At 68.5% G+C, this 54,992-nt stretch carries 56 protein-coding genes, 5 pseudogenes and 1 riboswitch (1 of these 62 cut by a window edge); of the genes and pseudogenes, 25 read left to right on the top strand and 36 right to left on the bottom strand.

The features are described from left to right. Positions 1-155: 155 nt before the first annotated feature. The 7 genes from WJM95_RS35160 to WJM95_RS35130 form a co-directional block, all read right to left on the bottom strand. Complete coding sequence (locus WJM95_RS35160; RefSeq protein WP_339135210.1) at positions 156-461, bottom strand: DUF6087 family protein; 306 nt, start codon at positions 459-461, stop codon at positions 156-158. Positions 462-544: 83 nt separating this feature from the next. Beyond that, the gene (gene tgmC, locus WJM95_RS35155; protein WP_339135208.1) at positions 545-1,711 is read right to left on the bottom strand and encodes an ATP-grasp peptide maturase system methyltransferase; all 1,167 of its coding nucleotides are present in this window, start codon (positions 1,709-1,711) and stop codon (positions 545-547) included. After that, positions 1,708-2,670, bottom strand: coding sequence for an ATP-grasp ribosomal peptide maturase (tgmB, locus tag WJM95_RS35150; RefSeq protein ID WP_339135206.1), 963 nt, complete (start codon positions 2,668-2,670; stop codon positions 1,708-1,710). The genes tgmC and tgmB overlap by 4 nt, the downstream gene beginning before the upstream one ends. 5 nt (positions 2,671-2,675) lie before the next feature. After that, complete coding sequence (tgmA, locus tag WJM95_RS35145) at positions 2,676-2,936, bottom strand: putative ATP-grasp-modified RiPP (RefSeq protein WP_339135204.1); 261 nt, start codon at positions 2,934-2,936, stop codon at positions 2,676-2,678. 157 nt (positions 2,937-3,093) lie between these two features. After that, positions 3,094-3,762, bottom strand: coding sequence for a hypothetical protein (locus tag WJM95_RS35140; RefSeq protein WP_339135202.1), 669 nt, complete (start codon positions 3,760-3,762; stop codon positions 3,094-3,096). 59 nt (positions 3,763-3,821) lie between these two features. Beyond that, entirely contained in the window at positions 3,822-4,241 is a 420-nt protein-coding gene (locus tag WJM95_RS35135; protein WP_339135200.1) for a DUF6415 family natural product biosynthesis protein, read from the bottom strand. Continuing rightward, positions 4,238-4,648 (bottom strand): ATP-binding protein, encoded by a 411-nt coding sequence (locus WJM95_RS35130; RefSeq protein ID WP_339136042.1) that lies wholly within the window; start codon positions 4,646-4,648, stop codon positions 4,238-4,240. Before WJM95_RS35130 ends, WJM95_RS35135 begins: the two co-directional genes overlap by 4 nt. Positions 4,649-4,928: 280 nt before the next feature. Between WJM95_RS35130 and WJM95_RS35125 the strand changes: the two genes are divergently transcribed. The 4 genes from WJM95_RS35125 (at position 4,929) to WJM95_RS35110 (ending at position 9,793) form a co-directional block, all read left to right on the top strand. After that, the gene (locus tag WJM95_RS35125; protein WP_339135198.1) at positions 4,929-6,182 is read left to right on the top strand and encodes a helix-turn-helix transcriptional regulator; all 1,254 of its coding nucleotides are present in this window, start codon (positions 4,929-4,931) and stop codon (positions 6,180-6,182) included. Then, the gene (locus tag WJM95_RS35120) at positions 6,179-6,703 is read left to right on the top strand and encodes a GNAT family N-acetyltransferase (protein ID WP_339135196.1); all 525 of its coding nucleotides are present in this window, start codon (positions 6,179-6,181) and stop codon (positions 6,701-6,703) included. Before WJM95_RS35125 ends, WJM95_RS35120 begins: the two co-directional genes overlap by 4 nt. Positions 6,704-6,793: 90 nt before the next feature. After that, positions 6,794-7,780, top strand: coding sequence for a pentapeptide repeat-containing protein (locus WJM95_RS35115; protein WP_339135194.1), 987 nt, complete (start codon positions 6,794-6,796; stop codon positions 7,778-7,780). A 1,836-nt stretch (positions 7,781-9,616) separates the two neighbouring features. Beyond that, entirely contained in the window at positions 9,617-9,793 is a 177-nt protein-coding gene (locus WJM95_RS35110; protein ID WP_339135192.1) for a hypothetical protein, read from the top strand. Between the two features lie 89 nt (positions 9,794-9,882). Here WJM95_RS35110 and WJM95_RS35105 read toward each other — a convergent pair whose 3' ends face one another. Further along, on the bottom strand, positions 9,883-10,206 hold the full coding sequence (locus tag WJM95_RS35105; RefSeq protein ID WP_339136040.1) for a (2Fe-2S) ferredoxin domain-containing protein: 324 nt from the start codon (positions 10,204-10,206) through the stop codon (positions 9,883-9,885). Positions 10,207-10,287: 81 nt separating this feature from the next. After that, a complete protein-coding gene (locus tag WJM95_RS35100) occupies positions 10,288-12,282 on the bottom strand; it encodes a heavy metal translocating P-type ATPase (RefSeq protein ID WP_339135190.1) in 1,995 nt (664 codons plus the stop codon). A 96-nt stretch (positions 12,283-12,378) separates the two neighbouring features. On the opposite strand from WJM95_RS35100, the gene WJM95_RS35095 reads away from it, so the two are divergent. Further along, positions 12,379-12,768, top strand: a complete 390-nt coding sequence (locus WJM95_RS35095; protein WP_339135188.1) for a metalloregulator ArsR/SmtB family transcription factor — start codon at positions 12,379-12,381, stop codon at positions 12,766-12,768. A 282-nt stretch (positions 12,769-13,050) separates the two neighbouring features. Here WJM95_RS35095 and WJM95_RS35090 read toward each other — a convergent pair whose 3' ends face one another. Then, entirely contained in the window at positions 13,051-13,257 is a 207-nt protein-coding gene (locus WJM95_RS35090) for a hypothetical protein (RefSeq protein ID WP_339135186.1), read from the bottom strand. Between the two features lie 310 nt (positions 13,258-13,567). Continuing rightward, positions 13,568-13,945: pseudogene (locus WJM95_RS35085) on the bottom strand (hemolysin III family protein); the annotation flags it as partial. 105 nt (positions 13,946-14,050) lie between these two features. On the opposite strand from WJM95_RS35085, the gene WJM95_RS35080 reads away from it, so the two are divergent. Continuing rightward, positions 14,051-14,632, top strand: a complete 582-nt coding sequence (locus tag WJM95_RS35080) for a hypothetical protein (protein WP_339135184.1) — start codon at positions 14,051-14,053, stop codon at positions 14,630-14,632. 312 nt (positions 14,633-14,944) lie between these two features. Here the strand turns inward: WJM95_RS35080 and WJM95_RS35075 are convergent, their stop codons facing one another. Then, on the bottom strand, positions 14,945-15,343 hold the full coding sequence (locus WJM95_RS35075) for a hypothetical protein (RefSeq protein ID WP_339135182.1): 399 nt from the start codon (positions 15,341-15,343) through the stop codon (positions 14,945-14,947). A gap of 62 nt (positions 15,344-15,405) precedes the next feature. Between WJM95_RS35075 and WJM95_RS35070 the strand changes: the two genes are divergently transcribed. After that, a protein-coding gene (locus tag WJM95_RS35070) for an IS5 family transposase (RefSeq protein ID WP_339135180.1) occupies positions 15,406-16,214 on the top strand; the annotation gives its coding sequence in 2 pieces (ribosomal slippage) (positions 15,406-15,745 and positions 15,745-16,214; 810 coding nt in all). Between the two features lie 210 nt (positions 16,215-16,424). Here WJM95_RS35070 and WJM95_RS35065 read toward each other — a convergent pair. Continuing rightward, on the bottom strand, positions 16,425-16,817 hold the full coding sequence (locus WJM95_RS35065) for a MerR family transcriptional regulator (protein WP_339135178.1): 393 nt from the start codon (positions 16,815-16,817) through the stop codon (positions 16,425-16,427). Between the two features lie 48 nt (positions 16,818-16,865). Between WJM95_RS35065 and WJM95_RS35060 the strand changes: the two genes are divergently transcribed. Then, the gene (locus WJM95_RS35060) at positions 16,866-17,819 is read left to right on the top strand and encodes an alpha/beta hydrolase (protein ID WP_339135176.1); all 954 of its coding nucleotides are present in this window, start codon (positions 16,866-16,868) and stop codon (positions 17,817-17,819) included. A gap of 51 nt (positions 17,820-17,870) precedes the next feature. Here the strand turns inward: WJM95_RS35060 and WJM95_RS35055 are convergent. The 9 genes and pseudogenes from WJM95_RS35055 to WJM95_RS35015 form a co-directional block, all read right to left on the bottom strand. After that, a pseudogene (locus WJM95_RS35055) lies at positions 17,871-18,157 on the bottom strand (leucine zipper domain-containing protein); the annotation flags it as partial. A 169-nt stretch (positions 18,158-18,326) separates the two neighbouring features. Then, positions 18,327-18,599, bottom strand: a complete 273-nt coding sequence (locus WJM95_RS35050) for a hypothetical protein (RefSeq protein WP_339135174.1) — start codon at positions 18,597-18,599, stop codon at positions 18,327-18,329. Positions 18,600-18,634: 35 nt separating this feature from the next. Continuing rightward, positions 18,635-18,772 (bottom strand): annotated as a pseudogene (locus tag WJM95_RS35045) (ATP-binding protein); the annotation flags it as partial. Between the two features lie 456 nt (positions 18,773-19,228). Continuing rightward, positions 19,229-19,432, bottom strand: a complete 204-nt coding sequence (locus WJM95_RS35040) for a cold-shock protein (RefSeq protein ID WP_329556469.1) — start codon at positions 19,430-19,432, stop codon at positions 19,229-19,231. A 257-nt stretch (positions 19,433-19,689) separates the two neighbouring features. Next, positions 19,690-20,028 carry a MerR family transcriptional regulator gene (locus WJM95_RS35035; RefSeq protein ID WP_339135168.1) on the bottom strand — a complete coding sequence of 113 codons (339 nt, stop codon included), beginning with the start codon at positions 20,026-20,028 and terminating at the stop codon, positions 19,690-19,692. A 671-nt stretch (positions 20,029-20,699) separates the two neighbouring features. Then, a complete protein-coding gene (locus tag WJM95_RS35030; RefSeq protein WP_339135166.1) occupies positions 20,700-21,074 on the bottom strand; it encodes a NucA/NucB deoxyribonuclease domain-containing protein in 375 nt (124 codons plus the stop codon). A 111-nt stretch (positions 21,075-21,185) separates the two neighbouring features. Beyond that, positions 21,186-21,815, bottom strand: a complete 630-nt coding sequence (locus WJM95_RS35025; RefSeq protein ID WP_339135164.1) for an MmpS family transport accessory protein — start codon at positions 21,813-21,815, stop codon at positions 21,186-21,188. Between the two features lie 394 nt (positions 21,816-22,209). After that, positions 22,210-22,419 (bottom strand): annotated as a pseudogene (locus WJM95_RS35020) (IS5/IS1182 family transposase); the annotation flags it as partial. Positions 22,420-22,611: 192 nt separating this feature from the next. After that, complete coding sequence (locus WJM95_RS35015; protein ID WP_339135162.1) at positions 22,612-23,628, bottom strand: alpha/beta hydrolase; 1,017 nt, start codon at positions 23,626-23,628, stop codon at positions 22,612-22,614. 283 nt (positions 23,629-23,911) lie between these two features. On the opposite strand from WJM95_RS35015, the gene WJM95_RS35010 reads away from it, so the two are divergent. The 5 genes from WJM95_RS35010 (at position 23,912) to WJM95_RS34990 (ending at position 29,747) form a co-directional block, all read left to right on the top strand. Then, positions 23,912-24,745: an alpha/beta hydrolase gene (locus WJM95_RS35010; RefSeq protein ID WP_339135160.1), complete on the top strand. Its 834-nt coding sequence runs from the start codon at positions 23,912-23,914 to the stop codon at positions 24,743-24,745. 19 nt (positions 24,746-24,764) lie between these two features. Further along, a complete protein-coding gene (locus tag WJM95_RS35005; RefSeq protein ID WP_339135158.1) occupies positions 24,765-25,670 on the top strand; it encodes an alpha/beta hydrolase in 906 nt (301 codons plus the stop codon). Next, positions 25,667-27,262 carry an FAD-dependent oxidoreductase gene (locus WJM95_RS35000; RefSeq protein WP_339135156.1) on the top strand — a complete coding sequence of 532 codons (1,596 nt, stop codon included), beginning with the start codon at positions 25,667-25,669 and terminating at the stop codon, positions 27,260-27,262. The genes WJM95_RS35005 and WJM95_RS35000 overlap by 4 nt, the downstream gene beginning before the upstream one ends. A 333-nt stretch (positions 27,263-27,595) precedes the next feature. After that, complete coding sequence (locus tag WJM95_RS34995; protein ID WP_339136038.1) at positions 27,596-28,060, top strand: DoxX family protein; 465 nt, start codon at positions 27,596-27,598, stop codon at positions 28,058-28,060. A 337-nt stretch (positions 28,061-28,397) separates the two neighbouring features. Beyond that, the gene (locus WJM95_RS34990) at positions 28,398-29,747 is read left to right on the top strand and encodes a ferric reductase-like transmembrane domain-containing protein (protein WP_339135154.1); all 1,350 of its coding nucleotides are present in this window, start codon (positions 28,398-28,400) and stop codon (positions 29,745-29,747) included. Between the two features lie 115 nt (positions 29,748-29,862). On the opposite strand, the gene WJM95_RS34985 is transcribed toward WJM95_RS34990, so the two are convergent. Further along, the gene (locus tag WJM95_RS34985) at positions 29,863-30,489 is read right to left on the bottom strand and encodes a TetR/AcrR family transcriptional regulator C-terminal domain-containing protein (RefSeq protein ID WP_339135152.1); all 627 of its coding nucleotides are present in this window, start codon (positions 30,487-30,489) and stop codon (positions 29,863-29,865) included. 766 nt (positions 30,490-31,255) lie between these two features. Between WJM95_RS34985 and WJM95_RS34980 the strand changes: the two genes are divergently transcribed. The 4 genes from WJM95_RS34980 (at position 31,256) to WJM95_RS34965 (ending at position 34,071) form a co-directional block, all read left to right on the top strand. Then, complete coding sequence (locus tag WJM95_RS34980) at positions 31,256-32,206, top strand: RNA-binding protein (RefSeq protein WP_339135150.1); 951 nt, start codon at positions 31,256-31,258, stop codon at positions 32,204-32,206. A 58-nt stretch (positions 32,207-32,264) separates the two neighbouring features. Then, entirely contained in the window at positions 32,265-32,639 is a 375-nt protein-coding gene (locus tag WJM95_RS34975) for a DUF6233 domain-containing protein (protein ID WP_339135148.1), read from the top strand. Positions 32,640-32,719: 80 nt separating this feature from the next. After that, on the top strand, positions 32,720-32,926 hold the full coding sequence (locus tag WJM95_RS34970) for a hypothetical protein (protein WP_339135146.1): 207 nt from the start codon (positions 32,720-32,722) through the stop codon (positions 32,924-32,926). A 224-nt stretch (positions 32,927-33,150) separates the two neighbouring features. Continuing rightward, on the top strand, positions 33,151-34,071 hold the full coding sequence (locus WJM95_RS34965; protein WP_339135144.1) for a Ku protein: 921 nt from the start codon (positions 33,151-33,153) through the stop codon (positions 34,069-34,071). A 49-nt stretch (positions 34,072-34,120) separates the two neighbouring features. On the opposite strand, the gene WJM95_RS34960 is transcribed toward WJM95_RS34965, so the two are convergent. The 5 genes from WJM95_RS34960 to WJM95_RS34940 all read right to left on the bottom strand — a co-directional run bounded on the left by WJM95_RS34960 (position 34,121) and on the right by WJM95_RS34940 (position 37,864). Beyond that, complete coding sequence (locus WJM95_RS34960; protein WP_339135142.1) at positions 34,121-35,041, bottom strand: transposase; 921 nt, start codon at positions 35,039-35,041, stop codon at positions 34,121-34,123. After that, complete coding sequence (locus WJM95_RS34955) at positions 34,960-35,337, bottom strand: transposase (protein ID WP_339136036.1); 378 nt, start codon at positions 35,335-35,337, stop codon at positions 34,960-34,962. The genes WJM95_RS34960 and WJM95_RS34955 overlap by 82 nt, the downstream gene beginning before the upstream one ends. Before the next feature lie 353 nt (positions 35,338-35,690). After that, positions 35,691-36,290 (bottom strand): hypothetical protein, encoded by a 600-nt coding sequence (locus tag WJM95_RS34950; protein WP_339135140.1) that lies wholly within the window; start codon positions 36,288-36,290, stop codon positions 35,691-35,693. 158 nt (positions 36,291-36,448) lie between these two features. Next, complete coding sequence (locus WJM95_RS34945; RefSeq protein WP_339135138.1) at positions 36,449-37,300, bottom strand: hypothetical protein; 852 nt, start codon at positions 37,298-37,300, stop codon at positions 36,449-36,451. A gap of 177 nt (positions 37,301-37,477) precedes the next feature. Continuing rightward, complete coding sequence (locus WJM95_RS34940; RefSeq protein WP_339135136.1) at positions 37,478-37,864, bottom strand: AsnC family transcriptional regulator; 387 nt, start codon at positions 37,862-37,864, stop codon at positions 37,478-37,480. Between the two features lie 284 nt (positions 37,865-38,148). On the opposite strand from WJM95_RS34940, the gene WJM95_RS34935 reads away from it, so the two are divergent. Further along, on the top strand, positions 38,149-38,409 hold the full coding sequence (locus WJM95_RS34935) for a hypothetical protein (protein ID WP_339135134.1): 261 nt from the start codon (positions 38,149-38,151) through the stop codon (positions 38,407-38,409). A gap of 141 nt (positions 38,410-38,550) precedes the next feature. On the opposite strand, the gene WJM95_RS34930 is transcribed toward WJM95_RS34935, so the two are convergent. Then, positions 38,551-39,489, bottom strand: coding sequence for an alpha/beta hydrolase (locus WJM95_RS34930; RefSeq protein WP_339135132.1), 939 nt, complete (start codon positions 39,487-39,489; stop codon positions 38,551-38,553). A 219-nt stretch (positions 39,490-39,708) separates the two neighbouring features. Here WJM95_RS34930 and WJM95_RS34925 point away from each other — a divergent pair, with 219 nt between their 5' ends. The 3 genes and pseudogenes from WJM95_RS34925 to WJM95_RS34915 form a co-directional block, all read left to right on the top strand. Continuing rightward, the gene (locus tag WJM95_RS34925) at positions 39,709-40,761 is read left to right on the top strand and encodes an Lrp/AsnC family transcriptional regulator (protein ID WP_339135130.1); all 1,053 of its coding nucleotides are present in this window, start codon (positions 39,709-39,711) and stop codon (positions 40,759-40,761) included. Positions 40,762-41,517: 756 nt separating this feature from the next. Next, the gene (locus WJM95_RS34920) at positions 41,518-42,654 is read left to right on the top strand and encodes a Fic family protein (RefSeq protein ID WP_339135128.1); all 1,137 of its coding nucleotides are present in this window, start codon (positions 41,518-41,520) and stop codon (positions 42,652-42,654) included. 584 nt (positions 42,655-43,238) lie between these two features. Then, a pseudogene (locus tag WJM95_RS34915) lies at positions 43,239-43,337 on the top strand (IS5/IS1182 family transposase); the annotation flags it as partial. 32 nt (positions 43,338-43,369) lie between these two features. Here the strand turns inward: WJM95_RS34915 and WJM95_RS34910 are convergent. Then, entirely contained in the window at positions 43,370-44,368 is a 999-nt protein-coding gene (locus tag WJM95_RS34910; protein ID WP_339135126.1) for a YdcF family protein, read from the bottom strand. A gap of 685 nt (positions 44,369-45,053) precedes the next feature. Here WJM95_RS34910 and WJM95_RS34905 point away from each other — a divergent pair. Next, positions 45,054-45,251 carry a hypothetical protein gene (locus tag WJM95_RS34905; protein ID WP_339135124.1) on the top strand — a complete coding sequence of 66 codons (198 nt, stop codon included), beginning with the start codon at positions 45,054-45,056 and terminating at the stop codon, positions 45,249-45,251. A 600-nt stretch (positions 45,252-45,851) separates the two neighbouring features. Next, complete coding sequence (locus tag WJM95_RS34900; protein ID WP_339135122.1) at positions 45,852-45,989, top strand: hypothetical protein; 138 nt, start codon at positions 45,852-45,854, stop codon at positions 45,987-45,989. A 149-nt stretch (positions 45,990-46,138) separates the two neighbouring features. Here the strand turns inward: WJM95_RS34900 and WJM95_RS34895 are convergent, their stop codons facing one another. From WJM95_RS34895 to WJM95_RS34880, 4 genes are read right to left on the bottom strand one after another with little or no spacing between them, the layout of a single operon-like run. Further along, positions 46,139-47,863 (bottom strand): ABC transporter ATP-binding protein, encoded by a 1,725-nt coding sequence (locus WJM95_RS34895; protein WP_339135120.1) that lies wholly within the window; start codon positions 47,861-47,863, stop codon positions 46,139-46,141. Continuing rightward, positions 47,856-48,827: an ABC transporter permease gene (locus WJM95_RS34890; protein ID WP_339135119.1), complete on the bottom strand. Its 972-nt coding sequence runs from the start codon at positions 48,825-48,827 to the stop codon at positions 47,856-47,858. Before WJM95_RS34890 ends, WJM95_RS34895 begins: the two co-directional genes overlap by 8 nt. A gap of 3 nt (positions 48,828-48,830) precedes the next feature. Next, positions 48,831-49,907 carry an ABC transporter permease gene (locus WJM95_RS34885; protein ID WP_339135117.1) on the bottom strand — a complete coding sequence of 359 codons (1,077 nt, stop codon included), beginning with the start codon at positions 49,905-49,907 and terminating at the stop codon, positions 48,831-48,833. Further along, positions 49,904-51,538, bottom strand: a complete 1,635-nt coding sequence (locus WJM95_RS34880; protein WP_339135114.1) for an ABC transporter substrate-binding protein — start codon at positions 51,536-51,538, stop codon at positions 49,904-49,906. The genes WJM95_RS34885 and WJM95_RS34880 overlap by 4 nt, the downstream gene beginning before the upstream one ends. A 219-nt stretch (positions 51,539-51,757) precedes the next feature. Continuing rightward, a riboswitch (SAM riboswitch) is annotated at positions 51,758-51,868 on the bottom strand. 193 nt (positions 51,869-52,061) lie between these two features. On the opposite strand from WJM95_RS34880, the gene WJM95_RS34875 reads away from it, so the two are divergent. Beyond that, a complete protein-coding gene (locus tag WJM95_RS34875; protein ID WP_339135112.1) occupies positions 52,062-52,898 on the top strand; it encodes an LLM class flavin-dependent oxidoreductase in 837 nt (278 codons plus the stop codon). Positions 52,899-53,030: 132 nt separating this feature from the next. After that, entirely contained in the window at positions 53,031-53,510 is a 480-nt protein-coding gene (locus WJM95_RS34870) for a nucleoside deaminase (RefSeq protein ID WP_339136034.1), read from the top strand. Between the two features lie 79 nt (positions 53,511-53,589). Here the strand turns inward: WJM95_RS34870 and WJM95_RS34865 are convergent, their stop codons facing one another. Together WJM95_RS34865 and WJM95_RS34860 are read right to left on the bottom strand one after the other, a co-directional pair. Continuing rightward, on the bottom strand, positions 53,590-54,042 hold the full coding sequence (locus WJM95_RS34865; RefSeq protein WP_339135110.1) for a cupin domain-containing protein: 453 nt from the start codon (positions 54,040-54,042) through the stop codon (positions 53,590-53,592). Between the two features lie 77 nt (positions 54,043-54,119). Next, a protein-coding gene (locus WJM95_RS34860) for an MFS transporter (protein WP_339135108.1) crosses the window boundary here: on the bottom strand, positions 54,120-54,992 show its 3' portion. Its footprint extends 393 nt past the window's final position; 873 of the gene's 1,266 nt are visible here — the last part of the coding sequence; the start codon falls outside the window, past its right edge; the stop codon is at positions 54,120-54,122.

Raw genomic sequence — 54,992 nt, 5'->3', positions numbered from 1 at the left:
CACGAAGACGACGGCGCGGAAACCGCGGCGCAGCGCCTGAACCTGCTCACTGCCCAGCTGAGCGTGGCGGCGTCGAAAGGGAGGAGCAGGCAAGACCCCGTCCATCCGTCGGGGGGAGCCGATGAACGGGGCCGGTATAGGACAGTCCGGTCGACCTACCGCGGGGTCTGCGGCTTGCGGTGCCTACCGTTTCCGCTGCCGAGAATCTTGGGCGCCGACCTCTTGGGCGGCTCCGGATCTCCAGCAGCCTCCGGGTGCAGGAGGTGCTTCGCCTCGTCCAAGTTCACCGCGAACCCGTAGGGCTCCCAGGAGTATCCATTCCACCGTTCGATGACGCGCGGCGCGTCGGGATTCACGTGGGCGCCCCTGGGGGCATTGCCGGGGACGACGGGGACGGCACGGAGTCGGCCGATCTTCGCGTCGCGGCGCTCGGCCCAATCCGACAGCGGTTCGTCGTCCATCGTGGCGTTCCTTAACGGTGGTGGCTCTCCCGGAAGGGTATCGACCCCGGACTGCCCCCGGGGCGGTGTCTGGCCTCCTGCGGTCAGGCGAGGCGGTGTTCCCAGCGCAGTTCCGGGTTGTCGCCGATCCAGTACCTGTGGGAGCTGCTGGTGATCTGGAGTTGTACAGCTGCGATGTCCGGGCTCCCTGCGTCCTGCCATGCGGTGAGGGCCTGTTCGATGGCGTCCCACAGGGCCACGGGTCCGCCCTGGCGGACTGTCCAGCCGTCACTGCCGGTTGTGAATTCAGCGAACGACTCCTTCTCCGGATCGAAGACGTATAGGAGCTGGGCGCCATCGTGTGTCGAAGCTCGGACGAGCTGTGCGCCGGGTGCTGCGAGCTGGGTGAGGAAGGCCGGCATCCATTTGGTCAGAATCGTCGGAGGGAGTTTGGTTGCCCGCTCGCTGTCCGCGAAGGCGGTGCGGGCGGACAAGTCGCCGGAGACCGGCAGGATCGCTTGTGCGCGAGCCTGCATGAACGAGGCGTCCCCGATGATGCTGCCTCGGGCGTTGCCGTCCTCGTTCACGACGACCTTGGCGAGCCCGGTCCCGTAGCCCCAGGAACCCACGGTGCTGAGGATGATGCCGCCTGGCTTGGTCTGTCGGACCCAGGAGTAGGGGATACGGCGGACGGCGCACGTTGCGATCACCCGGTCGTAGGGCGCGTTGGGGGGATGGCCGAGCAGGCCGTCCCCGGTGACGGTCCATGTCGAGAAGCCGACTGCTTCCAGCGCTGTATCGGCGCGCTCTGCAACATCGGAGTCGGCTTCCACCGTCGTCACGTTGTCCTCGCCGAGCCGGTGGCACAGCAGGGCCGCCGAGTAGCCGGTGCCCGTCCCGATCTCCAGAACTCGGTGTCCGTCCTCGATGTCCAGGCTTTCGATCATGCTGAGCACGGTGACCGGGGTGGTCGATGACGAGGTGGGCGAGCCGGTGACGGGCTCGCTCACTTCGTCGGCGGTGAGGTGGCCGTCGAGTTGCGTGGTCAGCGACTGGTCGCTGTAGGCGATCTTTGCCCACTCGGCCGGGTTGGTGCCGAGCGAGGTGACCGGGCGCCACCGCCCTTTGTCCTGCGGAAGGAACACGCCGGGGTGCAGGAACATCTCGCGCGGGATGGCTTCCACCGCGTGGCGCCACGCCGGCGTGACGAGCACACCTGCCTCGACCAGCCTTTCGGCGAGAGCCTGCCGCTCGGATTCCATCTCGGTCATGCGGTATCTCCTCGTGTCAGCAGATCAGCAAATGCGGCGGACATCCCCAGTCCGGTCTTCTCCTCAAGCCATCCCCACTGGCCGTTCGGGTTCAGCTCCAGCCACCAGTACTCCCCGGCCGCATCGACGGCGAGGTCAAAGCTCCCGGACACCAACGCGTAGTGCTCCAGGTAAGCCAGAAGGGCCCGGCTTATCCGGTCGGGCAGATCGACCACGCTGTAGGCCAGCGCCGAGTAGTCCTTGCGCCAGTCAAGGAGGTCGGAGTCGATCCGGACCGCGAACAGCCGCCGGCCGACCACGAGCACCCGGACGTCGGCGACCTTGGGCACACGCGCCTGGAAGAGGTGCGGGGCTACTCGTACGCTCTCGTCGATCTCGTCGGCGGTCACCGGTTCTGCCCATCCGGTGACCGGGACTCCGTCCTGCTGGTACGGCGTCCAGCGCAGCGTTTTGTAAATCACCTGATCGTGGGCACTGATGAATTCGCGGGCGTCGCCGGGGTCGTTGGTGACGAGCGTAGGCGGGACAGCGAGACCGAGCCTCTGGGCGGCGGCGAGCTGAGCGGGCTTGTAGTCAGCCGCCGCGTTGCAAAGCGGGTTGTTGACCCAGAGCGGGCCATCGAGCGCGTACAGGGTGCCGGCGAGTCCATAACGGACCTGCGCGGCGGCGAACCGGGCATCGTCATCACTCAGATGGGCGAACTGGGGCCAGACGGGGCGACGCCAGTACACCGAACGCACCTGCGTGAGGTCGACGCTTCTCGACGGAGTGCGTACCTGCCCAGCCACGAAGGCCGAGCAGGTACCGAACCGAGCCGAGACCGTCAGACGGCCCTGACAAATATCGGCAGGGTCGAATCGCACCACAGGCACGTCGCACCGGTTGAGTTCGGTGATCACCATGTCGGCGGTGACATCATCCGCCTCGGTGGCCACCAGTACCGGCCCCTTCTCGGTCATGGACATCAGTCCTGTTGGCTGTCCTGGTCGCTGCCCTGGTCGTTCGCCGAGTCCGAGTTCGTGGTTGTTGACGTCTCAGTGCCGGAACTGGTGCCGTGCTTGCCCATCTCGACCACCTGACCGGCCCGATCGCGGAACATCCCGAGCTGGGTGGCGGGGTCGATGGCGACCGTGGCATGCGGGCGGTGAACGGACGAGGGGTACGGCGCGAGTCGGCTCGCGCCCCACGGGCGGGCGGCGGTGGGCTGCGTAACGGAGGTGGTCACAAGCGCTCCTTCGAGTCGGTTCGGAACATATGAATCTCGGAGATCACTCGGCGTGGATCGTGTCCCGGGGCCGTGAGCAACGGCCGGAGTCAGCTCCCCGCACCAAGCGCCTTACCTGCCGCCGGTGCCAGGTCCATCCTGGTCACCAGGCAAGGGTCTATGCGGCCATCCCGAGCTCCTTGAGGAGCTCGCCCAGGTCCAGGACGCGGAAGCTCGAGAGCCGACGGACCATCTGCGAGGCAAGGAACGTGGCCAGGTCCGGGTTCCCGTAGGGCACGGCGATGTCCGGTCGGGCGACGACGTGCAGGCCCCCACGGGCGAGACGGCCGTAGAGAACTCCGCTCACGCCGTACATGGGGGCGCTCTGGGCGAGGAACACCATCGGCTGCTTCTCCATGTGCGGGCACAGCGCTGCAACGGTGCGCACATGCCGGGCGCACACCGGAGGCTGGTTCGTCAGAATCTCCGTCTGGGTGGGGTCCTCGTCCCTGGGCCCCGCAAGGAAGATGAAGCCGATCTTCGCCCTGGCCGGCTGCGTGCACACCTGGCACCGCAGGGTCTGCATGGTCATCATCTGCCGGTGCGGGTGCATGAACTTCCACTGCGGTTCCCCGGTCGGCATCCCGTCCGCACCCAGTGGGTTCCAGCCGACCCGCGCGTACAGCACACCGCGGGGATCACGGTCCCGGGGATCTTCGTCGAGGTAGAGGAGTCGGCTTCGGCCCGGCACAGTGCGCCTGATGACCAGGTTGTCGGGCGCCACCTCCTCCCCTAACCGCTGGATGACGTACGGGACTACGGCCGGACCGGCTGCGGTGGAAGGCATGAAGCGATACGTCTCTCTCGATGGAGCGGGCGGGTTGTACGGAAGCAGGGGACCCAGCATCAGGCCGCCTCCCGCAGGCACTTGATCGCGCCAAGGCGTTCGTGGAGTTCGCTGACCGCCCAGGCCATCCGGCGCAGATGCCCCACGGCCTGCAGATGGTCGCTCGGCATCACTTCGGTGCATAACCGGCCCGCCCGCTCGATCAGTTGCTCCGCTTCCGGGTCCTTCTGACCGGCCTCCGTAGCGACGGCAATCGCGATGAGTTGCATCAGATGGCCGCGGAGCCGCAGGTCGTGGTCGTCGAGGGCATCTTTGGCGGGGGTGACGTCGTCGAGGACCGCCCCAACGTCGTCGAGGAGCGATTCACCGTGGAAGGGCTGCCACCCCCGGACTTTGGTCAGCACTGAGTCCAAATCTTCGGGGTCCAACGGCGGCGCCCAATCAGGCACGGGCATGCGCGGGATCGCGGGGTCGCTCATAACTGATCCCCGGACGGGATGACGAGACGGCACCAGGTCGTAGCCCCGATGTCGTTAGTTCCCCATGTGCCGCCGTTCTTCTTCACCAGAGCATCGACGAGAGCGAGGCCGCGCCCCGACTCGGCGTCGGTGCCAGCCGCCTTCAGCACCGGGGGCGGCCCGCCCGGAATACCGTCCGCGACGGAGAGGCACAGACCGCCGTCCTGCACGACCATGGTCAAGCTGACCGTGGTGGTTCCGCTGTGGAGGATCGCGTTCGTGAGCAGTTCGGAGACGATGAAGCCCACGTCGTCCTGGAGGACGTCCAGCCCGCGGTACCGCAGGCGTGCCATGGCGATGCGGCGCATGACTCCTACCCACGCGCAATCCTCGGGGCTCGGCGGGGTTCCGTCACCGCGGCACGCAATCTCGAAGCTCACACCCATGACGTCCCCGTCGCGGTAGCGGACATCGCGAGGCGTTTGTACGGCTGTCGTCATCACGTCCTCGTCCTCTCGGCCCGCACATCGGGCTCACGGTCACCGGCTGCACCAGATGTCGGCTCGGTGGTTCGCGTCCAGTCAACGAGCCTTGAGCGGAGGAGAACAGGAAGGGTTCCGGTTGCGTGCGGGCCCCCAACCGGAAGACTTTGCATTCGCATTACCTCGGGGCTAGGTCGCACGGTGACGGCAGGACTACCGTCGGCGCATGGGAGCGAACCTCATCCTTCAAGGCCGGATGCAGGAACTCGGCCTCACGCAGGACGAGCTGGCAGGTCAGCTCAACAAAGCACTGCTGGAAATCACCGGCCGTCCCGGTGAAATATCGTCACGCACCGTCCGCAACCTGCTCAGCGGCAGGCACAGCCGCCCCATCGGTCGTACGTGCGCTGCACTAGAGCGCGTATTCGGCTGCCGGGTAGAGGAATTAGGGTTCAGCGCACCACGCTCCATGCAAGACCCCCCGGAGGACCCAGTGCGGCGCCGCAACTTCATCGCCTCAACCACCGGAACAGCCGCCGCAGCACTACCGATCGTCAAGCAGCGCCGCTCTGTCGGCATGTCCGACGTGTCGCGTGTCGCTGCCAACATGAACCGGCTCGTCGAAGCAGACGACCACCAGGGCGGCCATGCCGGCCTGGCCGCAGCCGCCCTCCGAGGCCGCGCCGACGTACTGGCACTGCAGCAGCGAAACGCGAGCGAGCGAGTACGCCGAGCCCTATACGCCCTTGCCGCGGAATACACCACCATCGCCGCCTGGTCCTGCATTGACCTTCGGGACCTCGACCGCGCACAGAACTACTTGCACGAGTCGACCGCATTCGCCGGCCTCTCGCAGGACCCGTCAACCGGTATGCGCGTGTGGGTCAACATGGCCATGCTCGCCTACCAGCGGCGGAACTGGCCCGAGCAACTCGCTGCGGCTCAGGCCGCCGAAGCGTCCCCGGCCGCCCGCAGAGACCCGTTCTTCGGCTCTATGGGCGGCGTCCGCGTCGCCCTGGCTCACGCAACCCTCGGCGATACGAGAGCAGCCCAGCGCTCCCTTGGGACAGCGCAGACCACGCTCCGCAAGGCCGGAGAGGTAGACCACCCGCGGTGGACAGCCTTCTACGGAGCAGCCGAGCTCGACCACCTCGCCGCGATCATCCTCAACCACAGCGGACTGCACGCCAACGCTGAAGCCAGGGCGCACCAGGCGCTCGCCAGAATCCCCGACGCGTTTCGACGCAACCGTGCCCTGGCGACCTGCCAGCTCGCGCTTGCGCAGCTCCGCCAAGGCGAGCCCGAGCAAGCCACAAAGACGGCTGCCAGCGTCTTCGCCCTCATGGAGGGCTCCCCACTGCCTGGACGGATGCGCACGCTGATCGGAGACTTCCACCGGGATCTCTTCAGCATGGCGCCGTCCACGACGTACGCCCGGGACTGGGCGGACCGAATGCGAGATGAATGGAGTCGAGCGTGACCAGCGTGATAAACCTGCGGCAGTACCGCCACGGAGAACTTCCGGCCGACTTCACGGAGATGCTGGTCGATGTCCACGCTGACGCTTACGCCGATGCCATGGACCTGGAGTTCAACCAGCGCTTCCCCTGGTTCGCCAACCACTGGTCGAACATGGAGGGCTTCACGTGCGTCGTCGGCTTCGACGAGGAGGAGCCGACGGGTTTCGCCTACGGCGCGCCTCTCCAACCCGGCCGTGAGTGGTGGCGCTCCACGAGCTACGAGCCGAACAACGGCTACAGCGCAACCTTCGCCGTCTCCGAGGTCTTGGTGCGGCCCGGATGGCGCAAGCAAGGCATAGCTGAGCGCCTGCACGAGGCGCTGCTCTCAGAGCGCCCGGAAGATCTCGCCGTGCTCCTGGTCGACGTCACTCACCCCAAAGTCCAAGACCTCTACGATTCCTGGGGCTATACCAAGGTCGGTGAGCAGCAGCCGTTCGCCGACTCACCGCTGTACGCGGTAATGGTTAAAGGGTTGCACTGATCGAGTCTCCGTTTGGCCCGTCGCCGAAGGTCATGTCCCCTGTGGTGGTGTAGCTGATCATTCGGGCTTGCCGGGCAGGCAAGCAGTGTCGTGCGGCTGTGGCCGGTCGGTCTGGTCCTCGCCCTGGCCTTCACCGTGGCGGTCCTGGTGGCGGCCTGGGTGTTCTACACCGGATGGGACCTGCTCAGCGTCCGTGGGCTCAAGCCCGAGCACCGCATCGACTCCAATACCCTCTTCGACCTGGTGAAACTGTCCTTCGGGGTGGTCGCCGGCGCCGGTGCCCTGGTCGCCCTGGTGGTGGCCTACCGGCGCCAGCGCGTCGACGAGGACGGAGCCCTGCGGGAAGCCACCCGCCTGCACACCGAACGCTTCACCACCGCCGTCGGCCAACTCGGTGAGGAATCCGCCGCGGTCCGCCTCGGCGCAGTGCACGCCCTGGCCGGACTCGCCGACGACAGCCTGCGCCAGACCTGCATCGACGTCCTGTGCGCCTACCTCCAGCTCCCCTTCACCCCCGACCCCGGCAACGACCCCGCCCACCAAGTGGAACACCACCGCTACCTGGCCTTTCGCAAGGTCCGTCACACGATCCTGCGCCTCATCGGCGACCACTACCGACGCCCCCAGGGAACCCACCGCTCCTGGCAAGGCTGCGACCTCGACCTCACCGGCGTCGCCATCGACGGCGACATGGACTTCAGCGGCGCCACATTCTCCGACGGAACAGTGTCCTTCAGCGGCGCCACGCTCTCCGGCGGCACAGTGTCCTTCGACAACGCCGTGTTCGCCAGCGGCACAGTGTCCTTCGACAGCGCCGTGTTCGCCAGCGGCACGGTGCACTTCAACAATGCGAGGTTCTCCGGCAGCACGGTGTACTTCCTCGGTGCGATGTTCTCCGGCGGCACGGTGTACTTCAACAATGCGGCGTTCTCCGGCGCCAAGGTGTGCTTCCAGGGTGCGGCACTCTCCGGCAGCACGGTGTCCTTCAGCAACGCGAGTGGTTCAGCTCCCGATCAGCTTCGTGCTGCCGTCGCCACCGCTATTCCTCCCATCGTCGACCTGCCGTCGACCTGCTAGTCCCCAATCTTTAGCAGCCGAGCGGCTCAATCGGTCGTCTTCGCCCGCGGCCCGCCGACCAGTTCGGCGTAGGTCCGGGCGGGAGCGGGCCGGGGTTGGGGTCGTCGTGGTCGTCGCCGTAAACACGCCGGTCCAGCAGCTGCTCATCGCGCGGCCGGGACGGAACACCCTGCCTCTTCTCAGCCGCCAGCCGTACTGGCACGCCTCGCAGCAGGCCGAACCACTCAGAGTTTTTGGCCAGCGTCAGCTCGCCCAGCTCGACCCCGGCCACGGCTTGCTCAGTCCCCACGGCCAGCACGGCCGACCGAGAGAAGGCGGTACCCGGTCGTCACAACCCCCTTCTCTCCTCTACTCACTGACCAAGCTGGGAAATGGATGAGGTGGGTGTCAGTGCAGTGGCAGGGGAGATCATCGGTCCCCGGGCGCGCCTCGTGCCCACCCTCTCAGCGGTGAGCATCAGCGAGCGGGCAGCCTCAACGAAAGCAACACCGCCGTCTGTCCCCGGAAGTGGCCGGGACAGGCGATGCTGGGCGTGACGGCCTTGCAGGCGGTCGCCCTGACGTGGAGAGGCGACCGCCTGGTCCTGCCGTCGCTGACCACGACGGCAGAGAGCCACCCTCGCCGAGTCCGAAAAGCGAGAGGCGACGTGACGCCCGAATCGTCCCGCAGCCGACTACCGCCAGGGCGGTGACTCGCCCGTGGGCAGTCGCCAACGGCGAGAACCCACTCGTCTGCCCGCGGGAAGGCCGGTGCATCGTCTCGTACCTGACGTCGCGTCGTTGAGCGGATCGGCGCGCGGGATCAACGCTCTGGAGACTGTGCGCCGATCGGGGGCCCGAAGTCTGGGGATCCACTTCGGGCCCTCCCCTCTGTGCCACGTCCGCGTGGCGCCGGCGTTCTCGCTGATGCAGGCCGGCGTTGCGGCCCAACACCGACTCCCCCTCCGATGCCGGGTCGCCTCACCCCTTCCTGACCAGCAGCCGCTTCTGCTGTGTACGGAGCCCTGGGGATCTGGGGTGTCCGGCCTGGCTGGGCAAGGGGGTGCAGGAGCGGCAAGCGGGCGAGGACATCCTCCAGCAGACCCCGCAGCGCAAGGCGGGCTTGAACGTTGTTGTAAGGCGACGGAGACCCTACGGGTGGGGCTGGCCCGGCGCCGCCGGGCATGCTCGATACGTCCTGCATCGTCATGCCGTGAGCAACGAGACAGAGCCCGAAGTCCGTGTCAGCCGAACGGGTGCACGTAACCGGCCCGGTACCGACAGGACCCACCCCGGGGCCTTCCCGACACCGCCCACCCATTGCCTGGACCGCTGCCCCGGCCGGCCCTGTCCGGCGCGAGCGCGGAGGGCGGCCGCCCGACGCGCGAGGTCACCAGGCGAACCCCCGGCCCTCTTCCCTCCCCTCCCTGATCTGTGTTCTGCGCCCACCCCCACCCCCCTACACAACCACGGGGGGCAGAACAGATACGGAAGAGGGTTGTCGAGACGGCTGGTTGGGCTCGGTCAAGGCGTATGACCTGCATGAATCGCGAACGGGCGCAGGTGCCGGTAGGGGACTTGGCAGGGGAACGGTAGAGGCGCCGGTAGGGGCATCGGCTCGCTGACGCAACGTCTAGGGTGTATGGCCCGGCAGGTGCAGTTGCCAGGCCACCCGGTTCCGGTCCCGGATCACTGACCCGGGACCGGAGTCTTCCGGAGCGTGGCACCGCCCGCCGTCAGATGGGCAAGCAGCTGTCCGTCCAGGAGTCCCGCCACGCCCTCGGCCGGGGCATCTGCCACGGCAAGCGCGGCACCAGGCATACCGGGACGGAATGAAAGACCTGTTTCGCTGGGACTGGTGTTGAACGCCGTCGTGCTCTGGACGACGAAGTACATCGACGCCGCGGTGGCTCAGCTGCGTGCCGAGGGCCACGAGATCAGCGATGATGTCGCCCGCCCCTCCTCTTCGAAGTTCAAGAACCTCACGTCCTGGGCCGCTACAGCTTCACTGCCTCCACCCCGCGCCAGGGCCTGAGCCCGCTGCGCGACCCGGACGTGGTCGAGCTCGACGACGACGGGGAATGAGTGTGCGGCCGGATGCGACAGCATCCCGGCCGGCGCCGGTCAGTCTTCGAGTTCGTGGCGGACGCGTCGGGAAGGCTGGAAGGTGTAGAGGTCGAGGATGTCGGGCGGGTCGGCGAGGCCGGGGCCGCCGTTCTTGACCCAGGCGGTGATGTCGACAGCGGCGCCGGGGTCGTTGACCTGGCCGAGCCAGACCGGGCGTCCGCCTGCCTTGCGGCCTTCGGCGGAAGGCTGGATGACGATCACGTTGGCGCGCTCGCACGCGTCCAGGCAGTCGGTTCGCCGGACCATCGCGACTGTGGCCAGCTGGGTGCGCAGGTCGGTGAGCTGGGCTTCGTGGTCCAGGTGCGGCACCTTGGCCGGGATGCCGCAGCAGCAGCCACGGCAGACGGTGACGGTAGGCCGGGCCGCCCCCGAAGGGGGGGGCGGCCTTCCTGGCGCGGCGACTCACCGCGTGTCCTTCGCGGCGCGGGTCCAGGCGGCATCCCGCAGCAGACGCAGCCCGTTGAGGCCGACGATGACGGTCGAGCCCTCGTGGCCGAGCACACCGAGCGGCAGCGGCAGGTGGCCCGTCAGGTCCCAGATGACCAGGCCGGAGATGAACACCGCGGCGATGACCAGGTTCTGCACCACCAGGCGCCGGGCCGCTCGCGACAGGCTCACGACCGTGGGGACGGTGGCGAGTTCGTCGCGGACGATGACGGCGTCGGCGGTTTCCAGGGCAAGGTCGGATCCGGCGCGGCCCATGGCGATGCCGGTGTGGGCGGCCGCCAGGGCGGGGGCGTCGTTGACGCCGTCGCCGATGACCAGCACCTTGCACCCCCGGGCCTCCAAGCGCCGTACGGCTTCGACCTTGTCCTGGGGCAGGAGAGCGGCATGGACATCGTCGCCGGTGATGCCGACCTCGGCGGCCAGACGAGCGGCGGCGCGCGGGTTGTCGCCCGTCACCAGCACCGGGGGGCTGCCGGTCAGCACGGTCAGGGCGGCGACGGTCGCGGCGGCGTCGGGACGCAGCCGGTCGGCGATGCCCAGCAACCCGACCGGGGCGCCGTCGCGCAGGACCACGACGGCCGTGCGGCCGCCGTCCTCCATGCGGCCGGCCGCGGCCTCGGCGGCGCGGGCCGAGCCGGTGTCGCCGTTGCCGTCGAGGAGGCGGGCGGGTGCGCCGACCCCAACCGTGTGGCCGTCGACGGTGGCCGTGACGCCGACGCCGGGAGTGGAGGTGAAGTCCCGCATGTCGGCGATGGCCAGGCCGCGGGTGCGGGCGGCGTCGACGATCGCGCGGGCCAGGGGGTGTTCGCTGGGGTGCTCGGCGGCAGCCGCGAGTGCCAGCAGGGTGTCCTCGGTCAGGCCGGAGCCGTCCAGGGGGCGGATGTCGGTGACGCGGTGGGTGCCCTCGGTAAGGGTGCCGGTCTTGTCGAGTGCGACCGCGTCGACCTGCCCGAGGCGCTCCATGACGACGGCGGACTTCACCAGGACGCCGTGGCGTCCGGCGTTGGCGATCGCCGAGAGGAGCGACGGCATCGTCGCCAGGACCACCGCGCACGGCGAAGCCACGATCATGAAGGTCATCGCTCGCAGCAGCGAGCCGGTCAGGTCCGCGCCGAACGCAAGGGGGACCAGGAAGACGGCCAGGGTCGCGAAGACCATGCCGAGGCTGTAGCGCTGCTCGACCTTCTCGATGAACAGCTGGGTGGGCGCCTTGGTCTCGGAAGCCTCCTCGACCATGGCCACGATCCGGGCGATCACCGAATCCGAGGCGTCGCGTTCGACCTTCACCCGCAGGGCGCCGGTCCCGTTGAGGGTGCCGGCGAAAACCTCGTCCCCGGCCTCCTTCGCGACCGGCAGCGGCTCCCCGGTGATGGTGGCCTGGTCCACCTCGCTGGCCCCGGTGACGACACGGCCGTCCGCGCCGACCCGCTCGCCGGGGCGGACCAGGATAGTGTCCCCGACCACCAGGTCCCCGGTCGGGACCGTCGACTCGCTCCCGTCGTCGGCCAGCCGGGTGGCCGTGGTGGGTGCGAGGTCGAGTAGACCGCGCACCGCGTCCTGGGTGCGGGCGGTGGCCAGGGCCTCCAGGGCGCCGGAGGTGGCGAAGATGACGATCAGCAGAGCGCCGTCCATCACCTGCCCGATCGAGGCCGCGCCGATGGCGGCCAGGATCATCAGCAGGTCCACATCCAGGGTCTTCTCCCGCAGCGTCGTCAGCCCCGCCCAGGCCGGCTCCCACCCCCCGGTGACGTAGGCGGCGGCATAGAGAGGGCCCCATGCCCAGGCGGGGGCGCCGGTCAGCTGGAGCGGCAGCGCGATCAGGAACAGCACCAGCGCCGCGGCGGCCCAGCGGGCCTCGGTCAGGGCGAAGATCCGGGTCCGGCGCTTGGGCGCCGTACGCGAGGCGGCAACGGCAGCCTGTTCGGGCCGCTGTATCAGGTCGGAAGGCATGACAGAACAACCCTCTCAGGGGCGGAAGGCGGCGACACATCCACGGTACAAGAACATATGAACAGGTCTTCACATGTGACCGGTAGGATGGGCGGCATGGGTCACGGAGCCGACGACAAGAACCACGCCACCCCTCGCGAGCGCCTGGACACGGCGGGGGCCACCGACGTCGCCGCCACCCTCCAGGCCCTGGCCACCCCCTCGCGGCTGTACATCCTGGCCCGCCTCCAGGAAGGCCCCTGCGCGGTCGGCGACCTCGCCGAGGCCGTGGGCATGGAAGCCTCCGCCTGTTCCCACCAGCTCCGCCTGCTGCGCAATCTCGGGCTCGTCACCGGTGAGCGCCGGGGTCGTTCCATCGTGTACGCCCTTTACGACAACCACGTTGCCGAGCTTCTGGAACAGGCCCTCTTCCATGTCGAGCACCTACGCCTGGGCCTGCGCGACGCCCCGGCCGCCGAAGCAGTGCCGACGGCGGCACGGCGGTAGGCGGTCACGTTCGGCAGCTCTCATCTGCGAGAGTTCCGCCGTCGGTTCCCCCCGGGGTCGACGCGGCGCGCAAGACCTCTCACAAACTGGGGGTCCTTCCCCGGAGCAAGGTCGGAAACGGGCCACCGAAACGCCTCTTCCGCTCGGTGATCCGGACCCTTTTAGACGGCGCCGCGCAGCTCGACTGTCCCCTCCACGATGCACGACAGCCCAGGTCCGGCCTGCTCTACGCCGGACCCGCACGTGCCTGGGGGCAGGTGCATCCACTCATCCACCGCGGACTCAAGAACTTTCCCTCGGGCAGACCTCGGCCAACAGCTCCAGCAGATAGGCGGCAACCGAATCGGGCTCACCACGCCGCACCCAGAAGTAGACGGCAATCCGCGCCGGCACATCGACGTTATTCAGAACAAACCCATCCACCAGCCCACCTGCATCGGGGCACGGCCGTACCAGGACCTGCCGCGGCATCCCCTCCAACTCGGCCACGGCTTCAACATCATCGTGCCCCGGGCTGCCCCGGAACTGACACGCCCAGTGTTTCCGCATGCCGCCATCCTTGCCCCCCTCCCCCACGAATCCGGCCTCGGACATCCGCCGCATCGCCCAAAAGCGCCAGCATCCAGGCCTTTCCCCTCTCCGCGTGGGAAGGAGCCGACCGTTTCAGAAGGCGGCCACCCCAGCAAGGACCCGGAACCCGCGGCCCGCCGCGCCCGCCAGCATCTCCCTGACCGTGTGCGGCCAGGGCCCGCCCGCGCGTCCTGCAGTTCGGCATGCCCAGCACGCCGTCATGTGGCTGGATGGCGGTGTATTGCGCGGTGAAGGCGGTGATGGTCAGGGCGTGAAAGACCTCATGGAAGCCGAACCAGGCCGGTGACGGGTTGGGGCGCTTGAGTCCGTAGACGACGGCGCCCGCGGTGTAGAGCAGACCACCGGCGATGACAAGTGCGACGACCGCGGTGCCGCCGGTTCGCGCGAAGTCGGGCAGGTTGAAGACGGCCACCCAGCCGAGCGCGATGTAGCAGGGGGTGTACAGCCACCGGGGAGCCCCGATCCACAGGATGCGGAAGGCAATGCCAGCCAGGGCGCCAGCCCACACCAGGGCCAACAACACCCACTGCCGGTCTTCGGGGAGCAGCAGTACCGCCAGCGGGGTGTAGGTGCCGGCGACTACTACTCCCTGCGGCACACGCTGCTGACCGGACGAGTCCTGCGCTCCCAGGATCCACGCGGCCTCGAGCAGGAGGTCTGGGCCCTGCTCACCCTCTACCAAGTGCTGCGGATGGCCATGATCGACGCCGTCGAGTCGCTTCCCGGAGCCGACCCCGACCGGGCCAGCTTCACCGTCGCTCTCCACGCTGCCCGCGACCACGTCATCCGCGCCGATCACATCGTGCCGGAACGGACAAACAGTCAGGGCCTGGCGGCAGCAGTCCGGACGGCCCTCCTGCCGCCCAGACGGGCACGCACCAGCGCACGCAAAGTGAAGTCCCCGACCTCGCGCTATCCGGCGCATCCGACCAGCGGGCACCCCCTGAAAAGCCAAAATGTCACCAGCCTCACTGTTGTACTTCGAACTCAGCTGGCCTCAGCCCGACCCACGGGACACGGCGGACAACGCAACCAGGTCCTGCAGATCATTCGCACCGAACCCAGCCGGGTCTGGCACGCCCGCGACCTCGCCGCAGCTCTCGGGATCACCACCCGCTACGACAGCTTCTGCGTCCAGCTCGGCCGCTGGACCCGCGAAGGACTCCTCAACAAGGTCGCTAACGCCACCTACAACACTCACCACCGACTAGATGCCGCCCGACACTCAACCCTCCAGCCAAGAACGCTCTTGACGACGCCGGGCCAGCCTTAACTTCGTGGCATTGGTTCAACCGCATGATCGGTCAGCTCTACCAGACCAGCCAACTGTTCGACGAGCACGTCGCGTTCCCCTTCCAACTGGCCACGGCAGCTTGACGACTTGGCATCGTGAGATGTCTCAGTGGACGGCAGGCCGTCCCCGCCAACTCAGCCCTGACGACGAGGACTTCGTCATCCAGACGGCCACCACCCGCCCCCGCAAACTCGGCCAGGGGTCTGCCGCACGATCGGGTGACATCTGAACTGGCTTGCCCTGTCGGGCGGGTGGGAAGGATGTCGCTGTGCCCAAGCCTTACTGATCGTTTCAGAATGAAGCGTCGGACGGCTTTTCGTCGTCGAGCCGCTGGAGGACTTGTGTGAAGTCGCCGTCATCGAGGAGGCCGACCAGCACTTGGGTCATGCTGTCGATGCCGGGTTCCCGGACGATGAGGCCGTCGGAGCACCAGAAGTATCGGCCGCCCAGCGCCTCGCCAGTTCGGGACCACCTCGCCATGATGCGTTGGACCTCGGCTAGCGTGAACACGGTCGCGCTCCAGCGTGAGCCGTCCGCTGTCATCTGGACCTCGACGTCGACGTTGCAGACGCTGTCCAGCGGTTCGTCGGCGTTGGGCAGGAACGACGCCTCGAACCGGTCCGTTCGGACGCGGTACCAGGGTCCGTCCCATCCCTGCTCTGCGGCTTCTTCGGTTCCGGTGTTGGCCATTCGGGGAGTATGTCGAGGAGACCCGAAGGGCTCAACTGGGTTCTCTGGCATGCTTCCGGATCATGACCACGAACCTTGTCCCCGACGAGCTGTGGCATCAGATAGCCCCTCTGCTGCCAGCACGGCCCGCGCGCCGGCACCGCCATCCCGGGCGGCTCCCGGTACCCGACCGGGTCGCGCTGGCTGGCATCGTCTACGTCCTGCGCAAGGGCGTCGCTTGGCGCGACGTACCGAGTCAGGTCGTTGGTTGTTCCGGCGTGACGGCCTGGCGCAGGCTGCGGGACTGGACCGAGGCGGGCGTCTGGCCCCGCCTGCACGCTGCACTACTGACCGAACTGCGCCGAGTCGGTCTACTGGACCTGGACGACTGCGCCGTGGACGGCTCACACATCCGGGCCCTCAAAGGGGGGATCACGTTGGCCCTTCGCCCGTCGACCGTGCCAGGCCCGGCTCCAAGCACCACCTGATCGTCGACCGCCACGGCACCCCGCTGGCCGTCACGCTCACTGGAGGCAACAGGCACGACGTTACCCAGCTCCTGCCCCTGCTGGACACGGTCCCTCCGATCCGGGGGCTACGAGGACGTCCCCGCCGCAAGCCCAAGCGGCTGTACGCCGACCGGGGCTACGACTTCGACAAGTACCGGCGCATGCTGTGGAAGCGCGGAATCAAGCCCGTGATCGCCCGACGTGGCGTCGCCCACGGATCCGGTCTGGGCAAGGTGCGTTGGGTGGTGGAGCGTGCGTTTGCCTGGCTGCACCAGTTCAAGCGCCTGCGCATCCGGTACGAGCGCCGGGCGGACCTTCACCAGGGGCTGCTCGAACTCGCCTGCTCAATCATCTGCCTGCGGCGACTCTCGCGATCATTCTGAAACGATCAGTTACTGAACTGCGGCCCGGCCCCTGGGCAAGCCCCTCGCGCGTAGGCGTCGCGGCGTTCCTCCAAGGCTCCGTTGTAGAGCGAGCAGTGGTGCTTTCTGACATCCGGTCGCGACGGGTGTCACAAGCAGGGCTCCAGAGCCCAGGAAGACGGCGGCGAGGATGCCTTGCGCGATCCAAGTGCGATGGTCATGGAGTTGGTGTCAGCTGGCCGGGTCGTCGGAGATGGCCTGCTTGAAGTCGGGGCATTCGACCAGGGGGGAACGGGTGCAGACGGCGGCGTGGCGGAGACTGTCGCGCATACGGGTGAGCCGGTCGATCTCAGTGTCCAACTGCTCAGCCTTGGCCGCCAAGTGGACGCGCAGTTCGGTGTCGTCGGGGGTGGCGGTCACGAACCGGGCGATCTCGGCGAGGGTGAAACCCGCGGCACGGGCACACGCGACCAGGGACAGGCGGGCCAGCACCTCGGAGCGGAAGGTGCGGCGCAGTCCGTTGCGGCCCTCGGAGGCGATGAGGCCCCGCCGTTCGTAGTAACGCAGCGCCGACGGCGCCAGTCCGGACCGTTCGGCCACCTCGGCGATATCGAGCAGGGTCATGAAACCGCCCCTTGACTTGAACTTCGCTTCAAGTCGGAGCATAGACCCATGACTGACACGACAGCGTCACTCGGCTCCCCGCACCCGCAGGTCCAGGCCTACCTGGACCGCCTGGCCGCCGCGAACGTCGGCGAGTTGCACACCTTCACCCCTGAGCAGGCGCGGCAGGGCTGGCGTCGGCAGATCGCCCTCCTGGGCGAGCCGGAACCCATTGCGGCGGTCGAGGACCGACGGATCGTCACCAAAGCCGGTCCGATCCCGGTGCGTATCTACACTCCCAGCGGCACCGGCCCCTTCCCTGTGCTGGTGTACTTCCACGGCGGCGGTTTCGTCGTGGGCGACCTGGACACCCATGACGGCCTGTGCCGCAGCCTGGCCAACGGCGCGACCTGTGTCGTGGTCGCGGTGGAATACCCGCTGGCTCCCGAGCACAAGTTCCCCGCCGCACCCGAGGCCTGCCTCGCCGCCACGGTCTGGGTCGCCGAGCACGCGGGCGACGTCGGAGGAGACCCGGCACGGATCGCGGTTGGCGGCGACAGCGCGGGCGGGAACCTGGCGGCTGTCGTCGCACGGCTCGCACGCGACCTCGGCGGACCGGCACTGGTCTTCCAACTGCTGATCTATCCGGACGTCGACTTCCGCAGGGCCAACCACAGCATCCAGGCCTTCGCAGGGAGATTCGGCAACGTCAGCCGCACCGCCCAGCACTGGTTCATGGACAACTACCTCACCAACAAACAGGACAAGCTGGACCCCCGCGTCTCGCCGCTGCTGGCGTCCGACCTGACCGGTCTACCGCCGGCGCTGATCGTCACCGCCGAGTTCGACGCGCTGCGCGACGAGGGCGAGGAGTACGGGCGGCGCCTGGAGAAGGCGGGCGTCCCGGTGACGGTGTCCCGGTATCTGGGGATGATCCACGAGTTCGTCCGCCACCCGTTCGACGACAGCGGAAAAGCCCGGCGTGAGGCGGCCCTCGCGCTAGCGACGGTGTTCACGCGGTGACGGTAGACGGTGCCGAATCCCTCTGATCTGCTGCTCGAGGCACCCAGTTTGGCTGAGTTCGAAGGCGATCCGTCCTGCGGACCACTTGTGGGTTCGGAGCATCTGCTCGATCCGCTCCACTACCTCGCCCGGTGTGACTGTGGGTTGGCGGTGGGGCGTGGAGGACCGGTCGTGCAGGCCGAGCTCACCATGACAACGTACCGGTTGACCCACTTGAACGCGCATGCCCTGGAGATGCCCATCTCCGCGGCAACGTGGGCAATCGGACGTGACTGGCATCGCTCGACGAGTCGCCTGCACCCCTCAATGGAGAGCGGCACGTTGGCAGGGGTGCCCATCAGACGGCGGCGAGGTTGTTGAGCAGGTGGCCAAGCTCTGCCGGCGCCTGAATGTGGGCCAGGTGGCCCTGGCCGGGGAGATTGTGGACTCCGGCGTGAGCGACATGCTGCCGCACGTGGTCGAACGACGTTCCGTAGGGGGCCGTTCCGCGGTTGCACTGGCCGATGATCAGGTCGACTTGATCGGCCTGTCCATCACATCCGGAGGCAGCGTAGCGTTGAGCGCGCCGAGTTCGGCGTACAGCGGTCCGCTCAAGCAGCGCAAGATCGCCCAACCGTGCTGATCGGCCCGGAGATCCTCGACATGCGCAGCGGAGAAGCCAGAGATCTGCCGATTGACGATCTCGACGCAGCGGTCCCAGTCCGCCGTCTCTGCTGCGACCTTCAGGTCCGGCAATGCATGGCGTCCGAATGGCTGCATCACCGGCTCGTAGGCGATCACTTGGGGAATCGGGCGATCGTTGGCGGTCAGTGCGTCAGCAGACAGGGGCCGGGGGCGTATTTGCGGGCATTGGTCACCAGCTCACTCACCACCAGCTGCACCATGCCCATCGCACGCGCCGACACCGGCAGCCCATGCACAGCCTGAAGCGACGTAAGGAAGTCACGGGCCATGTCACGGGCCTCGGCTATCTCGGCACTGCCCTCGAACGCGGCGGAGACGGCTATCGGAGCATTCCTGAGCGGCCCCGGGCCCTCATTTTGGGCAGCAGGATCCACGGATTCGCCTCACTTCCGAAGCACAGGGACTTACCCACCTCAGCTACCCCAAAGCCCCAACTCCATCCAGGCAAGATCGCCGCACATCCGGCAGGCGCGAGATATCAGCCCAAACCGACTACAGAAACAGTCGATGCTGCGGAGCCTGCGTACCGCGTCGACCCACTGCGTGGATCAGAGAACCGAGACGCCGGACTCGATACACGAGCCGGGGCCGCGCAGCTGCTGCGCGGCCCCGACCCGCGCCTCCGGCATCCTGCCGACGCGCCGGACAAGTACAGACGTCCGTTGGCCATGTCGGGCGGTACAGGTTGCCGGGCAGCCGAGCGCGATACCCGCTGGCGGGTACCGTCAGGCGGGGCTGATGTTCTCGGCCTGCGGGCCCTTCTGGCCCTGGGTGACGTCGAACGTCACGATCTGGCCCTCCTGGAGCTCACGGAAGCCCGAGGAGTTGATCGCGGAGTAGTGCGCGAAGACATCCGGGCCGCCGCCGTCCTGGGCGATGAAGCCGAAGCCCTTCTCCGCGTTGAACCACTTCACAGTTCCCGTAGCCATGTCTCATGCCTTCCAGTCGATGAACGCCTCCCACCGAATGGGGAAGGCGGAGGTGATCGCCCTGGTTCCTGCGGCACAGCACAGCAAAACGCCCACACCAAAGGCGTGGGCAAAGGGAAATTCCGAACCACGACAGCTGACGCAAACGCTACACGCCCGCACGCCCCGTCACCAGAGGAAATGATCACGCCGCACCCCAAGACCCCGAGACCCAGAGCGGGTATATGGTGCCCGCCGGTGCGGCGGGCACATTTACCTCACGCTGCAGCCGCTGGATCGGACAATTCGGCGGTGAGCCGGTGTTCGGCGTTGATGCGCTGTGCTTCTTCGAGCTGGTCTTCGAGGATGACGATGCGGCAGGCGGCCTCGATGGGGGTGCCCTGGTCGACGAGTTCGCGGGCGCGGGCGGCGATGCGCAGCTGGTAGCGGGAGTAGCGGCGGTGTCCGCCCGCGGAGCGCAGCGGAGTGATCAGGCGAGCTTCACCGATCGCGCGCAAGAAGCCCTGCGTGGTGCCGAGCACCTCGGCGGCCCGGCCCATCGTGAAGGCGGGGTAGTCGTCGTCATCGAGACGGCCGAACGAGTCGTCTGCTGTCACTTGCACCTCTCGTGGAACGCGTGGAGGGGCCCTGGCGTTGTTGCCGCCAGGGCCCCGAAGGAACTGCTACACCATCTGCCGGCCCTGATACTGCACCGGCCTTCTCTTTCCGCACCAGCTCGAGGGGGACGAGAGCCCGTGCGGGGATCGCGGTTGCTCGACCGGAGACCACCTCACTATCGATGTCCTGCGGTACCCGGGCTCAGCCATTCCGCCCAGGCGATCCTGATGGCGCTCGGCTCCTCCGTTCTTTCCCTCTGGGATCAACTCACTGCTGGTAATGCTCTACCGCGTACTGCTGGTGATACGACCTGCTCGGTGACCTGAGGAAGCGCCACTCTTCGGCAGCCAGCCCCGTCGCCCGTCCTGCATCTGCTCTGGCTTGGAACCCCACTGCCGAACCTCCCGGTACGCGCGCCCGCAGCCGACGCCTTCACCGAGGAACTGCTCACTGACTTCACTGCCGGGTACTGCGAACTGCACTTACCGAACTGCGGTCCTGCTCACGGCGGCCCCTGATCACTGCGGGCCACCCGGTCCGGTCGTCAGCCCCGTCGCCGACCTGCAACAACCCTGGCTTCGAAACTCCACCACCGCACCGTCCTGCGCACTGCAACTGCATGTACTGCTCCCGGCAGTTCGTGTCTGCCGGGCCCTGCTGTCCCTCTGGGCTACGAGAGAAACCATAGCCAGGCGATCTCCCAATGTCTACTCCAGCCAACATAGATTTCTGCGTGGTCGAGGATGAGGTAATCGACCCCGAACAGCGGTGGGGGTTGGGAGTGGATCCGGGTGAACGGGCCGCAGTCCGGGCACAAGCCCCGGGCAGGCAGGGCCGGGCACGGGCGATCCAGAGAGCAGGGGGACCTGATGGACACGATGACGTGCATCTGGCCGCGCCATGCGGTGATGCGTCCGCCCTGGGACGTGTTCTCGTTCACCTTGACCCAGATGATCTCCCGCTGGGCGGCAGCAAGGGCGGTGCCGCCCTCGTAGGTGGAGGCGAACGGGTACTCGTCACACGAGGTGCGGCCGGCGCGCCGCATGTCCGCGGGTGCGGTCCGCGGGCGCGGCCCGGTTGCGGGTCTGTGCGCGCCCCCCGCCGCTGCGCCATCTTGGGTGGCGGCGGGGGCGTTCTCGTCGGCTACCCGACCGATTTAGCTCCAGCCGCCGAACAGTCCGCCGCTGAGCTGTGCGGAGCAGATGTTGTAGCCGCCGACGGCGTGCCCCGTCTTGGTCTTGCCGTCCACTGTCACCGAGCAGTGAATGTCACCGCCGCCTGACAGTTGCGCGTTGACGCTGTAGTACATGGCGTCGTCCTTCAGCGGGAGGGTCTTCGTCATCGGCAACCCCCGACCCTCGAGGTTGTCGGTGTCGCTGCCGTAGGTGATGTCCACGCCGGCCGGGGCGCTGCCCCACACCTTGAACACGACCTTGTTCTTGGGGGTGGCTGACTCCGTCTTCTTCGGCTTCGGCTTCGCTGCCGTCTTCGCCTTCACGGTCTTCGTCACGGTGACGGTCGGCTGCGGTTCTGCCTTCTTGAGCGTTCCAGTCTTCGCCGTGGCGGTCTTCGTGACGGTAACGGTCGGCTGCGGCTTCGCACCCGTCTTCTCGGTGCCGTCGTCAGAGGAACCGATTCCAACTCCGAGGAACAGGATCAGGATTGCGGCAGGGATGAGGATCTGCTTGCGGGCCCACTTCGGCGCTGGCGGCGGTGTCGGCGGCTGCCCGACGGGCGCGTGCCCCGGGAAGGGCGGCGGGGCGGGTGGTGACTGGCTATCTGACATGCATCCCTCACAGGTGGTTCAGTGCGCCTGACGGTAAGCAGTGAGGCAGCTGTGAGGGAATGGCGTGAAGGAGAAGTGATCAAACTGTGACGAGAAGATGAACATTGAACAATCATGTCCACGTTCCTTGGCGCACCGGCAATGGGCAGCGGAGGCGGCTTCACGGTGCAGCTGCTAGCCCACCCCCGCAGAACCGGGGGACGCCCCGGGGACTGCCACCTTGTACGGACGATCCAGGGGAAGCCTTCTTCGCGGCAGGTGACCACCAGCCGTATCGGCTTGCTCAGCCCTGGTCGTAGTGTCCGGACGACGGCATCCGCCAACTGACAACCCCGCAGGTCCGCGCACTCGGCCTTAACGGCGCGGAAGCGGAGGTGACGTTCCGTGCGTTGAGCATTAGCGTGGCGACCAGCCGGTCCACGAAGACCAGCTGATGGCGGGCCCCGGCACCTGGTGCACGCTTCCTCGCCCCGCCCCTCGCCTGGAACCGACGCCCCTCAAGCCCGACCACCCACGGTCTTGCCAACTCCCCGACCAAGGACGACAGATGGGCTGTCGAGACTCCCGTGAACAACGGATGCGTCAATACCGAACGGTCAGCCATACCCCTCACCAGCAGAGCATGCCCATCCGCTATCACGCACCAACTCGTAAAGGGCCAGAGGCCAACAGGTTGGCACCCGGGACGGCAGTGATCGCTGGCGTGCACGCGCCCTGTCCGGGTCGGCGGAGGCCGGCTCGGTGACGGATTTTCGCCGCCTCCGGGTGGTGGCCCTGACCGGACGGCGCCGTCCGGTCAGGGCTGTGCCAGGGCGGTTCGCAGAGCGTCGAGGGCGGCAGTGCGGAAAGCGGTCATTGAAGGTGCTTTGCCGTCAAGCAAGGCATCAGCACCGTGGTACATGCCTGATTCGAGCCGCAGCTCGCAGGCGACGCCGGCCCCACTCAGGCGTCGAGCGTAGTCAACATCTTCGTCGTGGAACAGGTCGATGTCGCCCACACCGATCCACGCGGGCGGCAGCCCGTCGAGGTTCCTACGCCTTGCCGCCGCAATATAGGGGCGATCGTCGCGGTCCTGTGGCGGGCGGCCGAGGTAGGAGGTCCAGGCGAAGCGGTTGGAGTCCGGGGTCCACGTATAGATGGCGCTGTTGGGAGGGGCGGCGCGTAGAGCCGTGCGGTCGTCGAGCATGGGGTAGAGGAGGAGTTGGAACCGGACCGGCACTCCTGAATCGTGGGCGCGCTGGACTATGGCGGCGGCGAGTCCGCCTCCGGCGCTTTCGCCGCCGACGGCGATGCGGGCGGGATCGACGCCGAGGTCGGCGGCGCTGGCGTGAAGCCAGCGGAGCGCACTGAAGCAGTCGTCCAGAGGTGCGGGGTACGGATTTTCGGGTGCGAGTCGGTAGTCGACGCTGACGACCAGAACGCCGAGTTCGTCGGCAACGCGGCTGCACCAGGTGTTCTCCTGCCGAGCGGCACCCATGACGATTCCTCCGCCGTGGATCCAGAGCAGCGCTGCGCGCGGCGCCCGGCCTGATGCCTGGTAGGTGAGCACCTCGACGGGGAGGTCGTCCGTCGTGGCCGGCAGGGTGCGCCGCTCGACGCGGACGCCGGGTCTGGAGGCGGCTCCCGCCAAGGGCACGACGCGGCGGGCGATGGCCAGAGTGACCGGGTTGCCGAAGTTCAGCGGGAGGAAGAGCACGGGGTGCCGCAGCTCGCGGGGGACTGCCGCCAGAGCGCGGCGACGTGCGCTGATCGCCGCGGCAGCGCCGAGGGTCGCTGCGGCGCCCAGGCCGCTGAGGACGCGTCGGAGTGTCATGTACTGCGCACCTTTCGTTCGGGTGGTCGCGGTTCTCGGCTTCAAGGGTGGTGCCTTGCCGGTCGGCCGCACCTTCCAGGTCGAGGCAGTGTTGCCAGCAGATCTCGTGAGCCTCGTCGCCAGGAGGCCGAACATCCGCAGCAGTCCTCGGTGCCCTGGTCGGTCGCTTCTGCATGGTCGTGTTCGGGGGTTGTCGTGCAGGGGTCGCCCAAGGCGGATTGCCGCGCCCGCGACGAGGGCTTCCGCTTGACACGACCCCCTTATCGGTAACAGTGTAGCCATTATGCGTATCTGGTCTGAGCCCCAGCCCGACTCGCGGTTCGTCGAGGTGGACGGCCTGCGGATCCACTACAAGCGCGCCGGGCACGGCCCGGTGCTCGTGCTGCTGCACGGCAGTGCCTCGTCCCTGCAGCACTTCGACCGCGTGACGGACCTGCTGTCGGAGTCGTTCGACGTCATCCGCCCCGACCTGCCGGGGTTCGGGCTGACCGGCCCGCGCAAGGACCGCGACTATCGCATCCCGGCGTACGCCGCGACGGTGGCGGGCTTCATGGAGGCGCTGGGCGTGCCGCGCTACGCGTTGGCCGGCAATTCCCTGGGCGGCAACATCGCCTGGAACGTTGCGCTGGATCATCCGGAGCGGCTAGCCGGCCTGGTGCTGGTCAATGCCACCGGCTACCCGGAGAAGACGGTGCCAGCGGGGATGCGCCTGACTCGCAACCCGCTGGTGCGGCCCCTGCTGAGGCGGGTGATGCCGCGCGGGGCCATCGAGCGCAGCCTGCGGGAGGCCGTCGGGCCGCGTTCGCAGATCGTGGACGACGTCATGGTGGACCGCGCCTATCAGCTCATGAGCCGCACCGGTAACCGGTCGGCCTTCGTCGACTTCTGCAACACCGGCCAGCCGGATCGAAGCGCGCAGATCCCCCGCATCACGGTGCCCTCGCTGGTGCTGCGCAGCGCGAGCATCGACGGCCAGCACTTCGCCCGCGACATCCCCGGTGCCCAGGAGCTGGTCCACCCCCACGGCGGACATCTGCTGCCGGAGGAGGAGCCGCAGTGGGTCGCGGACGCGATCGCGAGGTTCCTCGGCTCCCGCGCCGGCACCCCCGCGCACTGAGGGCAAGGAGGCCCGTTCCATGAAGTACTTCGTCGCCTCGGGCGAGGACCCCAAGCTCACCGCCGACGCGCGCAGGGTGCTGGGCGGCAGTTACGTCGAGCTGTCCGACGGCGTCACCCACTACGAGTTGACGGGGCCCGAGGACGGGGATGTGGTCCTGATGGCGGGCGGTCTGACCATCCCGCTGTCCTACTGGGACGGCCTCGTCAGCGAGCTGCACGCCCGCGGGCTGCGCACTCTGACCTGCAGCGCCTACGGCCGCGGTTACTCGGACCGGGTGCGGGCGCGCTACGACGAGACGCTGTTCACGCGGCAGCTGGCCGAGCTGACGGACCGGCTTGGCCTGACGGCGCGGCCCCTGCACCTGGTCGGCACCTCCATGGGCGCGCTCGTCGCCATGACGTACGCGGCCCGGTACCGCTCGTCGGTGTCCACGCTCACCATCGTCGGCCCCGCCGGTCTCGCGAAACCGCGGTTGGCCTCCCCCGATCGGCTGTTGCGCAGCGACCTGCTGGCCGGAGTGGTCGCCCGCCGTCGCGGCCTTCAGCTGCTCCAGGGGCACCTCGGGCACAATGTCCGGGACCCTGAGCTCGGCGCGAAGTTGACCGAGATGGTCCTCGGCACCCTCCGCTTCGAGGGCTCGCTGTACGCGGTCTTCGACACCCTGCAGCACTTGCCTCTCGCCGGCCGTGGCGATCTCTTCCGGCGGACGGGGGCGCTGGGCATTCCGACGCTGCTGCTGTGGGGCGACGAGGACACCGTCACGCCGCCGGTGCACTTCGACGCGGCGCGCGCCCTGCTGAAGCCCCAGAAACATCACGTCATTACCAAGTGCGGGCACATGGCCCCGTTCGAACGGCCTCGCGACGTCGCCGATCAGCTCGTCTCGTTCGTGTCCGCACGCACCGAAAGGCTCGACTCATGAACAACCCGCAGACCGTCGACGTATTGATCGTCGGTGCCGGCCCCTCGGGCTCCGCCTTGGCGATCGACCTCGTACGCCGCGGACTCGACGTCCGGATCGTTGACAGGTCCCCTCACGCTTTCGACGGCTCGCGCGCCAAGGGCATCCAGCCCCGCAGCCTCGAGGTCCTCGAAGATCTCGGCGCTCTCGACGACGTGCTGGCCGGGGGGGACATCTATCCCAAGCTCGGGCTTCATGCAGGACCCATCGGTGTGCCGTGGAAGATGTTCCCCCACAAGGAGGCGACCCCGGATGTCCCGTACCCGAACACCTGGTTGATCCCGCAGTTCCGCACGGACCGCGCCCTGCACGTCCGGCTCGGTGAGCTCGGCCGCGAGGTCGAGTTCGGCAAGGAACTGACCGAGCTGACGCAGGACGAGGACACGGTGGTCGCCACGGTGGTGGGGGCGGACGGGGTCGAGGAGATCGTCGCCCGCTATGCCGTGGGGGCGGACGGTGGCTCCAGTGCGGTGCGCAAGCAGCTCGACATCGGTTTCGTGGGGACGACGGACGAGGCCGACCGCGTGCTGATCGTGGATGCCTCCGTCAGTGGCCTGGCTCGCAACCGGTGGCACATGTGGCCCGGCCTCGGCGGCAAGCTCATCGGTGCCTGCCCCATCCCCGACAGCGACATGTTCCAGTGGATGATCCGGCTCACGTCCGACGAGAAGCCGCCCCAGGAGATCGGCGCCATCATCGACCGGATCCATTCCCACACCCGCAACCGGCACATCCAGCTGCACGAGATCCACTGGAAGTCCGTGTTCCGGCCCAACATCCGTCTCGCGGAGCACTACGGCCGCGGACGTGTCTTCCTCGTCGGCGACGCCGCGCACGTCCACACTCCGGCCGGTGCCCAGGGCTTGAACACCGGTATGCAGGACGGGTACAACCTCGGCTGGAAGCTCGGCCAGGTCCTCGCCGGAGCCGATCCGGCCCTGCTGGGCACCTACGAGGCCGAGCGGCAGCCGATCGCCGCCGGGGTCCTGGGACTGTCCACGGAGAAGTGGGGCGGCATCGCCAAGCTCGACCCCTCCAGCATGAAGCGCGGCAAGGACGAGCAGCAGCTCGCCCTGACCTACTTCGGCGGCCCGCTCGCCCCCGCCGACAACATGCGCACCGGCACCCTGCGCGTAGGCGACCGCGCCCCGGACGCCCGACTGCTCGGCGCCGCCGAGACCCGCCTGTTCGCCCTCTTCCAGGGACCGCACTTCACCGCCATCGCATACGGCCCCGACGCCGCCCGGGACCTCGAACTCCTCGACTGGCCGACGACGGGCGCCCCACTGAAGCGGCTGACCGTCGGGCCGGCTGCGGGCGACGGCCGCGCCTTCTCCGACCTCGAGAACACGCTGCGCAGTGCCTACGGCCTGACCGGCGACACGCTGCTGCTGATCCGCCCCGACGGCTACATCGGGCACATCGCCACTCGGGACTTCCTCACCACCACACAGGCAGCCGTGTGGGCGATGACGCCGCAGACAAGGAGCCGCACCATGTCCCAGCTGTCCCAGCCGAGCCACGCCTACCCCGGTTCGGGGGTCCCTGAATGAGCCGCACACTGCTGCGCGGGGCACAGGTCATCACGATGACGCCGGACCGGGGGGACGCCGAGCACGTCGGCATCCCCGTCGACAGCGAGACCATCGCAGCCCTCGGCGAAGTTACCGAGGCGCCCAGGCTCCGGGCCCGATGCGGGGCACGCTGCGCGAAGAGTGCACAGACGGACCAGGTGCAGGCGGACGGCGTTCCAGGGCGGCGACGGCGCAGGCAGCCTTGCCCGGGAGGTAGTCGACGCCGCGGGAGGACCCGCACTCGCGGCGGATTGGACGGTCGCCGACAAGCCCCGACCTGATCGGCCAACTCGCCCGTCGGGACGCCGAGTGATGCGCCCGGCCGGCAACCCGACCGACCTGTCCAATAACAGCCTCGTGACGACCTGCGCGCCATCGGTCGTCACCGTTGACGCCCCCGACACCCCGACGCCGACACCCTGGAATCACCTCATGATCCTCACCATCAGCCTTGCCTGCCTCATCGCCCTGATCTTCGGGGCGAGCGGAGTGCTCAATGCACTCGCATTGCCGAAGGCGCGCGAGCTGGCCGCCGAGACCGGCTTCTCCGTCGCCGCCTACCGCCGCATCGGCGTGCTGCAACTGGCAGGGGTCGCCGGTGTGGCGCTCGGCCTCGCCCTGCCGCCGCTCGGCGGCCTCGCGGGGGCCGGGCTTCTCCTGCTGCTCGCCGGAGCTGTGGTCGTGCACCTGCGCAACGGCGACCCGGTTGCCAAACTCGCACCCGCCATCGTGTGCGCGGTGCTTGTCGCCTCATACCTCGCGGCCTTGTTCGCCTGAAGCGCTGCGGATCGAGTCCACGCCTCCACGGAGGGGAAGCTGCGGCAGTTTCACCCTAAACGCAACGCTGCCCGAGCCGTGACTTCACCTCGAAGAGTCGGCCGACGGGGATGGCTTGGGACCGCCGCGCTCCCGAAGGGCAGATCCAGGGCTGGCCAACCGGCATCCGATTGCATCGCTGGACCACAACCAGCCAAACGGCTACACTGTTGCCAATATTAGAGGTGGCAGGAACCCAGCCACCTGGGCCCGAGGGCACTCAAGCCGCGACCGCACGGTCCGCCCGACCTCGCCAGCGCCCCCTTCGCCCACAGTGCCGACCCCTAAGGGGGAGACGATGCCCGTCCTGATCGTGATAGCGATCTACGCCATCCGCCTCGCCCGCACCCCCTTGGACGCGCGCCTGAAGAAGCGCCACGTCGGGCCTCTGTCGGTCACGACCGGAGCGGTCATGCTCTATCTGGCCTGGGACTGGCTCAGGCCCGAGGGCCTCAGCGCTGTCTATTTCGTAGGCGAGTTCGCCGGCGTCCTGTCCGCCTACCTGATGTCCTGCACCCTGGTGCTGGCAACCCGCCTGATGTGGCTGGAGCAGTGGTTCGGCGGCCTGGACCGCATGTACCGTCAGCACAAGCTGTACGCCATATGGTCCATCCTCCTGCTCACCCCCCACCTGCTCCTCCACTTCTTCTCCGGTTTCGACGGGAGCCAGTACGGCTACGCCCACCGGACCGCGTCGGTAGGGATGGGCCATCTCCTCGGTGCCGTCTCCGCCATCGGCCTGCTGCTGCTCGTCCTCATCTCACTCGGCCAGGTCGGCCGCATCCTCCGACTGCCCTACGAGCGCTGGCTGTTCCTGCATCGCCTCACCGGCCTGCTGCTCCTGTCGGCACTGTTGCACGGCTGGTTCCTCGATCTCATCATCAACGGATCCACGCCCCTCCTGGCGATCTACGTCACCATGGCCACCATCGGCATGACCGCCTACGCCTACGACGAACTGGTGCTACGGCACAGGGAACCCCGGGCGGACTACACCGTCCACCGTGTCGAGCGGCCGACACCCGACATCCTCGACCTCACCCTCACGCCCACCGGCGAGACGACGCTTCCCGTGACAGGGGGCCAGTTCGTCTACCTGCGGGCCGGCGGCTGGCACGAACACCCCTTCAGCGTCGCAGGAACGCAGGCCGACGGCTCGGTACGCCTCACCATCCGCGCCCTGGGCCGCGGTACACGCGGCCTCTACACGGACATAAGTGAAGGACACCCCGCAACCCTCAAGGGTCCTTACGGCATGTTCGACCACACCCTCGGCGGACCCCGGCAGATATGGATCGCGGGGGGCATCGGTATCGCGCCCTTCCTCGGCTGGCTCACCCACCCCGGTGCAGCGCCGCCCCGCACCGACCTCTTCTACTGCGCCCCCACCGCTGAAGACGCACCGTTCCTCCCGGAACTCACCGCAGCGGCAGCACACCGCCCCGAGCTCCGGCTCCACCCGACGTTCAGCCGCAGCCACGGCCGTCTGACCGCCGAAAGAATCCAGGCCGAGGCCGGACCGATCACCCCCGACACGCACGTCTTCCTCTGCGGCCCCGCCTCCATGATCGAAAACCTCACTCGCGCCCTGCATCGCCAGGGTGTCCCCCGCCAGCATCTCCACGCCGAGCACTTCGCCTTCCGCTGACGAACCGCCGACCACACGAGATCACGCGCTCAGCACCAGCAGCTGTGGCGACGCTCCAAGCCGACCGAGATGACTCCGTAGGCCGACGGCCTCAGGTTCACATCGTCCCGGCTGGTCAGACGTCGTCGCACACATGGGCAAGCCCGCCGAGGAGGAGTTCGAGTCCGAAGGAGAACTCCTCCTCGATCGGAACGGGCATCGACCCGGCGACGGTGACCGTTGCCGGGAACAAGGCCGGATCGACACTCTGAAAGACGGCGGACGCTTGTGCGTCGTCGAGTTGCCCGCCGCCGCCATGACCGTGGACCTGGATGGCGAATCCGAGGACGTAGCGGGAGAGGGTGGCAAAGGCGTGCGCGGCCAATCGCGGCGGGAAGCCGCTGTCGAGCAGCACCGCGACACAGTGCTCCCGCAGCGCCATGGCGTTCGGCCCCAGGGGAATCTCTTCGACCACCAGGCGCGCCGCGTTCCGGTGCCGGGCCATGCCCTCGAACATGGTGTGCGCGACCGTCCGCAGCGCCTGCTGCCAGCCCATCGCGAGCAGCTCGTCGCCATTCAGTTCCACGGCGCCGAACATGCGGTCCACGACATGGGCGACCAGCGCTGCCCGGCTGTCGAAATGCCGGTACAGCGTCGCCGTGCCCGAGCCCAGGCGCTGGGCCAGCGTCCGCATCGAGAGAGCGTCGGCCCCTTCATCGTCCACGATCTGCAGTGCGGTAGAGACGATGCGCTCCAGCGGCACGGGCGGACGCCCCGGGCGCCGAGCCGATGCCGTGGTCGCTCGCGTAGGACCAGCTCCTGCCACTGAACGTCCACCTCCTGGGCCAGCACCATAACAGCAACACCGTATCCAGTATGGAGATCGCCGGTTGGGCACGGAGCGGCGGCGCCCCCTTCGACCAGCCCATCGACGACCGCTCGTCCGAGGTCGGCGAACGCTCCGATACCGTCCTGGACGTCGCCCAGATTGCCCGCTGGTCGTGTTGCCTCGGCAGCGAAAGCCACCGTCGCCCCCGCCCCGGGCGCCCTCCACGACGTCCTGCTCTCCCGCCGCAAGCCACCGCGAGCACGCCCGCACCGTGATCACCGCCTGCGGGCGCTGGAGTTCCTTGGTGGCACTCCCGGGAAGCGCCGGCTCCTCCTGCGCGGCGCGCCCTTAGGGAACTGAGCATCGAAGTTGTCCAGCCGGGCCACCTATAGGGCTCAGTCACAAGCGTGACGGCTTGCGAGCAAGTCACCGGCGGTTCTCTGCACGGCGGCCCGGAGGTGCCGTCCTACCCCTGGATGTACAGCCAGTCCGGCTCTTCTGCGCAGGCAGGTACGTCAGCGTCCCGGACACAGGCGGACTTCGCAGACATCGGCGCGAAGTCCGGGCCGGCGGGACAGCGGCGGACAGGAGTACGCATTCCCGCCGAGAGGGCCGGCGATGGAGGTCGCAGCAGGCAACCGGCAGGAGTTGGCCCACGGACTACGCTGACGCCCCACTTTCCGACAGTCCAGGGAGCAGCGTGCCGCCGTCCTTCGCCCACCGGATAACCAAGTACGACCCCGCCGACCGTGACGAGCGCGGGCACTACAACGGTGCCGAGGACACGGTGAGCGACCATGGGCCGGTCGAAGCTGCCTACTTGGAGGCGATCGCCGCCTTCGCGCGGGAGTCGGGTGTTGACCGGCTGGAGATCCGTGATCCGGGGGTCACCGGTTTCGTCAACTTCGGTCTGGAGGCGCCGGTTGAGGGACACGGTCTCGCCGGGCTGTTCCCGCCCGACCTCGCCGGCTACTACGACGGTGCCGAGGTCTCCGTGCCGGTCGCGCTGGAGCTGGTCCGGGTCATGCTCCGGGACCAGGGCGCCTGGTGCCGGCTGGAGCATCAGGACAGGTTCACCGTGCACGTCGGGTGGGATCAGTACGTGTACGTCGGCAGCGACCAGCCCTGTGAAGCGGCCGTCGCCCGGACCCGCGAGCTCGGCCTGTTCGCGGAACCGATCACGGCATCGCCCTACGCCGCCGACCTTGAGGAACCGGAGGTGACACAGGCTGCGGACGAGGAGTTCTGGGAACGGGTACGCGCGGAACTGGCCGCACCGCGGGCACTCCTCCTGGAGGAGGCCTACCTCAGCAACGCCACCCGCTGGCACCGGCTCACCGAGAACAACCTCGACAGCGTCCGCGCCGGTCTCGGTCCACGCGCACTCCTGACCCTCTGGCCCGACCTGAGCCCTGATGTCGGTGCGGTCCTGGCCGCGCTGCCCGGGGACGAATCCGTGGACTTCGTCTGGGAGGCGCCGGACGGAACGATCCGCCACGCGACCGTCGACGAGACCGACCACCAGCAGCTCACCACTGCGGTGGCAGGAGCGAAGGCGGCCTGCTTCCTGCCCCTGGCCCTCGACGAACGCCACCCGCTGTTCCACGCCGCTCTGCCCGACAGTGACGGCGTGCTGCGCGCCAGGTGGTGACCTGGTTCTCCTGGCCAGGCAACGGCGCACTCTCTCACCGGGGCCTAGAATCGTAAACATGTTCGATGATCTGCCGCCTGACCTGGCGCGGCTGCTCACCTTGAGGGTGTGGCACGCGATGTGGCTGCAGCGCATCGACACCAAGATCGCCGCTCTTCGGGAGCGGGAGACCGAACGGGAACAGGGGCGCCAGAACCGGCCGCCGGAACCGGACTGGATCGTCGAGCTCGGCATCGGCAACGGCCGCCCGCCCATCGAGGTCCATGTCGGCGGCTGCTACGCCGCGGGCAAACGACGGCGCCCGGTCCCGCGCGACGAAGCACGCCGGCTCCTCACCGCGGGTGTGCGCGCGTGCGGTCACTGCCAACCGGACACTGGACTGGACATCCTCGACTTATCCGCAGATCCGGCCCCCGCCCCCACGCTGCACTGACCGGCACCCGCACCTTTCAGTCCTTCCCGCCCCACTTTCGTGGTGATTTATTAGCTAATCGTCCAGAACGGGACGCCCTGATGACCAGCACTCCTCCCCCACCACCCCTCAGCGAACCGGACCCCTCCACCTTCACCTGCCCCGGCAGCCTCGTCGGCCCGTGCTCCGGATGCCAGCGGCGCACCCACAAGTACGGCAACGGCGGCCTGCCCCTGTGCCAGTGGTGCATGCGCCCCGCCCGGGAGAGCTGGGGCTCCACCGTCCGCTTCACCAGCACCCGCCCGTAAAACTCCCTCTGCGGCACAGCCGGCAGACGAGGCACACCTCCGGCGCAGCCGAGCACGCCGCCCTTGCCGCTGCGGGTGTGCGGGCGCCTTGGGGCTCGACGGCCCCCTGCACGCCCTCGGCTGACCGGCCAGAGCCGATACCACAGTGCTGAGGGCCTCGACGTGCCCTGACCTGCGACTGCTTCTAGGCTGAAGGCCTCGGAGCTTGCCATGGAGGGTCTCCCATGCCCCGAACCATCTGGTCCGGCGCCATCTCATTCGGCCTGGTCACCGTGCCTATCCATGTGGTCAACGCCCGGGAGGACCACAGCATCCACTTCCACCAGGTGCATCTGGAGGACATGGGCCGGGTGCGGAGCCGCAAGATCTGCGAAATCGAGGGCCGCGAGGTCGCCCAGTCGGAGATCGGCAAGGGCTACCAGTGGGACAAGGACACGATCATTCCGGTGCTCGACGAAGAGCTGCGGGAGATACCGCTGCCCACGGCGAAGGCCATCGAGATCGAGGCGTTCGTGCCCCTGGAGTCCATCGATCCGATCCAGATCGGCGAGGGCTACTACCTGGAGCCCGACGGTCAGGTGGCAGCCAAGCCCTACACACTCCTGAGACAGGCCCTGGAGCGCTCATCGAAGGTGGCCGTGGCGAAGTACGCCTGGAGCGGCCGCGAGCGGCTGGGCCTGCTGCGGGTCCGCGACAACGTCATCGTTCTGCACGCGATGCGCTGGTCCGACGAGATCCGCGACCCCGCCGCGCTGAAACCGGACGAGGTGGACCTCACCGATGACGAGATCGCCCAGGCGGAACAACTCATCGACCGGCTGACCCGCGACGACCTCCAAGGCGAGGAATTCACCGACCGGTACACGGAAGCAGTGGAACAGCTCATCGAAGCCAAACGGGAGAACCGCGAACCGCCCACGGCCGAAGAGCCCGAGGCACCGGCACAAGTCGTCGACCTGATGGCCGCGCTCAAGGAGTCCGTGGCCAAAGCCCGCAAGTCCCGAGGCGAAGACGCCACCGTCCACGACCTGCCCAAGAAGAAGACCGCAGCCAAAAAGACGACGACCACAAAGACGGCACAGAAGAAGACCGCCAAGAAAGCAGCCAAGAAGACGACAGGGCGGAAGCCGCGGCGCAGCGCCTGAACCTGCTCACCGCCAGCTGAACAGACACGGTGTTGACATCCTCCCCGTCCTAAAGGGCGGGGATTCCCGCCTGGCTGCCGGTGGTGACCGGCTGGGCCTTCGGGTGGGTTCCCCGTTCAACGGGCCGTGCCCGGTGTGGGATTTCCACTCCGGGACTGACCGGCCCTCCAGGGGCGTTTAGCCTCTCCGCCTGCCCGGCGGCGAGGATCACTCGCGACGCGTTGAGGTCACGATCATGTTCGGTACCGCAGCCTTCGCACCGCCAGATACGCACGTGCAGCGGCTTCGTCCCGTCCACGACCCAGCACACCGAGCACGTCTGCGAGGAGGGCAGCCAGCGGGAGACGATGCCGACGTGACGGCCGTAGCGGGCCGCCTTGTCCTCCAGCACGCGGCGGAACATGCCCCAGGCGGCATCGTGCACAGACTTGGCCATGCGGGTGCGTGCGAGACCGGAGACCGCCAGGTCTTCGAGGTAGACCGCTTGGTTGTCGCGGACCAGCCTCGAAGCACTCTGATGGCACCAGTTTCTGCGCGCATCGGCCACCCGGGCATGCGCCCGGGCAACCTTCAACCGGGCCTTGCCCCGGTTCCTCGACCCCTTCACCTTCCGGCTCAACACCTGCTGCGCCTTCCTCAGTCTCCGCTCGGCACGCCGCAGGAAACGGGGATTGTCGATCACCCGTCCGTCGGAGAGAACGGCGTAGAGGGTCAGGCCGAGATCGATGCCGACCTCGGACGTGACGGGCGCGAGCGGCTCGGGCTCGACCTGCACGACGAAACTCGCGAAGTACCGGCCCGACGGATCCCTGATCACGGTCACCGACGACGGAGCCGACGGCAGCGAGCGCGACCAGCGGACCCGGACGTCCCCGATCTTCGCGAGGTTCAGCCGCCCGTTGCCCCGCAGCCGGAACCCGTTCCTGGAGAAACGGACGGCCTGCCGGCTGTCCTTCTTCGACTTGAACACCGGAAGCCCCATACGGCGCCCCGGCGCTTCCCCGACACCGACGCGAAGAAATTCGCGTACGCCGTATCGAGATCACGAAGAGAAGACTGCAAGGCGTCCACCGACACCTCCGCCAGCCACGCCCGCTCGGGCGTCCTCTTCGCCTCCGTGATCACCCGCTTCGCCAGCACACCCGACGCGATCCGCGACCCGTCCGCCCGGTAGGCGGCCTTCCTCGCGGCCAGCGCATCGTTGTAGACCACCCGGGCACAGCCCAACGTACGGGCCAGCGCGATGCGCTGACCCGGCGTCGGCACGAGCCGGAAGGAATACCGCAGATACACGCGACCAACCCAACGGCCACCACTGACAACGCCGGTCCGCCCAAGAGGCGAACCGGCCTTCCCTGCCCTGCTCCGCAGGAGCTTCGTTTCCTCCCCGGCCTGAAGGCCGGGGTATCCACGAAGGAGACCTGATGACGACGCCGACCGTGGTGTCGACGATGCAGAGCGGGCCTTACCACTGCTCGAGCTTCATCCGCTATCCCTCGGCGCGGTGGGAACTGCAACCCGATGTGCGGGTGCACCAGACGGCTGCCACGTCACTTGCTGTTGGGCGTGGTTGGGGCAGCCGAACGAGGCCGCCCCAACCGAACGCCCCTGGAAGCGGGTTAGGAGTAGTCGCCGTGGCCGGCCCGGCGCAAGATGTCGCGTTCCCGGCCGATCTGAGTGTCGGGTGAATCCTCGTGGTCGATGACGAAGGTGTCGTCGGCCGGTCGGGCTCGCACCTGGGCTCCGTAGTCGTCGGTCGCTTTCACCAGGAGGCCGTCCTGGTAGGAGGCGGGCCAGCTTTGAATCAGGTAGGACTCCACAACGTCGTCCGTGCTCTCGCCGACAGCCGTGTCCCTGCCGAGCGCATGGACGCGCAACCGGTAGGGACCCGGGCCCTGGGACGCCAGCGAGGGGAGATCAGTGGGATCGTCCATCATCGGCGTCACCAGCACTTCTCCGGAGGGGGAATGGCACGACATCTCAGCGACCTCTTCCCAGCCCGGAGCAGGGTCGGGTCGCTGTGAGTGCGTTTCGACCGTGACACGGACGGTGCCGGTGTGGATCCCGGTTGACACCTCGATGACGCCGCCGACAGCGGATACGAGCCCATTCTGGGATGCGTCGAGGTTGTCGGCCGCGGGCCTTTGCGGGTCTGCGATCTGGAAGAGGTGGTACTCGGCAGGTACCAGGGCTGTTGCTCGGGCCGGTTCATCGTTCACGCGGTTTTGTCTTCCGGTCTCGTCCGCCTGGTGGCTACCTGATCCATACCAGGAACCGGTCTCCGTCGAGGACGCGGCTGTAGGTGTAGAAGCCGTTGAGCGCCCTGCCGGCGTCCGTGTTCTGCGTGGCGTTGATCATCCGGCGGCAGCCTGCCCGTTCACGCGCGCGGATTCTCATGCGTAGCGCCGGTCTCGCGAGCCATGGCGTGTTCCCCGCGGAGTTCCTCCGCGACTTCGTACGCCCGATCCGGGTCGTAGACCGTTACCGTCTTGGCCGGTGAGTGCATCACCATGGCCCGGGTCGTGTGCTGGTAACTGCGGACGCCGTGGCGGACAGCCAGCTCGTCGACCTCGCTGACGGGCACGTGCCACAAGGCAGCCAGGTGTGATGGCGTCCACCATTCCCCCGGGCATGCGAAGTTTCGGTCGACCTTCGCCAGGTACTCCACCTCTGCACCAGCCGAGCCGAGTTGGCTGGTCAACCAGGCGAGCAGTGCCTCGGTGCCGACCTGGGACATCGGGGCCCGGTACCCCGGCTCACACTCCACCACCCCGCCAGGCGTGTACAACACCACGCTGAGCGACTTTCGTTGGCCCAGCCTGAGCCCTTCGACAACGACGATGCGTCGCAGATCAGCCGCAGCAACGGTCGACGAACGCCGGGAGCGCGCGATCACGAGTTGTTCCGCATTCCCCTGCGGGCGGAACTCGATCCACCGCACCATCGTGGCCGACACCGTAAACATCGAGGCCAGGGCGAGCCCGATCACGGCCAGGGCTGTCAGCCCGAGACCGATCCAGACGATGGCCCAGAGCAACCCGGACTCCGTGAGCACGGCGATCACCAGCATCGGCAGCAGCAGGGGGGTTGCCATCCACAGCGGGACCATGACGCTCCCGCCGAGCGTGACACCGAACTCCCGGACTCGACTTGGCACGAACACCAGCCGGTCACCCGCTGCCGTCGCCGACGCAACTCCCGCCAGCGGGTTCGTGCTTCGCGTGGTCATGGGGCAAATATAGGCATCAGTCAAGACATGCGTAAGAGGTGGGAACAGCACGGCAGTTCCGCGTCCTCGGGGGCCCTCTCGATCGTCTTCCTCTGCTTGCAAGATCCCCGACTGTGAGGATGCGGGAGGCACCGCTCGCGGGTCTGACCCGATCCCCGATTGACGCTCCGGCTGTCCTCACTCTGAATCGTCGAGCTGCCGAGCGGTGCCAGCGCGTACCGGCTCGGCGATCGTGACCTCATAGGAGCTTGACCCGGGCGGTCCCATCACAGTCGTGTCCATCCGCCGAGCCGGTGCGCGCGCGAGTCCACATCCGCGCAGGACCCGGATGCGCAGGAACAGGGCCCCGGCCGAGCCGCGGTTGCGCGGTCGCGCGACCGGTGAGATCACCACGCGCACGGTGCCGTCGGCGCCGAGCGCGTGCAGGCGGCGGCGCACGGTGGCAGGGCTGAGCCCCAGCACCTGGGCCGCCCGCTCCGCGGTGAGGCGGCCGTCGCACTGCAACGCAGCTACCAGTCGCTGGTCCAGGAGGCTCAGTACGGAATCCGCCGATACGCGCGCCATGAAGGCAACCTTCGCTCATTCCGCCGGGAACGCGACACCCCCCTCGGGGATCGCACCCCAAGAATGGATGTCATCCACCCGGTCGTCGCGAAGGATCCCACGGTACTGACGTGGCGTCACAACTGCATGGGGGAAAGCAAGTTCCGGTGACGCCGGACGTCGGCGGAGCCGAGCCTCGGGTCGCGCAGGGGAGGGACGCGTACGTACCTCGAGTTCGACGGCAACCTGAGCGGCCAGAGGCTTGATCGACATGGACGAAGATTCGCACCCACACAGGAGTCAGGATGAAGATCTCTAGGCTGGCCACAGCAACCGCTGCAGCCGGCGTCGTTGCCGCCATCGCCGCCGTGCCGGCAGTCGCCGCGGTCAACCAGCACCAGGACCGCACCACGGCAGTCACCCCGGCCAACTTCCACGCCGACGGTGTGCCGGCGGTTACCCCGGCGAACTTCCACAGCGACGGTGTACCGACGGTCAGCCCGGCGAACTTCCACAACGACGGCACTACGGCCGTCACCCCAGCTATCTGGATATCGATCGGCTGAGACTGCCGCTGAAGGCGTTCCGCAGAGCCTTCCTGGTCACCGTCTTGCTCCCCTCGGCAAGACGGTGTCAGTCCGGCTGCTGACGCGCCGTCGTTGGTGACAAATATCCCCGCGAGCTGACCACACCTCCGTCACAACCGCCTATGAAACAGACCCGAACGCTTTACGGTCCCGATCGAAGGGCTCGAGATGCTTCTTCAGGAAGGAGATTTCCGCCGCGACGGCCTGCTCGTGCGACTCGAGGAACGGAGCGTAATGACTGCCCGTCAGGTGAACCACTTCGGACCGAGGAGCGTTCAGGGCGGCCCGGATGGCGGGGCCGGGAAGCACACTCTGGTCCTGGTCGCAGACGACGACCAGCAGGGGGCAGCGGATACGTGAGGCCTGGCGGCCCGGCCGGTACACGCCGATCTGCAGGGCGATTCGTGCGGCGACCGTCTGTTCCCAGTTCGCGTAGCAGCGGTCGGGATCGAGGGCCCGGTCGCCGTCCATGGCGTCGGGCGTGGTGAGCGAGGCGACCGCACCGCGTGGTCCTGCGGCCGGGACCAACAGCGGCGGCCGGCCGACGAGGCCCCCGAGCACGTCCGCGACGCCCCGGCCGAACAGACGTAGAGCCGCCAGTGGCGTCATGTGGCGCAGCGCGTGGGGAGCGACTGCGGGGCCGTCGACCAGCGGGGTCTGCGCGATCGCGCAGACCAGTCGCGGCTCATCTGCCGCAACCCGGAAGATATGGCCGCCTGCGAGCGAGAAGCCCCAGACCGAGATCATGTCCGGGTCGACGTCCGGCAGACCGCTCGCGTACTGGATCGCGGCGTGCCAGTCGGCGACCTGCTCGTCGAAGCGGACGATCTGCCGCGGCGCGCCTCCGCTTTCCCCGAACCGTCGGTGGTCGAAGGCCAGGACCGCGAAACCGGCGTCGTTGAACCGCGTGGCGAACAGGTCCGAGGCCGGCTCTTTGGTCACCGAGGTTCCGCCGGCCATGATCACACAGCCGCCGTTCGCCCCCGGATAGTGCCAGGCGGCACACGAGGTGTCACCGCTGGCGAAGCGTACTTTCTCCCGTTGCTTGAACGCGGGCACTTGAACCTCCGTAGTAACGCGTCGTTTCAGGAGTGCTCTGAAAGCGGCAGGTTTGCGGCGTTGTCGCATCGCAGGTCCTGCCAGGGCTGCCGGTGATTGGCCTTAGCGGGGGCCTGTGGTCAGCCGATCGGGACGGGCGTGGTGGATGACATCCATTCTTGGGGTGCGATCCCCGAGGGGGGTGTCGCGTTCCCGGCGGAATGAGCGAAGGTTGCCTTCATGGCGCGCGTATCGGCGGATTCCGTACTGAGCCTCCTGGACCAGCGGCTGGTGGCCGCGTTGCAGTGCGACGGCCGCCTCGCCGCGGAGCGGGCGGCCCAGGTGCTGGGGCTCAGCCCTGCCACCGTGCGCCGCCGGCTGCACGCGCTCGGCGCCGACGGTACCGTGCGCGTGGTGATCTCACCGGTCGCGCGACCGCGCAACGGCGGCTCGGCCGGGGCCCTGTTCCTGCGCATCCGAGTCCTGCGGGGAAAACTCGACACGATCGTGGCCGCGCTCGCGGCACGCGAGGACATCCCGTTCATCGACGTCACCACCTCGGGTGACGAGATCTTCGCGGTCGCCCGCACCGAGCCGGGTTCACGCGACCCGCTGGTCTTCCGCCAACTGCCCTCCACCCAGGCGGTGACGTCCCTGGAGAGCGCCACGATCCTGCACGTCTTCCGCCTCACCTCCGAGTGGCGCCACCAGGTGCTGACCGCGCCCGAACGCGCCGCGCTGACCCTGGCCGAGCCGGCCCCTGGGGCGAGCGCTTCCGGTCCTCCGGGCCCCTACGGCGTCGACACCGATGCCCTGGAACAGTCCCTCATCGACGCCCTGACACACGACGCGCGCCTGACCGCGGCGGCCCTGGCCGCACACATCGAACACCCGGAGAGCACGGTGCGCCGCCGCCTCTCCCAACTGGCCGCCCAGGGACGCCTGATCACCCAGGTCCTGGTCGATCCGCGCCGCCTCGGGCTGCCCATCGAGGCCAAGCTCCTGCTGCACGTGGCCCCCGACCACCTGGCCGCCGCCGGACAGGCGCTGGCCGACCACCCCGCGGTGCACGGCGCGTTCGCGACGTCGGGACCCTCGAACCTGCACGCGGCCGCGTACTTCCCGGACCTGACAGCCCTCTACGACTTCCTCTCCCGCGACCTGGCCGGCCTGGGCATCACCCACGTCGAGACGGCCATCGTCAGCCGCGCCGCCAAACGCACCCCCGCGCCAGTCCAGCCGATACCAGGTGGCCAGGGCCGGGTGAACGCCGCGTCGAAGAGTTACAACTGACAACGGGCCGGACGCAACCACTGCTCACGATCACCAGGGTTCGTCCGGACGGTGCACATGGTCACGCGGAATGGCTCACGAGACCGCGGAACCTCCTGCTCCGGCCATAGATCGTGATCATGTGCGCGAATTGTCCGGTCGTCCAGCCGCTTCCGACCCCGCAACGATCTCAGCAGCACTGGAGGGACTGGCTCCGCTGATTGCGGCCAGAGCACCTTTCTTGCAGGGCCTCATGGGCAGCGGTGCAAGGCCTCGCGCAACGCCAGTATCAGTAGGCGTGCATGGCGGCACTGAACCTGGGGCGTTCGCCGTTCGGCGGGGCAGTGTCAGGGTCGTTGGCCCTGTGTCGGTCGGAGGGCGGGCCGAGGGCATGGGCCCGGCCGGAACCAGAAAAAGACCCGCCGACCGAACAGCCAAAACACTGCTCACCAGCCCAACACGCGCCAGCCCATTACAGCAGCCACACGCCCCGGTCAGACCGCCGCACACCCCGGCCAGGCCACGAAACACCAGTTCAACCAGCCCGGACTTCCCCTCACTCGCGTTGGCTCATCTCACAAGCAGGTCAGGAAGGATTCCGTACACCAACCACCCCTCCCTGGAACAGCGATTCCGCTGTTCGGCCTCGCGCCCGCCGCGCAGGCCAGGCCCCGCCCTGTTACATCGCACCCCTGGGACACGCGGGTGCACTGCAACGTAACCGACTCCGACGGCCGCCAGATTGACGCTATGATTACGTCATTCTATCATTGGTGCATGCTTTTCCCGACCCCAGACCTCACCGCAACCGACCGCCACGTCCTCGACGAGATCGAGAGCATGCGCGCCTCTCTGCGCCACCAGGTGCACGACTCCCCCACCAAATGGACGTCCGGGCTGCGGAAATTCCTCACTGCAGACGCAGTGGCGGCCTCCAACTCCATCGAGGGCTTCAAGGTCGCCACCATCGACGTCGAAGACCTCATGGAGGGCGAGAGCGAGGTCGACGTCTCCGAGGAGAACAAGGAGGAAACCCTCGCCTACCAGCGGATGATGACCTACATCCAGACCTTGCACGACGTCGAGGACTTCACCTACAGCAAAGGACTACTCAACAGCCTGCACTGGATGCTGCAGGGCCACCGGCACCAGCCCCGCCGGCCCGCCGGCCAATGGCGCAAAGGCCCGGTCTACGTCACCGACGCCCGCGATCCCAGCATCGCCGCCTACACCGCCCCCGACCACACACTCCTGGCCGACCTGACGCAGGAACTCACCGACTGGCTCAACACCGAAGACGGCAACCACCCCCTCATCCGGGCCGCGATGGCCCACCTGCACCTCGTCTCCATCCACCCCTGGGCCGACGGCAACGGCCGCATGTCCCGCTCCCTGCAAACCCTCATGATCGCCAGGGAGGGCGTCCTCGCCCCCGAGTTCTCCTCGATCGAAAGCTGGCTGGGACGCCCCGGCAACACCTGGGAGTACTACCGCGAACTCAACGACCGCGGCCCCCACTACCAGCCCGACCAGAACGTCTCCAGCTGGATCCGCTTCAACCTGACCGCCTACCACCAGCAGGCGCAGACCGTCCAAGGCCGCCTCAACCGCTCCGGCCGCGCCTGGACCGCCCTCGCCGACTTCGCCGAAACCGCCCGCCTCGACGAACGCACCGTCACCGCCCTCCACGACGTCGCCATGGCAGGACGCGTCCGCCGCGCCCGCTACCAGCACGCCGAATCACTCAGCCTCCAACAGGCCCAACGCGACCTGCGCGACCTCACCGCCGCCCACATCCTCCAACCCGTCGGCCGCACCCGCGCCCGCTACTACACCGCCGGCCCCCAATACCCCCACACCGCCCTCGATATCGCCCACACCCCCATGACACTCACCAACCCTTACCGAGCCTGACCAACCTCGCGAGGCACGCATACAGGCCCCTCGGCATGGCGGCGTCCGCAGTTACAGCTGTGGCGCCCTGCCGTATTTCCCGGCGGCGTTTTCGGGCTCGGCAGAGGGACTGCGGGAGCGCGGCCCGCTGGAAGGGCTCACACTTCACAAGTGTTCAAGAGCGGGGTTCGGCGTCCAGGTGCGCCTTTGCCCAGGGCAGTTCATCCGGGTGGAGTTGGAGTCGGGCCATCGACCAGGCTGTCCGCACATCCATACCCGGCCCGAAGTCGGCGGCAATACGCCGGGCCCGCCAAGTCGTTCGCGGAGCGAGGACCCAGCGCCGTAGTGCGAATCCGCCCAGGCCTTGGCCTGTCGGTGCCGGGTCGGGAGCATAAGGGGCAGTCACGCGGCGAGTGTCATGGCGGCCTGCGCCGAGCCGCAGACGATTAAGCCGCCAAATCACCCTGATGAGCGGTCCGTTCCGTCCCTCGGTTGACGAAAGCGGGCGTGGACGGGCCGGAACACCGGCGTCGCCCGGACAAGCCCACCACATAGGACACCGTCTAACACCGTCTCCTACATGGTCAGTTGGCCGTTGTCAGGGCATGGGGAGTGGACGGTGGGGATGGGTCGTGCCGGACGGATTGTGGGAGATTGCGAAGCCGTTGCTGCCGTCGGCACGCGTGCGTCCACAGGGCGGCGGGGTGGCCAACATCGATGATGAGGCGGTGTTGCTTCAGCGCTGGAAGACCGCTGTCGCCACGGGCACCGCCAGCAGCAGGCTGAGCCCGATCAGGGGCAGCCGGTCCAGCCACAGGACGGCGGCGAACTCACGCAGGGTCGCGGAGAGCCAGTACGCGGGAGAGGTCGGCGCGCCCACGACGTGGACCAGGACGCCGGCCTGACGGGCCAGCAGGGCCGTGCGGTAGACGTGGAAGCCGCTGGTGACCACCGTGGCACGGTGCCCGGAAGCGGTGCGGTCCATGAGAGCCGCGCTGAAGCGGAGGTTCTGCCCGGTGTTCACGGAGCGGTCCTCCCGCACGATCCGGTCGGCGGCCACCCCGCGTGCGCGCAGGTAGTCGGCCATCGCGTCCGCCTCGGAGCGCACCTCGTCGCCGCCCTGGCCGCCCGAGACGACGAACACCACACCATCCGCGTCCGGTGCGCCGGCGGCGTCGACCGCCAGGGCCCGCTCCAGCCTTCGGCGCAGCAGCGGACCGGGCCGGTCGCCATTGAGTCCGGCGCCCAGGACGACGACATGGGTGGTGCCCGGCGGCGGGGTGCTGCGGCCCCGGACGAACACGTAGACGGTGAAGGCGAGGAAGAGCAGGCTGAGGTATCCGGCGGCCGCGTTCACCGCCACCATCAGGGCACCCGCCACCGCGCCCCCGACCCTCTGGACGACCGCGTCGAGGCCGAGCACCGCCAGCAGCGCGCAGCCGGCGGCGCAGGTGGCCAGCAGGGACGGCTGCGGTCCGTAGCGCCGGACCAGGAGGATGCCGTCGGCCAGCAGGAGCAGGCCCAGCGCGAGGGTCATGAGCAGGGCGGCGACGGCGAGCACGGTCACGACGGTGGGGTGGGTCTCCGCACCGCGGGCGGCCACCCCGAGTCCGGCCGATGTCACCGCGAGGCAGAACAGGACAGCGGTGGAGAACCGGTGCGGCGCCAGCACGGCATGGACGACGCCGCCCACGGCGAACACCGCCGCGGCAACGTACTCCGGGTACTGCGGCACGTCCCCCACACTCCGCTCTCCCGCCCGCCGGGCCGCCGGGCCCGGTCCCCGTCCACCTGTCGCCGCCTGCGCATTCCCGGCCCCGTACAGCGCTGCGGGGCCCGGTGCGGACGGCCGCCGGACATCCTCGCAGACCCGTCCGGGCGCGCCCTACGCAGGCGGGCGACGACGCGATCAGCCGGGACCGGCGTACGCCCGTCGCCTGGGTCAGATGCCTCAGTGCCGCGCTGAGCCGCACCCTGGACCAGGCGGTGGACAGTGCGCTGGTGGGGCGTGCCTGTGCCTCCGTGGCCGACCACCTCGCCCGGCGCGGCGACCTCGCCGCCCCAAGCCGGAGAGCTGGTCAGTCTCTTTCGCGAGCCCACGCTCCAGGAACGGTTCGACCGGGCCAGGGAGCAGCTACCGCTCTGGGGGTGGAGCTGCTCCGCGGCCGTGCCGGACCGGCCGGGCAGTAGGAGCGGCGTCTTCGCCGGCCAGACGAGGCGCGGCCGTCAACGGGCGGTTCGCGGTGCCCGTCGAAGGGAGCAGCAGCAAGCGGCCGCCGCGATCGGCTTTGTTGTGCTGACAGCGCCGCAGGCCACCCGGAGATCTGCAGGACTGGCACTGCGCGCTGACCGTCCACGACCGGCGCCCCGGCTGGGCGCCGCCCGGGTCGTGGTTCTCCCTCACAGGCGGCGGCTGCACGATGGAGTGGTACGTCTCGCTGACAGCCCTCGACCACCCGGTACTGCTCTACGACGCCGACGGCTGGGACGCCGCCCGGGGACAGCCACCCCGCGACGGCCTGCGTTACGCGGCGCCCTCACTGCGTCATTGGCTGTGGACCTGGGCTGACGGCGGCGACATCTGGGACGAAGCCCTCCAGACGATCGGTAAAGGCTGAGCCGCAACGGTCGTCCGCAGGAGGAGCGAACCGCCGCTGGCATGCCGCGTGGATGCCGCCACTGCCCAGGGTCGCTAAGCGGTACCTCATATCTCGGCCGTGCAGTTTGGGACTGCGTCCGGTACCAAGCTGGGTACCTTGGGTTCAAGCCTGCACTCAATGTGGAATTCAGCGAGGACGAGATGGCTCGGCTGCACGACCGGGCGGCTCTGGCGGGCCGGAGCCTGAAGCAGCACGTCCACGACGTGACAGTTGAAGAAGCCGACCGGCCGCCTTCGTGGAGGGTGCGGTCGCCGAAGCCGCCCGGGTGCTGCCCGGCGTCGAGGCCCGCTTCCCCGCGGGACAGCGATGAGCCCGATCATCCGCGTCGATGTCGGCTGAGTCCTGATCCAGTCGGCGATCTCCCCGCCGAACGTGCCCCTCTCGGACTGGGGCAGCCTGGGGCACATGGCCGACCCGGCACACGTTCGAACGGAAGCGCGGTGTCCTGTACTACGAGGAGGTTGCCGCCCGGGCCGCGACCTTCCTGCACACCGCACTGCTGCTGAGCCGTTCACCGACTACAACCTGGTCATCGGCTGGGCCTGGGCCAGTCAGTACATGCATCTCTCCGGCCAGCCCCTCCAGCCCCTCCAGCCCAAGGACGATGACCTGTACGAACTCGCCCGGGCCATCCGCGGACAGGAAGCCGATCTGCGCACCGTCGCACAGCGCCTGGAGTCCTGGCGCAGCGAGTGACACGGTCTTCGCCGCGGCGGTCGGCGGCCGGCGCACGAGTGCGTCCGGCTCGGGCAGCGGGCATCCGGACAGCAGGGAGCCGACCGCCAGCAGGCCGGAGGTCCACCGGGCGAACACGTCGGCCCCACGGCGTGCGCGGCGTAAAGCGGTCAAGTCCTTGCCGCTCCTTCGTCGAGGGTGTCCACCGCAGCGTGGGAAGGGAGGGCATCCCGTTCCTCAGGGACACCGGGGATCGGATCCCGCCGACGGGACTGCCGGACCGGGTCGGGGACGGGCAGCGAGGCGACGAGTCCCCGGGTGTACTCATCCTGCGGACTGCCCAGTACCTCGGCCGTCGAACCCGAAGCGGCGACCCGGCCGCGGTGCAGGACCACGACACGGTCGGCGACCTGCTCGACGACCGCGAGATCATGGCTGATGAACAGCGCCGCGAAGCCCAATTCCCGCTGGAGTTCGGCGAACAGGGCGAGCACCTTCGCCTGGACGGACACGTCGAGGGCGGAGGTGGGCTCGTCCGCGATGACGAGGCGGGGGCGCAGGGCGAGTGCACGGGCCAGGGCGGCACGCTGGCGCTGGCCGCCGCTGAGCTCGTGGGGGTAGCGGTCCGCGTAGGCGCGCGGCAGGTGCACCGACTCCAGCAGCGCCTCCGCCTCGGCACGGATCGCCGCGGCCGTCAGTTCGCGCCGGTGGACGGCCAGGGGTTCGGCGACGCTGTCGGCGACGGTCAGCAGCGGGTTGAAGCTGGCAGCGGGGTCCTGGAACACATAGCCGATATGGCCGGGCCGGCCGCGTGTGCGGCGTCGGGTCGTCACGGGCTCGCCGAACGTCTCGAGCTCGCCGCCGGTCACGGCCGTCAGACCGGCGACCGCCCGGCCGATGGTGGTCTTGCCGCTGCCGCTCTCCCCCACCAGCCCGAGCACGTCACCGGGTCCGATCTCGAAACTCACTCCGTCGACCGCCCTGAAGCCCTTCCTCCCGAGCCGTCCCGGGTGCTCCACAACGAGTTCGGCGGCCCGCACGACCGGCGGCCCGGTCCTCGCGGCGGGGGCCGGTGCGCGGCCGCCGTGCCGGCCGAAGACCGGTACGGCGGCCAGCAGTTCCCGGGTGTACGCGTGACCGGGCGTCGCGAACAGCGCGCGGACCGGCGCCTGTTCGACCACCTCGCCCGCACGCATCACCACCACGCGGTCCGCCATGTCGGCGACCACGCCCATGTTGTGGGTGATGAGGAGCACCGCAGTACCGAAGTCGGCACGGCAGCGGTGCAGGAGTTCCAGGATTTCCGCCTGGACGGTGACGTCCAGTGCGGTCGTGGGCTCGTCGGCCACGATGAGCCGGGTGCCGAGGGCGAGGGCCATGGCGATAACGGCCCGTTGCTTCTGGCCGCCGGACAGTTGGTGCGGGTAGTGGTCCACGCGGGTGGCGGGGTCGGGGATGCCGACCTTGTCGAGCCAGTCGACGGCCAGGGCGCGGCGTTCGGCCCTGTTGCCGCCGTGTCCGTGGGCCCGCAGGCCCTCGGTGAGCTGCCAGCCGATGGTGAAGACCGGGTTCAGGGCCGTGGACGGCTCCTGGAACACCATCGCGGCGTGGGTGCCGCGCAGTTGGCGCAGACGGGCCGGGGACGCGGTGAGTACGTCCTCGGACGGTTCGGCGGTGCCGTCGCCGAGCAGCACCCGGCCGCGGGTCGTCGCGGTGGCGGGCAGCAGGCCGAGGACCGATCTGGCGGTCACGGTCTTGCCGCTGCCGCTCTCGCCGACCAGGGCCAGTGTCTCTCCCGGAGCGAGGGCCAGGTTCACTCCCTTCACGGCGGGAGCCGGGCCGGTGTCGGTGGCGAAGGTGACCCGCAGGTCCTCGATGCGCAGCAGGTCAGTCATCGTCCGTGCCCTTGTCCGTCGTCGTGGGTGCCGCCGCCGCGGCCCGCCGCCGGAGCCGGGGGTCGGCCAGATCGGTGAGGCTCTCGCCGAGGAGGGTGGTGCCGAGCACGGTGAGCACGATGGCCAGGCCGGGCGGGATCGCGGTCCACCACAGCCCCGAGGTGACGTCGGCGACCGAGCGGTTGAGGTCGTATCCCCATTCGGCCGCCGAGTTGGGCTCGATGCCGAAGCCGAGGAAGCCGAGTCCGGCGAGGGTGAGGATGGCCTCGGAGGCGTTGATCGTGAAGATCAGCGGGAGGGTGCGGACCGCGTTGCGCAGCACGTGCCGGAACATGATCCGCCGGGTTCCGGTGCCGATCACGCGGGCCGCGTCCACGAAGGGCTCCGCCTTCACCCGGATCACCTCGGCCCGTACGACACGGAAGTACTGCGGGACGAAGGCCACGGCCACCGAGCAGGCCGCCGCGCCGAGACCGCCGGCGAGACTCGACCGGCCTCCGCTGATCACGATCGACATGACGATGGCGAGCAGCAGCGGCGGGAACGCGTAGAGCGCGTCGGCCAGCCCGACCAGCGACCGGTCCAGTCTGCCGCCGAGGTATCCGGAGACCAGGCCCAGGACCGTGCCGGGCACCACCGACAGCAGCAGCGCCGCGAGGATGATCTCCAGCGCGGTCCTGGCTCCCCACACCGTGCGGGACAGGACGTCGTACCCGGCGATGGTGGTGCCCAGCGGATGGGCTCCGCTCGGGTGCTGCTGTGATCCGAACAGACCCGACTCGTTCTGGAGTTGGGCGTAGCCGTGCGGGGCGAGCAGCGGGCCGAGGAGCGCCGCGAGGAGGAAGAGCGCCGTGAGGACCGCGCCGGTGAGCAGCATGGCGCGCTGCACTGCGCCGCCGGTCCGCAGCCGCATGCGCAGGCGCTGCGGCAGGGGTGTCCGGCGGCGGAGGAGAAGCTGTGCCACGGCTCAGTACCTCACTCGGGGATCGATGAGGGCCGCGAGGATGTCGACGAGGAAGTTCGTCACCGCCACGACGACGGCGAACAGGGCCACGATGCCCTGCACGGCCGGGAAGTCACGCACCGTCAGGTAGTGGGCGAGTTCGTAGCCGAGTCCCTTCCACTCGAAGGTGGTCTCGGTGAGCACCGCTCCGCCGAGCAGTCCGGCGACCTGGAGTCCGAGGACGGTGACGACGGGGATCAGGGCGGGCCGGGCCGCGTGCCGGGTGATCAGACGGAGGGGCGACACGCCCCGGGACCTGGCGGCCTCCACGTAGTCGGCGGAAAGGGTGCCGATCAGGTTGGTGCGGACCAGTCGCAGGATGATGCCGGCGACGAGCAGACCCAGCGCCACGGCGGGCAGGACCGCGTGCTTGAGGACATCGACGACGGCCGCCCCGTCGCCGCTCCTCAGGGCGTCGATGAGGTAGAGCCCTGTCGTGCTGGACTGGTCCTGGAGGAAGAGCTGGACGTCGGTGCTGGCCCGGCCGGACGCGGGGAGCCAGCCGAGCCGGATCGCGAAGACCAGTTTCAGCAGCAGTCCCACGAAGAACACGGGGGTGGCGTAGGTGAGGACGGCGAACAGCCGCAGCGCCGCGTCGGGCGCGCGATCCCGGTGCGCGGCCGCCACCAGGCCGAGGGGGACGCCGACGACGAGGGCCACGACGAGTGCGTTGATGGCGAGTTCGGCGGTGGCGGCGCCGTAGGTGCCCAGGACGTGGGTCACCGGCTGGTTGTCGGTGACGGTGTGACCGAAGTCGCCAGTGGTCAGGGACCTGAGGTAGTCGAGGTACTGGGTGAGCAGCGGCCGGTCGTAGGCCGCCTGGTGCAGTTTGGCCTGGAGCTGGTCCGGGGTGAGCCGGTCGCCGAAGGCGGCGCTGATCGGGTCTCCGGTGGCGCGCATCAGGAAGAAGACCAGGCTGACGAGGACGAGCACGGTGGGGATGATGAGGAGGAAGCGGACCACCAGATAGCGGGTGAGTCCGTACCCCGCGGCGCCGCCTGCCGGGGCGGCGGCGGGGACGTCCTGGGTCAGGGTGCTCACTTCTTCGCGAGCCCGGCCCAGCGGAACTGGTACGCGCTGCTCAGCTCGTCGGGCACACCGCTGACGTCGGTGCGGGTCACGATCGCGGTGGAGCCCTGGAGCAGCGGCAGCAGGGGCACCGAGGCGGCGGCCTTGTCCTGTGCCTGCTTGAGCAGTTCGGCGCGCCTGGCGGTGTCGGTCTCCGTCTCCTCCTTCTTGATCAGCTCACGGACGGCGGGGTCGGAGTAGTCGTTGGCGACCCAGCTGTTGGCCGAGTAGAAGGGCGAGAGGTAGTTGTCGGCGTCCAGGTAGTCGGCATACCAGCCCAGTTGGTAGAGCGGGTACAGGTGCTTGACGCGGTCCTTGCCGTACTGGGTCCACTCGGTGGACTGGAGGTTCACCTTGAACAGTCCGGTGGCCTCGAGCTGGGACTTGACCAGCGCGTACTCGTCGGCCGAGGAGGAACCGTAGTGGTCGCTGTTGTACTGGAGGCTGAGGGTGACCGGGGTGGCCACCTTCGCCGCCTTCAGGCGCGCGGCGGCGGCCGCCTGGTCGGGGCCGCCCTTCTTGTCACCGTAGAGCGACTTGAAGGAGGCGGTGGCGCCGGTGAGTCCGTCGGGCACGGAGCTGTACAGCGGCTGGTAGCTGTTCTTGTAGACCTGCTGCGCGAGTTGGGCCCGGTCCACGGAGTCGGCGACGGCCTTGCGTACGGCCAGCGCCTTGGCCTTGTCGGGCTTCTTGGTCTTGGTGCCGTACGGCTGGGTCCGGAAGTCGAAGACGATGTAGCGGATGCCGTTGCCCGAGCCGGTGTGGACCTTGATGTCCTTCTTCTTGGAGAGGTCGTCGAGGTCGGCGGTGGTGAGCGTGCGGTAGACGGCGTCGACGGTGCCCTGCTGGACGTCGAGCTTGAGGTTGCTCGCGTCGGTGTAGTACTTCAACTGGATGTTCTTGGTCTTTGCGGCGCCCAGACCGCCGCCGTAGGCGCTGTTGGCGGTGAAGGAGACCAACGAGTTCTTGTCGTAACTGCGCACGCCGTACGGGCCGTTCCACGGTTTGCCCGCGACGATCGACTTGTCGTCGAGGATCTTGTCCGCGGGGAAGACCTGTTCGTCGACGATGTAGCCGGCGGCGGTGGACAGCACCTGCGGGAACAGCGTGTCGTTGGCCGACTTGAGGGTGAAGACGATGGTGGTCGGCGCCGGGGCGGCGACGGAGTCGAGGTCGTACAGGAGGGACGAGGGACCGTTCTCGTCGGCGATCTTAAGGGTGCGGTCGAAGCTGAACTTCACGTCGGACGACGTCAGTTCGTGGCCGTTGGCGAACTTCAGGCCCTTCTTCAGCGTGACCGTGTACTCCTTGGGGCCGGTCAGCTCGATCCCGGTGGCCAGGTCCGGGGAGACCTCCGTGGCGCCGTTCCTCACGCTGAGCAGGGTCGCGTAGACCTCGCTCTCGATGGTGCCGGAACCCGCGTCCCAGGAGCCCGCGGGGTCCAGGGCGGTGACCTGGTCCGTGGTGCCGACGGTGATCCCCGCTTCCGCGGAGCCGGTGGAGCCCTTGCTGCTCGTGCAGCCGGTCAGGGCCACCAGGAACGCCGTGCCGAGCGATATCGCGCCGAGGGTCCGGACGGGTCTGGTGGTGTCGTGCTGTGCCATGGCTGGTCTCTGCTTCCGCATGGTGGGGTGCACGAAGGGGCTTCGGCAGGCAGGGCATGCCGAGCGCGCTGTCGTGTGAAGGAGGTGGAGTGTGGGTGCCGGTCAGCCGTGACAGAGACAGCTGCAGACCAGCAGCAGATCGACGTGGCGCCGGGAGCACAGCACAAGGGCCGTTGGCACGCTGTCCTCCCGGGAATGTCGTCGGCCCTCGGACCGATGGGAACGCACTTGCAGAACAGGAAAGATCCGCCGAGCCTTCACCTGGGGCACCCCACTGCGTCGAGGGTTGCCGTCCGGCCAGCCAGGGCTTGATCACCGGAACTCGTAGCTCGCGCTCACCGTAGATTCCCGGTTCCCCCGGCGTCAAGGGCGCGCGGCAAGCGATATGATTGCAATCTGATGGGCCGTCACATTGCAATCATATTGCGCGGGACCGGACCTTCAGAAGAGAAGCGTAAACTGCGGCCGGAAAAGCGTGAGAACCAACTGACCACCCATGGTGAGCGGTTGCTAGGGTTCAGCCATGCAGATAGGCGTCAACGTCCCCAATTTCGGACCCGGCACCGACCCGGAAACCCTTTCCCGTTGGGCCAGGACGGTGGAAGGCCTCGGTTTCGACCTCTTGATGGTCTCCGACCACGTGGCCATCACATCGGATGTCGCGAAACAGTATCCCGCCCCGTTCTACGATCCTTTTACGACGCTCTCCTGGCTGGCCGGTTTAACGACCCGGGTAAAGCTGGGCACCACGGTTCTCATCGCGCCCTACCGGCATCCCCTGCTCGTCGCGCGAATGGCCGCCAACCTGGACCAGCTTTCCGGCGGCCGGCTGATCCTCGGGGTCGGTGTCGGCTGGGCCAGGGAGGAATTCGACGCGCTCGGCGTTCCCTTCGAGCGGCGTGGCGCGCTCACCGACGAACTGCTGGAGACCCTGCGCACCGCGTGGGCGGACGAGGCGGACTACCGGAGCGGGCAGATCCCCATCTGGATCGGCGGCAACAGCGACGCGGGACTGCGCCGGGCGGCCCGCCTCGGCCTGCCGTGGCACCCGCTCCGGTTCACCATGCCGTGGTTCCGTGACGCGGTGGACCGCCTGAAGGGCATCGCCGCCGAACTCGGGCAGCCCGCGCCCGATCTGGCGCCGCGCATCGTTCTCCGGCTCACGCCGAAGCCGGTCGACCATCCGGACCGCCGGGCCGGCGAGGGCACCATCGAGCAGGTCCTCGACGACATCGAGCAGTTGCGCCTCGCCGGTGCCGGCACGGTGGTCCTCGACCCCTACAACGGCGACCCGGACGAGACCCTCAGGCCCGAGGTGGCGTGGCAGGCGCTGGCCACCGTGGCCGCCCACCTGGCATAGCCCACACCCCACGCCCACGCCCACGCCCACAGAGACGGAGCCACGGTGGCCCCCAACACCCACGACACTCACCACGGCGACAGCCCCGACGCCGGTGACACCGGCCGGTCCTCCGCCGTCAGCGCGGCCGACCTGGTCCATCTCCGCCGCTGCCTGGACCTCGCGGCCGAGGCCGTCGACGCCGGTGACTGGCCGTTCGGCTCGCTGCTGACCGACGCGGACGGCAAGGTCCTGGCCGAGGACCGCAACCGCGAGTCCAGCACCGGGGACCCGACCCGGCACCCCGAGTTCGAACTCGCCCGCTGGGCCGCGACCAACCTGAGCCCCGAGGAACGGGCCACGGCGACCGTGTACACCTCGGGAGAGCACTGCCCGATGTGCGCGGCCGCGCACGGCTGGGTCGGGCTGGGCCGCATCGTGTACGCGAGCTCGTCCCAGCAGGCCCGGGACTGGAAGGCCGAGTGGGGCGTGCCCATCACCTCGCCCCTGAGCCCGTTGTCCATCCGGGACGTCGTCCCCGGCCTGGAGACCGCCGGCCCGGTCCCGGAACTGGCCCAGCAGGTCAAGGAGTTGAACCTGCGCTTCCGGGCCCGCATCGACGCGGCCGGCTGACGGCACGAAAGAGCGCATCGGGGCCCGGCGGCGTGACGCGCCGCCGGGCCCCGTTCCCGTGTGGACGATCAGGCGCGGATCAGACCATGAACTGGTCGTACCTGGCCATGTGTTCCTGCAATTCCTCCAGGCTCGGGTTTCGCCCGTTGGCCGTGAGACGCCCCAGACCGCGGAAATAGTCCTCGCGATCGTAGATCGGATAGAACATGATCAGCAGAGTGGCGTCCTCCTTGCCCCGGTTCGTGAAACCGTGCGGCTCCCCCTTGGGAACGTAGGCGAACGCGCCCGGTTCGCCCACCACCTTCCGGTCGCCGATCGTGAACTCGATCTCACCACGCACCACGTAGAACATCTCCGTGGACTTCTTGTGCACATGCGGACTGGCGCCCTTGGCCTCGGGAGCCATGTGATGCTCGAAGAATCCGAACTCCCCCTCGGAATCCGGTGTGGTGAGCTTCAGGTACGTCCTTTTCGTGTCCCGGATGTCGACGAACTCTCCCCCGCCCGGCGGAACATACAGCGGAACAGACATTTCTCTCCCAGGGTATTGTCGATACAGGTGGTGCCGGTATCTGTGGTGTCGGTATAAATGTTGCCGATACAGGTGTTTCAGGTGGCCTCGGCCAGACTCGGGTCCTGCCGCGGCCGTTTCGCCGCCTCCGCCTGCGCCCACCGGCCGATCGCGGGAGCGGCAAGGCCGCTCGCGGCGAACAGCGCGGCCAGCGCGACCCATCCCGCGGCGCCGACCGTGACGATCAGGCTGACCAGGATCGGTGCCGCGATCTGCTGCACGGCGACCCCGAGCCAGAAGACCGAGAGATAGACGCCCTCCTGGCCCGGTGCCGCGAGCAGATACGAGCCGCCCCAGCCTCCGGCGGACTGCCACAACTCGCCTCCCGTCAGCGCGATCATGGCCAGCACCAGCGCGCCGACGGCGAGTACGACCGGCAGCCTCGGTGCCGTGACGAGCAGCAGACAGCAGGCAGCGAGGGAGACGCCGGCGCGCACCAGGGCCCGTGCCGCACCTGGGATGTCGTCGGTCCCCCGGCTCGCCCGCACCTGCAGGAGCACCGCGAGCACGGTGTTGACCGCGACGAGCGGGGAGATCAGCGCGGCGGAGACATCGGTGTGTCCCACGATCCACAGCGGTATGCCGATGCTCAGCAGAGTCATGTGCATGGTGAGGATCGCGTTGATCCCGGCGAACGAGAGGAACGATCCGTCGCGCAGTACGCCGACCGAGAACCTCCGGCGAAGGTTCCCCGTCGGTGCGTTGAGCAGCGGCAGCCGGGACGCCACCGTCGCGAGCACCGCGAACGAGGCGGCGTTGAGCAACAGGATCACGGTGTAACCGGCCCGGGTGCCGATCAGCAGCCCGACCCCGCCCAGCAGGGCGCCGACGGTGAAGCCGACGTTGCGCATGGACCGGAGGATCGCGACGACCTTGACCCGTTCCGTGGTCGGCACGGCCTGCCCGACCAG

Source organism: Streptomyces sp. f51, assembly GCF_037940415.1.
GTDB lineage: Bacteria > Actinomycetota > Actinomycetes > Streptomycetales > Streptomycetaceae > Streptomyces.
This window is presented reverse-complemented; position numbering and strand designations above follow the sequence as displayed.

What these genes read in the sequence shown, in the direction of transcription:
- WJM95_RS35135 (WP_339135200.1), bottom strand. Translation starts at nt 4,241, where the DNA reads ATGAGCGACCCCGCGATCCCGCGCATGCCCGTGCCTGATTGGGCGCCG.
- WJM95_RS34995 (WP_339136038.1), top strand. Translation starts at nt 27,596, where the DNA reads ATGCGCCCGGCCGGCAACCCGACCGACCTGTCCAATAACAGCCTCGTG.
- WJM95_RS35010 (WP_339135160.1), top strand. Translation starts at nt 23,912, where the DNA reads ATGCGTATCTGGTCTGAGCCCCAGCCCGACTCGCGGTTCGTCGAGGTG.
- tgmC (WP_339135208.1), bottom strand. Translation starts at nt 1,711, where the DNA reads ATGACCGAGATGGAATCCGAGCGGCAGGCTCTCGCCGAAAGGCTGGTC.
- WJM95_RS35060 (WP_339135176.1), top strand. Translation starts at nt 16,866, where the DNA reads ATGACTGACACGACAGCGTCACTCGGCTCCCCGCACCCGCAGGTCCAG.
- WJM95_RS35100 (WP_339135190.1), bottom strand. Translation starts at nt 12,282, where the DNA reads ATGCCTTCCGACCTGATACAGCGGCCCGAACAGGCTGCCGTTGCCGCC.
- WJM95_RS35160 (WP_339135210.1), bottom strand. Translation starts at nt 461, where the DNA reads ATGGACGACGAACCGCTGTCGGATTGGGCCGAGCGCCGCGACGCGAAG.
- WJM95_RS34990 (WP_339135154.1), top strand. Translation starts at nt 28,398, where the DNA reads ATGCCCGTCCTGATCGTGATAGCGATCTACGCCATCCGCCTCGCCCGC.
- WJM95_RS35030 (WP_339135166.1), bottom strand. Translation starts at nt 21,074, where the DNA reads ATGCGGCGCGCCGGCCGCACCTCGTGTGACGAGTACCCGTTCGCCTCC.
- WJM95_RS34865 (WP_339135110.1), bottom strand. Translation starts at nt 54,042, where the DNA reads ATGTCTGTTCCGCTGTATGTTCCGCCGGGCGGGGGAGAGTTCGTCGAC.
- WJM95_RS35000 (WP_339135156.1), top strand. Translation starts at nt 25,667, where the DNA reads ATGAACAACCCGCAGACCGTCGACGTATTGATCGTCGGTGCCGGCCCC.
- WJM95_RS34975 (WP_339135148.1), top strand. Translation starts at nt 32,265, where the DNA reads ATGTTCGATGATCTGCCGCCTGACCTGGCGCGGCTGCTCACCTTGAGG.
- WJM95_RS34875 (WP_339135112.1), top strand. Translation starts at nt 52,062, where the DNA reads ATGCAGATAGGCGTCAACGTCCCCAATTTCGGACCCGGCACCGACCCG.
- WJM95_RS34900 (WP_339135122.1), top strand. Translation starts at nt 45,852, where the DNA reads ATGCATCTCTCCGGCCAGCCCCTCCAGCCCCTCCAGCCCAAGGACGAT.
- WJM95_RS34940 (WP_339135136.1), bottom strand. Translation starts at nt 37,864, where the DNA reads ATGGCGCGCGTATCGGCGGATTCCGTACTGAGCCTCCTGGACCAGCGA.
- tgmB (WP_339135206.1), bottom strand. Translation starts at nt 2,670, where the DNA reads ATGACCGAGAAGGGGCCGGTACTGGTGGCCACCGAGGCGGATGATGTC.
- WJM95_RS35065 (WP_339135178.1), bottom strand. Translation starts at nt 16,817, where the DNA reads ATGACCCTGCTCGATATCGCCGAGGTGGCCGAACGGTCCGGACTGGCG.
- WJM95_RS35005 (WP_339135158.1), top strand. Translation starts at nt 24,765, where the DNA reads ATGAAGTACTTCGTCGCCTCGGGCGAGGACCCCAAGCTCACCGCCGAC.
- WJM95_RS35075 (WP_339135182.1), bottom strand. Translation starts at nt 15,343, where the DNA reads ATGGCCAACACCGGAACCGAAGAAGCCGCAGAGCAGGGATGGGACGGA.
- WJM95_RS34970 (WP_339135146.1), top strand. Translation starts at nt 32,720, where the DNA reads ATGACCAGCACTCCTCCCCCACCACCCCTCAGCGAACCGGACCCCTCC.
- WJM95_RS35095 (WP_339135188.1), top strand. Translation starts at nt 12,379, where the DNA reads ATGGGTCACGGAGCCGACGACAAGAACCACGCCACCCCTCGCGAGCGC.
- WJM95_RS34905 (WP_339135124.1), top strand. Translation starts at nt 45,054, where the DNA reads ATGGAGTGGTACGTCTCGCTGACAGCCCTCGACCACCCGGTACTGCTC.
- WJM95_RS34935 (WP_339135134.1), top strand. Translation starts at nt 38,149, where the DNA reads ATGAAGATCTCTAGGCTGGCCACAGCAACCGCTGCAGCCGGCGTCGTT.
- WJM95_RS34925 (WP_339135130.1), top strand. Translation starts at nt 39,709, where the DNA reads ATGGCGCGCGTATCGGCGGATTCCGTACTGAGCCTCCTGGACCAGCGG.
- WJM95_RS34895 (WP_339135120.1), bottom strand. Translation starts at nt 47,863, where the DNA reads ATGACTGACCTGCTGCGCATCGAGGACCTGCGGGTCACCTTCGCCACC.
- WJM95_RS35080 (WP_339135184.1), top strand. Translation starts at nt 14,051, where the DNA reads ATGGCCATGATCGACGCCGTCGAGTCGCTTCCCGGAGCCGACCCCGAC.
- WJM95_RS35125 (WP_339135198.1), top strand. Translation starts at nt 4,929, where the DNA reads ATGGGAGCGAACCTCATCCTTCAAGGCCGGATGCAGGAACTCGGCCTC.
- WJM95_RS35040 (WP_329556469.1), bottom strand. Translation starts at nt 19,432, where the DNA reads ATGGCTACGGGAACTGTGAAGTGGTTCAACGCGGAGAAGGGCTTCGGC.
- WJM95_RS35025 (WP_339135164.1), bottom strand. Translation starts at nt 21,815, where the DNA reads ATGTCAGATAGCCAGTCACCACCCGCCCCGCCGCCCTTCCCGGGGCAC.
- WJM95_RS35140 (WP_339135202.1), bottom strand. Translation starts at nt 3,762, where the DNA reads ATGCCTTCCACCGCAGCCGGTCCGGCCGTAGTCCCGTACGTCATCCAG.
- WJM95_RS34920 (WP_339135128.1), top strand. Translation starts at nt 41,518, where the DNA reads ATGCTTTTCCCGACCCCAGACCTCACCGCAACCGACCGCCACGTCCTC.
- WJM95_RS34965 (WP_339135144.1), top strand. Translation starts at nt 33,151, where the DNA reads ATGCCCCGAACCATCTGGTCCGGCGCCATCTCATTCGGCCTGGTCACC.
- WJM95_RS34945 (WP_339135138.1), bottom strand. Translation starts at nt 37,300, where the DNA reads ATGACCACGCGAAGCACGAACCCGCTGGCGGGAGTTGCGTCGGCGACG.
- WJM95_RS34880 (WP_339135114.1), bottom strand. Translation starts at nt 51,538, where the DNA reads ATGGCACAGCACGACACCACCAGACCCGTCCGGACCCTCGGCGCGATA.
- WJM95_RS35015 (WP_339135162.1), bottom strand. Translation starts at nt 23,628, where the DNA reads ATGACACTCCGACGCGTCCTCAGCGGCCTGGGCGCCGCAGCGACCCTC.